General features: G+C 73.8%; 67 protein-coding genes and 2 pseudogenes (1 of these 69 running past the window's edge). 34 read left to right on the top strand and 35 right to left on the bottom strand.

What is annotated here, in order from left to right:
* A protein-coding gene (locus WDV06_RS05615) for an MFS transporter (RefSeq protein ID WP_395508507.1) crosses the window boundary here: on the bottom strand, positions 1-587 show its 5' end (the start). Its footprint begins 700 nt before the window's first position; 587 of the gene's 1,287 nt are visible here — the first part of the coding sequence; it begins with the start codon at positions 585-587; its stop codon lies beyond the left edge, outside the window.
* A gap of 124 nt (positions 588-711) precedes the next feature.
* Here WDV06_RS05615 and WDV06_RS05610 point away from each other — a divergent pair, with 124 nt between their 5' ends.
* Positions 712-1,644, top strand: coding sequence for a helix-turn-helix domain-containing protein (locus WDV06_RS05610; RefSeq protein ID WP_395508506.1), 933 nt, complete (start codon positions 712-714; stop codon positions 1,642-1,644).
* Positions 1,645-1,755: 111 nt separating this feature from the next.
* Positions 1,756-2,613 (top strand): dioxygenase family protein, encoded by an 858-nt coding sequence (locus tag WDV06_RS05605; protein WP_395508505.1) that lies wholly within the window; start codon positions 1,756-1,758, stop codon positions 2,611-2,613.
* Positions 2,614-2,643: 30 nt separating this feature from the next.
* Here WDV06_RS05605 and WDV06_RS05600 read toward each other — a convergent pair whose 3' ends face one another.
* Positions 2,644-3,363 (bottom strand): TetR/AcrR family transcriptional regulator, encoded by a 720-nt coding sequence (locus WDV06_RS05600; protein ID WP_395508504.1) that lies wholly within the window; start codon positions 3,361-3,363, stop codon positions 2,644-2,646.
* Between the two features lie 94 nt (positions 3,364-3,457).
* Here WDV06_RS05600 and WDV06_RS05595 point away from each other — a divergent pair, with 94 nt between their 5' ends.
* The gene (locus WDV06_RS05595) at positions 3,458-3,811 is read left to right on the top strand and encodes a darcynin family protein (RefSeq protein ID WP_395508503.1); all 354 of its coding nucleotides are present in this window, start codon (positions 3,458-3,460) and stop codon (positions 3,809-3,811) included.
* Between the two features lie 31 nt (positions 3,812-3,842).
* On the opposite strand, the gene WDV06_RS05590 is transcribed toward WDV06_RS05595, so the two are convergent.
* Positions 3,843-4,853, bottom strand: a complete 1,011-nt coding sequence (locus WDV06_RS05590; RefSeq protein WP_395508502.1) for a YVTN family beta-propeller repeat protein — start codon at positions 4,851-4,853, stop codon at positions 3,843-3,845.
* A 248-nt stretch (positions 4,854-5,101) separates the two neighbouring features.
* On the opposite strand from WDV06_RS05590, the gene WDV06_RS05585 reads away from it, so the two are divergent.
* Genes WDV06_RS05585 through WDV06_RS05575 form a run of 3 tightly spaced genes read left to right on the top strand, consistent with a single transcriptional unit; the run spans position 5,102 to position 8,906 of the window.
* Complete coding sequence (locus WDV06_RS05585; protein WP_395508501.1) at positions 5,102-5,728, top strand: 2Fe-2S iron-sulfur cluster-binding protein; 627 nt, start codon at positions 5,102-5,104, stop codon at positions 5,726-5,728.
* Complete coding sequence (locus tag WDV06_RS05580; protein WP_395508500.1) at positions 5,725-6,762, top strand: FAD binding domain-containing protein; 1,038 nt, start codon at positions 5,725-5,727, stop codon at positions 6,760-6,762. The genes WDV06_RS05585 and WDV06_RS05580 overlap by 4 nt, the downstream gene beginning before the upstream one ends.
* Positions 6,759-8,906 carry a xanthine dehydrogenase family protein molybdopterin-binding subunit gene (locus WDV06_RS05575; protein WP_395508499.1) on the top strand — a complete coding sequence of 716 codons (2,148 nt, stop codon included), beginning with the start codon at positions 6,759-6,761 and terminating at the stop codon, positions 8,904-8,906. Before WDV06_RS05580 ends, WDV06_RS05575 begins: the two co-directional genes overlap by 4 nt.
* Here WDV06_RS05575 and WDV06_RS05570 read toward each other — a convergent pair.
* Both WDV06_RS05570 and WDV06_RS05565 read right to left on the bottom strand, forming a co-directional pair.
* Positions 8,838-9,770, bottom strand: a complete 933-nt coding sequence (locus tag WDV06_RS05570) for a transcriptional regulator (protein WP_395508498.1) — start codon at positions 9,768-9,770, stop codon at positions 8,838-8,840. The genes WDV06_RS05575 and WDV06_RS05570 overlap by 69 nt on opposite strands.
* A complete protein-coding gene (locus WDV06_RS05565) occupies positions 9,721-10,233 on the bottom strand; it encodes a helix-turn-helix domain-containing protein (protein WP_395508497.1) in 513 nt (170 codons plus the stop codon). The genes WDV06_RS05570 and WDV06_RS05565 overlap by 50 nt, the downstream gene beginning before the upstream one ends.
* 227 nt (positions 10,234-10,460) lie before the next feature.
* On the opposite strand from WDV06_RS05565, the gene WDV06_RS05560 reads away from it, so the two are divergent.
* A complete protein-coding gene (locus WDV06_RS05560) occupies positions 10,461-10,604 on the top strand; it encodes a hypothetical protein (RefSeq protein WP_395508496.1) in 144 nt (47 codons plus the stop codon).
* Positions 10,605-10,611: 7 nt separating this feature from the next.
* On the top strand, positions 10,612-11,733 hold the full coding sequence (locus tag WDV06_RS05555; RefSeq protein ID WP_395508495.1) for a methyltransferase domain-containing protein: 1,122 nt from the start codon (positions 10,612-10,614) through the stop codon (positions 11,731-11,733).
* A 129-nt stretch (positions 11,734-11,862) separates the two neighbouring features.
* Here the strand turns inward: WDV06_RS05555 and WDV06_RS05550 are convergent, their stop codons facing one another.
* From WDV06_RS05550 to WDV06_RS05535, 4 genes are all read right to left on the bottom strand, one after another.
* Positions 11,863-12,705 (bottom strand): SDR family oxidoreductase, encoded by an 843-nt coding sequence (locus tag WDV06_RS05550; RefSeq protein ID WP_395508494.1) that lies wholly within the window; start codon positions 12,703-12,705, stop codon positions 11,863-11,865.
* A gap of 138 nt (positions 12,706-12,843) precedes the next feature.
* A complete protein-coding gene (locus WDV06_RS05545; RefSeq protein ID WP_395508493.1) occupies positions 12,844-13,104 on the bottom strand; it encodes a hypothetical protein in 261 nt (86 codons plus the stop codon).
* The gene (locus tag WDV06_RS05540) at positions 13,101-13,397 is read right to left on the bottom strand and encodes a DUF6247 family protein (protein ID WP_395508492.1); all 297 of its coding nucleotides are present in this window, start codon (positions 13,395-13,397) and stop codon (positions 13,101-13,103) included. The genes WDV06_RS05545 and WDV06_RS05540 overlap by 4 nt, the downstream gene beginning before the upstream one ends.
* A gap of 89 nt (positions 13,398-13,486) precedes the next feature.
* Entirely contained in the window at positions 13,487-14,350 is an 864-nt protein-coding gene (locus WDV06_RS05535) for a helix-turn-helix transcriptional regulator (RefSeq protein WP_395508491.1), read from the bottom strand.
* A 150-nt stretch (positions 14,351-14,500) separates the two neighbouring features.
* Here WDV06_RS05535 and WDV06_RS05530 point away from each other — a divergent pair, with 150 nt between their 5' ends.
* Positions 14,501-15,280, top strand: a complete 780-nt coding sequence (locus WDV06_RS05530) for an NAD(P)H-dependent oxidoreductase (RefSeq protein ID WP_395508490.1) — start codon at positions 14,501-14,503, stop codon at positions 15,278-15,280.
* A gap of 46 nt (positions 15,281-15,326) precedes the next feature.
* On the opposite strand, the gene WDV06_RS05525 is transcribed toward WDV06_RS05530, so the two are convergent.
* Positions 15,327-16,178, bottom strand: coding sequence for an endonuclease/exonuclease/phosphatase family protein (locus WDV06_RS05525; RefSeq protein WP_395508489.1), 852 nt, complete (start codon positions 16,176-16,178; stop codon positions 15,327-15,329).
* 82 nt (positions 16,179-16,260) lie between these two features.
* Positions 16,261-17,244 carry a LuxR family transcriptional regulator gene (locus WDV06_RS05520; RefSeq protein WP_395508488.1) on the bottom strand — a complete coding sequence of 328 codons (984 nt, stop codon included), beginning with the start codon at positions 17,242-17,244 and terminating at the stop codon, positions 16,261-16,263.
* Between the two features lie 148 nt (positions 17,245-17,392).
* Between WDV06_RS05520 and WDV06_RS05515 the strand changes: the two genes are divergently transcribed.
* Positions 17,393-18,805 (top strand): aminopeptidase P family protein, encoded by a 1,413-nt coding sequence (locus WDV06_RS05515; protein WP_395508487.1) that lies wholly within the window; start codon positions 17,393-17,395, stop codon positions 18,803-18,805.
* Positions 18,806-18,815: 10 nt separating this feature from the next.
* On the opposite strand, the gene WDV06_RS05510 is transcribed toward WDV06_RS05515, so the two are convergent.
* From WDV06_RS05510 to WDV06_RS05495, 4 genes are all read right to left on the bottom strand, one after another.
* Positions 18,816-19,343, bottom strand: a complete 528-nt coding sequence (locus WDV06_RS05510) for a hypothetical protein (RefSeq protein WP_395508486.1) — start codon at positions 19,341-19,343, stop codon at positions 18,816-18,818.
* Between the two features lie 63 nt (positions 19,344-19,406).
* Positions 19,407-19,847, bottom strand: coding sequence for a DUF2267 domain-containing protein (locus WDV06_RS05505; RefSeq protein ID WP_395508485.1), 441 nt, complete (start codon positions 19,845-19,847; stop codon positions 19,407-19,409).
* A gap of 39 nt (positions 19,848-19,886) precedes the next feature.
* The gene (locus WDV06_RS05500) at positions 19,887-20,282 is read right to left on the bottom strand and encodes a DUF2267 domain-containing protein (RefSeq protein ID WP_395508484.1); all 396 of its coding nucleotides are present in this window, start codon (positions 20,280-20,282) and stop codon (positions 19,887-19,889) included.
* 520 nt (positions 20,283-20,802) lie between these two features.
* Entirely contained in the window at positions 20,803-21,231 is a 429-nt protein-coding gene (locus WDV06_RS05495) for an Hsp20/alpha crystallin family protein (protein WP_395508483.1), read from the bottom strand.
* A 74-nt stretch (positions 21,232-21,305) separates the two neighbouring features.
* On the opposite strand from WDV06_RS05495, the gene WDV06_RS05490 reads away from it, so the two are divergent.
* Entirely contained in the window at positions 21,306-22,022 is a 717-nt protein-coding gene (locus WDV06_RS05490) for a hypothetical protein (protein WP_395508482.1), read from the top strand.
* 46 nt (positions 22,023-22,068) lie between these two features.
* Positions 22,069-22,506, top strand: coding sequence for a glutaredoxin domain-containing protein (locus WDV06_RS05485; RefSeq protein ID WP_395508481.1), 438 nt, complete (start codon positions 22,069-22,071; stop codon positions 22,504-22,506).
* A 63-nt stretch (positions 22,507-22,569) separates the two neighbouring features.
* Here the strand turns inward: WDV06_RS05485 and WDV06_RS05480 are convergent, their stop codons facing one another.
* The 3 genes from WDV06_RS05480 to WDV06_RS05470 form a co-directional block, all read right to left on the bottom strand.
* Positions 22,570-23,019: an SRPBCC family protein gene (locus WDV06_RS05480; RefSeq protein WP_395508480.1), complete on the bottom strand. Its 450-nt coding sequence runs from the start codon at positions 23,017-23,019 to the stop codon at positions 22,570-22,572.
* 148 nt (positions 23,020-23,167) lie between these two features.
* Positions 23,168-23,449, bottom strand: coding sequence for a DUF3253 domain-containing protein (locus tag WDV06_RS05475; protein ID WP_395508479.1), 282 nt, complete (start codon positions 23,447-23,449; stop codon positions 23,168-23,170).
* 37 nt (positions 23,450-23,486) lie between these two features.
* A complete protein-coding gene (locus tag WDV06_RS05470; protein ID WP_395508478.1) occupies positions 23,487-23,666 on the bottom strand; it encodes a hypothetical protein in 180 nt (59 codons plus the stop codon).
* A 131-nt stretch (positions 23,667-23,797) separates the two neighbouring features.
* On the opposite strand from WDV06_RS05470, the gene WDV06_RS05465 reads away from it, so the two are divergent.
* Positions 23,798-24,100 (top strand): hypothetical protein, encoded by a 303-nt coding sequence (locus WDV06_RS05465; protein ID WP_395508477.1) that lies wholly within the window; start codon positions 23,798-23,800, stop codon positions 24,098-24,100.
* A gap of 22 nt (positions 24,101-24,122) precedes the next feature.
* Here WDV06_RS05465 and WDV06_RS05460 read toward each other — a convergent pair whose 3' ends face one another.
* Positions 24,123-24,422, bottom strand: a complete 300-nt coding sequence (locus tag WDV06_RS05460) for a DUF6479 family protein (protein ID WP_395508476.1) — start codon at positions 24,420-24,422, stop codon at positions 24,123-24,125.
* 150 nt (positions 24,423-24,572) lie between these two features.
* Here WDV06_RS05460 and WDV06_RS05455 point away from each other — a divergent pair, with 150 nt between their 5' ends.
* Positions 24,573-25,022, top strand: a complete 450-nt coding sequence (locus WDV06_RS05455; RefSeq protein ID WP_395508475.1) for a TraR/DksA family transcriptional regulator — start codon at positions 24,573-24,575, stop codon at positions 25,020-25,022.
* A 45-nt stretch (positions 25,023-25,067) separates the two neighbouring features.
* Here the strand turns inward: WDV06_RS05455 and WDV06_RS05450 are convergent, their stop codons facing one another.
* Entirely contained in the window at positions 25,068-25,829 is a 762-nt protein-coding gene (locus tag WDV06_RS05450; protein ID WP_395508562.1) for a class I SAM-dependent methyltransferase, read from the bottom strand.
* 258 nt (positions 25,830-26,087) lie between these two features.
* Between WDV06_RS05450 and WDV06_RS05445 the strand changes: the two genes are divergently transcribed.
* Positions 26,088-26,291 carry a cold-shock protein gene (locus WDV06_RS05445; RefSeq protein ID WP_395508474.1) on the top strand — a complete coding sequence of 68 codons (204 nt, stop codon included), beginning with the start codon at positions 26,088-26,090 and terminating at the stop codon, positions 26,289-26,291.
* Positions 26,292-26,374: 83 nt separating this feature from the next.
* Here WDV06_RS05445 and WDV06_RS05440 read toward each other — a convergent pair whose 3' ends face one another.
* The gene (locus WDV06_RS05440; protein WP_395508473.1) at positions 26,375-27,112 is read right to left on the bottom strand and encodes a carbon-nitrogen hydrolase family protein; all 738 of its coding nucleotides are present in this window, start codon (positions 27,110-27,112) and stop codon (positions 26,375-26,377) included.
* The gene (locus tag WDV06_RS05435; RefSeq protein WP_395508472.1) at positions 27,109-27,444 is read right to left on the bottom strand and encodes a hypothetical protein; all 336 of its coding nucleotides are present in this window, start codon (positions 27,442-27,444) and stop codon (positions 27,109-27,111) included. The genes WDV06_RS05440 and WDV06_RS05435 overlap by 4 nt, the downstream gene beginning before the upstream one ends.
* A gap of 207 nt (positions 27,445-27,651) precedes the next feature.
* Here WDV06_RS05435 and WDV06_RS05430 point away from each other — a divergent pair, with 207 nt between their 5' ends.
* Positions 27,652-28,140 carry a hypothetical protein gene (locus WDV06_RS05430; protein WP_395508471.1) on the top strand — a complete coding sequence of 163 codons (489 nt, stop codon included), beginning with the start codon at positions 27,652-27,654 and terminating at the stop codon, positions 28,138-28,140.
* Here the strand turns inward: WDV06_RS05430 and cynS are convergent.
* Both cynS and WDV06_RS05420 read right to left on the bottom strand, forming a co-directional pair.
* On the bottom strand, positions 28,100-28,570 hold the full coding sequence (cynS, locus tag WDV06_RS05425; RefSeq protein WP_395508470.1) for a cyanase: 471 nt from the start codon (positions 28,568-28,570) through the stop codon (positions 28,100-28,102). The genes WDV06_RS05430 and cynS overlap by 41 nt on opposite strands.
* A 46-nt stretch (positions 28,571-28,616) precedes the next feature.
* A complete protein-coding gene (locus WDV06_RS05420) occupies positions 28,617-29,186 on the bottom strand; it encodes a carbonic anhydrase (RefSeq protein WP_395508469.1) in 570 nt (189 codons plus the stop codon).
* Between the two features lie 112 nt (positions 29,187-29,298).
* On the opposite strand from WDV06_RS05420, the gene cynR reads away from it, so the two are divergent.
* The 3 genes from cynR to WDV06_RS05405 all read left to right on the top strand — a co-directional run bounded on the left by cynR (position 29,299) and on the right by WDV06_RS05405 (position 31,933).
* The gene (cynR, locus tag WDV06_RS05415; RefSeq protein ID WP_395508468.1) at positions 29,299-30,210 is read left to right on the top strand and encodes a transcriptional regulator CynR; all 912 of its coding nucleotides are present in this window, start codon (positions 29,299-29,301) and stop codon (positions 30,208-30,210) included.
* A 98-nt stretch (positions 30,211-30,308) separates the two neighbouring features.
* The gene (locus WDV06_RS05410) at positions 30,309-31,004 is read left to right on the top strand and encodes an NAD(P)H-binding protein (RefSeq protein ID WP_395508467.1); all 696 of its coding nucleotides are present in this window, start codon (positions 30,309-30,311) and stop codon (positions 31,002-31,004) included.
* Positions 31,005-31,144: 140 nt separating this feature from the next.
* Positions 31,145-31,933 (top strand): SDR family NAD(P)-dependent oxidoreductase, encoded by a 789-nt coding sequence (locus tag WDV06_RS05405; protein ID WP_395508466.1) that lies wholly within the window; start codon positions 31,145-31,147, stop codon positions 31,931-31,933.
* A 16-nt stretch (positions 31,934-31,949) separates the two neighbouring features.
* On the opposite strand, the gene WDV06_RS05400 is transcribed toward WDV06_RS05405, so the two are convergent.
* On the bottom strand, positions 31,950-32,303 hold the full coding sequence (locus WDV06_RS05400; RefSeq protein ID WP_395508465.1) for a YrdB family protein: 354 nt from the start codon (positions 32,301-32,303) through the stop codon (positions 31,950-31,952).
* 391 nt (positions 32,304-32,694) lie between these two features.
* Between WDV06_RS05400 and WDV06_RS05395 the strand changes: the two genes are divergently transcribed.
* On the top strand, positions 32,695-33,171 hold the full coding sequence (locus tag WDV06_RS05395) for an LIM domain-containing protein (RefSeq protein ID WP_395508464.1): 477 nt from the start codon (positions 32,695-32,697) through the stop codon (positions 33,169-33,171).
* On the opposite strand, the gene WDV06_RS05390 is transcribed toward WDV06_RS05395, so the two are convergent.
* A complete protein-coding gene (locus WDV06_RS05390; protein ID WP_395508463.1) occupies positions 33,172-33,684 on the bottom strand; it encodes a hypothetical protein in 513 nt (170 codons plus the stop codon).
* A 146-nt stretch (positions 33,685-33,830) separates the two neighbouring features.
* Here WDV06_RS05390 and WDV06_RS05385 point away from each other — a divergent pair, with 146 nt between their 5' ends.
* Entirely contained in the window at positions 33,831-34,535 is a 705-nt protein-coding gene (locus tag WDV06_RS05385) for a DUF5701 family protein (RefSeq protein ID WP_395508462.1), read from the top strand.
* Positions 34,536-34,652: 117 nt separating this feature from the next.
* Here the strand turns inward: WDV06_RS05385 and WDV06_RS05380 are convergent.
* A pseudogene (locus WDV06_RS05380) lies at positions 34,653-34,799 on the bottom strand (GNAT family N-acetyltransferase); the annotation flags it as partial.
* Between the two features lie 232 nt (positions 34,800-35,031).
* On the opposite strand from WDV06_RS05380, the gene WDV06_RS05375 reads away from it, so the two are divergent.
* Positions 35,032-35,571 (top strand): DUF3291 domain-containing protein, encoded by a 540-nt coding sequence (locus WDV06_RS05375; protein WP_395508461.1) that lies wholly within the window; start codon positions 35,032-35,034, stop codon positions 35,569-35,571.
* Here WDV06_RS05375 and WDV06_RS05370 read toward each other — a convergent pair.
* Positions 35,552-36,748 carry a cytochrome P450 family protein gene (locus tag WDV06_RS05370; protein ID WP_395508460.1) on the bottom strand — a complete coding sequence of 399 codons (1,197 nt, stop codon included), beginning with the start codon at positions 36,746-36,748 and terminating at the stop codon, positions 35,552-35,554. The two genes, WDV06_RS05375 and WDV06_RS05370, sit on opposite strands and share 20 nt — an antisense overlap.
* Positions 36,749-37,086: 338 nt before the next feature.
* On the opposite strand from WDV06_RS05370, the gene WDV06_RS05365 reads away from it, so the two are divergent.
* The gene (locus WDV06_RS05365; protein ID WP_395508459.1) at positions 37,087-37,659 is read left to right on the top strand and encodes a dihydrofolate reductase family protein; all 573 of its coding nucleotides are present in this window, start codon (positions 37,087-37,089) and stop codon (positions 37,657-37,659) included.
* 74 nt (positions 37,660-37,733) lie between these two features.
* Here WDV06_RS05365 and WDV06_RS05360 read toward each other — a convergent pair whose 3' ends face one another.
* Positions 37,734-38,381 carry a DUF6000 family protein gene (locus WDV06_RS05360; RefSeq protein WP_395508458.1) on the bottom strand — a complete coding sequence of 216 codons (648 nt, stop codon included), beginning with the start codon at positions 38,379-38,381 and terminating at the stop codon, positions 37,734-37,736.
* Between the two features lie 44 nt (positions 38,382-38,425).
* A complete protein-coding gene (locus WDV06_RS05355; RefSeq protein WP_395508457.1) occupies positions 38,426-39,022 on the bottom strand; it encodes a DUF6928 family protein in 597 nt (198 codons plus the stop codon).
* 226 nt (positions 39,023-39,248) lie between these two features.
* On the opposite strand from WDV06_RS05355, the gene WDV06_RS05350 reads away from it, so the two are divergent.
* From WDV06_RS05350 to WDV06_RS05340, 3 genes are all read left to right on the top strand, one after another.
* Positions 39,249-39,875, top strand: a complete 627-nt coding sequence (locus tag WDV06_RS05350; RefSeq protein WP_395508456.1) for a hypothetical protein — start codon at positions 39,249-39,251, stop codon at positions 39,873-39,875.
* Between the two features lie 225 nt (positions 39,876-40,100).
* Positions 40,101-41,348, top strand: a complete 1,248-nt coding sequence (locus WDV06_RS05345; RefSeq protein ID WP_395508455.1) for a DNA gyrase subunit B — start codon at positions 40,101-40,103, stop codon at positions 41,346-41,348.
* 79 nt (positions 41,349-41,427) lie between these two features.
* Positions 41,428-41,931 (top strand): macro domain-containing protein, encoded by a 504-nt coding sequence (locus WDV06_RS05340; protein ID WP_395508454.1) that lies wholly within the window; start codon positions 41,428-41,430, stop codon positions 41,929-41,931.
* Between the two features lie 193 nt (positions 41,932-42,124).
* Here the strand turns inward: WDV06_RS05340 and WDV06_RS05335 are convergent, their stop codons facing one another.
* On the bottom strand, positions 42,125-42,730 hold the full coding sequence (locus tag WDV06_RS05335) for a DUF6461 domain-containing protein (RefSeq protein WP_395508453.1): 606 nt from the start codon (positions 42,728-42,730) through the stop codon (positions 42,125-42,127).
* Positions 42,731-42,867: 137 nt separating this feature from the next.
* On the opposite strand from WDV06_RS05335, the gene WDV06_RS05330 reads away from it, so the two are divergent.
* Positions 42,868-43,701 carry a hypothetical protein gene (locus tag WDV06_RS05330; RefSeq protein WP_395508452.1) on the top strand — a complete coding sequence of 278 codons (834 nt, stop codon included), beginning with the start codon at positions 42,868-42,870 and terminating at the stop codon, positions 43,699-43,701.
* Positions 43,702-43,758: 57 nt separating this feature from the next.
* On the opposite strand, the gene WDV06_RS05325 is transcribed toward WDV06_RS05330, so the two are convergent.
* Entirely contained in the window at positions 43,759-44,403 is a 645-nt protein-coding gene (locus WDV06_RS05325; protein WP_395508451.1) for a GAP family protein, read from the bottom strand.
* Between the two features lie 173 nt (positions 44,404-44,576).
* Between WDV06_RS05325 and WDV06_RS05320 the strand changes: the two genes are divergently transcribed.
* Positions 44,577-44,765: a hypothetical protein gene (locus WDV06_RS05320; protein ID WP_395508450.1), complete on the top strand. Its 189-nt coding sequence runs from the start codon at positions 44,577-44,579 to the stop codon at positions 44,763-44,765.
* 228 nt (positions 44,766-44,993) lie between these two features.
* Here WDV06_RS05320 and WDV06_RS05315 read toward each other — a convergent pair whose 3' ends face one another.
* Both WDV06_RS05315 and WDV06_RS05310 read right to left on the bottom strand, forming a co-directional pair.
* On the bottom strand, positions 44,994-46,118 hold the full coding sequence (locus WDV06_RS05315; protein ID WP_395508449.1) for a protein kinase family protein: 1,125 nt from the start codon (positions 46,116-46,118) through the stop codon (positions 44,994-44,996).
* 20 nt (positions 46,119-46,138) lie between these two features.
* Positions 46,139-46,756, bottom strand: a complete 618-nt coding sequence (locus WDV06_RS05310; RefSeq protein WP_395508448.1) for a hypothetical protein — start codon at positions 46,754-46,756, stop codon at positions 46,139-46,141.
* Between the two features lie 181 nt (positions 46,757-46,937).
* On the opposite strand from WDV06_RS05310, the gene WDV06_RS05305 reads away from it, so the two are divergent.
* From WDV06_RS05305 to WDV06_RS05285, 5 genes and pseudogenes are all read left to right on the top strand, one after another.
* The gene (locus tag WDV06_RS05305) at positions 46,938-47,480 is read left to right on the top strand and encodes a hypothetical protein (RefSeq protein ID WP_395508447.1); all 543 of its coding nucleotides are present in this window, start codon (positions 46,938-46,940) and stop codon (positions 47,478-47,480) included.
* Positions 47,392-47,673, top strand: a pseudogene (locus WDV06_RS05300) (DUF6087 family protein); the annotation flags it as partial. The gene WDV06_RS05305 and the pseudogene WDV06_RS05300, both read left to right, overlap by 89 nt.
* A gap of 43 nt (positions 47,674-47,716) precedes the next feature.
* A complete protein-coding gene (locus tag WDV06_RS05295; protein ID WP_395508446.1) occupies positions 47,717-48,337 on the top strand; it encodes a hypothetical protein in 621 nt (206 codons plus the stop codon).
* Between the two features lie 119 nt (positions 48,338-48,456).
* Complete coding sequence (locus tag WDV06_RS05290) at positions 48,457-48,993, top strand: hypothetical protein (RefSeq protein WP_395508445.1); 537 nt, start codon at positions 48,457-48,459, stop codon at positions 48,991-48,993.
* A 265-nt stretch (positions 48,994-49,258) separates the two neighbouring features.
* Positions 49,259-49,816 carry an RDD family protein gene (locus tag WDV06_RS05285; protein WP_395508444.1) on the top strand — a complete coding sequence of 186 codons (558 nt, stop codon included), beginning with the start codon at positions 49,259-49,261 and terminating at the stop codon, positions 49,814-49,816.
* 19 nt (positions 49,817-49,835) lie between these two features.
* Here WDV06_RS05285 and WDV06_RS05280 read toward each other — a convergent pair whose 3' ends face one another.
* Positions 49,836-50,288 (bottom strand): DUF5959 family protein, encoded by a 453-nt coding sequence (locus WDV06_RS05280; protein ID WP_395508443.1) that lies wholly within the window; start codon positions 50,286-50,288, stop codon positions 49,836-49,838.
* A 141-nt stretch (positions 50,289-50,429) separates the two neighbouring features.
* Here WDV06_RS05280 and WDV06_RS05275 point away from each other — a divergent pair.
* On the top strand, positions 50,430-51,359 hold a 930-nt coding region (locus tag WDV06_RS05275), incomplete at its 3' end, for a PhzF family phenazine biosynthesis protein (protein ID WP_395508442.1).

Genomic DNA, 51,359 nt, shown 5'->3' with positions numbered 1-51,359 from the left:
ACGCGCCACGCCCATCCGTTCATGGCGTCCTCGGGGAGCACGGCCACGAGGAGCGCGGCCAGGCCGGAGGCGGCGAGCTGGCCGAGGGAGGTCGAGACGTACTGGAACGACGAGAACAGGCCCCTGCGGCCGGGCGCGGCGGACTCCACGAGGAAGGTGGTCGACGCGGCGAACTCCCCGCCGACGGACAGGCCCTGGAGCAGCCGCGCGGTCACGAGGACGACGGGGGAGAGCAGGCCGACGGCCGTGTACGCGGGGGTGAGGCCGACCAGGAGGCTGCTGCCTCCCATCAGCAGGATGGTGACGGTCAGCGCGGTGCGCCGGCCCCGCCGGTCGGCGACGGCGCCCATCAGCAGCCCGCCGACGGGGCGCATGAAGAAGCCGACGGCGAAGACGGCGAAGGTGGAGAGCAGCGGGACGAGGGAGCCGCCCGCGCCGGACGGGAAGACCTGCCGGGCGATGTGGGTGGCCAGGAAGGTGTAGGCGTACCAGTCGTACCATTCCACGGCGTTGCCGACCGAGGCGGCCAGCAGCTGGCGTAACGGGCGGCGGGGCGGGGCGGGGGCGTGCGTCGCGATCTCTGTCATGATCATGCTCTGCCCCGCGGGGGGCGCCCTCACGCCACGGGCTCCCCGCCCGGGCCGGGGACGGCCGCCCAGGACGTCCTCGATTGGTCTGTACCTGCCGGGGGCCGGGCCGGAGACTGCGGGGATGGACCGGATACGGAACACAGCCCTCCCCGACCTGCCCCTGCACCACCTCGACGTCCCCCTCCCCCACCTGCTGCCCTTCGCGATCGGCACCTTCGACACCATCGGCCCGCTGTCGCGCGCGGCCTTCCCGCACCGGCACACCTTCTACGAGATCGTCTACCTGACCGGCGGGAGCGGCGCGCACGTGCTGGACCTGGTCCGCCGGCCGGTGGAGCCCCCGCAGCTGTGCGTGATCACCCCCGGCCAGGTCCACCACTGGGCCGAGGCGGACGGACTGACCGGGCACGTGGTGCTCTTCAACGAGGACTTCCTCCTGCCCCACGCGGACGACGCCTCCGCCCTGCGGGCACTGGCCGGGCTGCCCGGGCACCCGGTGGGCGACCAGGCCGCGCCGATCGCCGCGCTCCTGGCCGACATGGGCGGTGAGTACCGGGAGCTGCGGTCCGGGTACCAGAACGTGTTGCGCGCCTGCCTGCACATCCTGATCGCCCGCGCGTCCCGGACCCGCGGCCGCACCGGCGGTCCGGCGGACGCGCCCGGTCCGGCGCGCGACCGGGCCGCGGAACTCGCCTCGGCCTTCGGCCGGCTGCTCTGCGAGCCCGGTGGGGCCGGGCGGCCGGTCGGCTGGTACGCACGGGAGCTCGGCATGTCCGCCGGGCACTTCCAGACGCTCGTACGGCGGGCCACGGGGCGTTCGCCCGGCAGCCTGATCCGGCAGCAGCAGACGCTGGAGGCGAAGCGGCTGCTGTCCGGGACGCAGATGACCGTCCGGCAGATCGCGGGCCTGACCGGCTTCTCGGACCCGGCGTACTTCTGCCGGTTCTTCAGGAGGGAGACGGGGATGTCCCCGGGCGAGTTCCGCAGCCGGGCCGGTCGAAATCACCACGATCCCCGGATCGAGTCCATCGCCGCGCACCCGGACGGACCGTAGGTTGGCTGCTGGCCGCGATCGGACGGGCCGCCGGGGCGGACGCCCCGGCGGGACCCGCCCTCCCCCGTCGCGCCCCCCACCCCCACGACCCGTCCACGCGAGGAGGCCTCGATGCCCGCACCGGAGGAGCCCACCACCGACGTACCCGGACCCGCGGCAAGCGGACGCCGGGTCAGCCGCAAGACCGTCCTGCGCGCGGCCGCCGCGCTCGGCGCCGCCCCGCTGCTGATCGGGGCGCCGGTCGCACTCGCCCGCGAACAGCCGGCCCCGGGCGGGGCCGGCCTCGCCCCGACCCCCGAATGCCACGACGGGGACGGGCCGACGGTGGAACAGATGGAGGGCCCGTACTTCAAGCCCGACTCGCCGCTGCGGAACTCCCTGATCACCAGCGGTACGCCCGGCACCCGGCTCACCGTCGGCGGGTACGTCTTCGGGCGGGGCTGCCGCCCGGTCCCCGGTGTGCTGCTGGACTTCTGGCAGGCCGACGACAACGGCGCGTACGACAACAGCGGCTACGGCTTCCGCGGGCACCAGTTCAGCACGGCGCAGGGCGCGTTCAGCCTGACCACCATCGTGCCGGGGCTCTACCCCGGCCGCACCCGCCACCTCCACGTCAAACTCCAGGCCCCCGGGCGCAGGGTGGTCACCACCCAGCTGTACTTCCCGGGCGAACCGCGCAACGGCACGGACGGCCTCTTCGACAGCCGCCTGCTGATGAACCTGCGCCAGGCCGGGCCCGGCCTGGAGGCCACCTTCGACTTCGTCCTGGACGTGCCCCAGGACCCGACCACCCCGCCGACCACTCCCCCGCCGACGGCTCCGCCCACGGGCACCTGGACCCCGGGCCGGGCGTACCGGGCCGGCGACGGGGCCGCGTACGCGGGACTGGCGTACCGCTGCCTGCAGGCGCACACCGCGGCCGTCGGCTGGGAGCCGCCGAACGTCCCGGCGCTCTGGCGGCGCCTCTGAGGGCCCGGGCGGTTCCACGGCGCCGGTGCGTCAGGCGGCCGGGGCTCCGAGCGAGGCGAGGAGATCGGCGACGGTGTGCTCGAAGAGGGGCTCGGGGTCGGTGAGGGCGAAGTCGAGGTGCCCGAAGACCTCCACCGCGACGGCCCCGTACAGCCTCGCCCATCCGGCGACGAAGACGTAGATCACCTCCAGCGGCACGGGTTCGCCCGCCAGGTGCTCGCGCACCTCCTCCAGCTGCGCCGCCCAGACCGGGTCCAGGTCCGCGGGCGCCCGTACGCCGCCATGGCGCCAGAGGTCGACCATGAGGTCCAGCACCACCGACCCGAAGCGCCAGCTGGGGTCGTGCGCGGCGGCGCCGGGTGCGGTGTCGGCGTCCGCCACGGGCTTGGCGAAGAGCAGGGCGAACTCGTTGGGGTGGGCCAGCGCCCAGCGGCGCAGCTCACGGGCGACCTCGCGCAGCCGGAGGCCGGGGCGGCCGGCCGGCTGGGTGTCGCGGGCCGAGGCCAGGGTGGCGGCGAGTTCCTCGTACAGGTGGGAGACGAGGGCCTGGACCAGCTCGCGGTGCCCGGCGTAGTAGCGGTAGAGGCCCGGCGCGGTCAGGCCCATCTCCCGGGCGACCGCGCGCACCGTCACCGCGGCGGCCCCCTCGTCGACGAGGAGCCGTCGGGAGATGCGCATCGCGTCGGCCAGGGCCTCCTCGCGCACGCGGTGACGGCGCCGGCCCGCGGCGCTCCCCTGGGTGTCCGTCATCTCCGTGCGCCCGCCCTCCGCTTGACAAAGTTAACACCTATCACTTTAGCTTCTCATCAGAGTTAACGGTGTAAACATTCGCTCTGGGGGACTCATGACGTACGGCATCGTGCTGACCTACACGCTCACACCGCGCTGGCTGGCGCTGCCGCGCGAGGAGCGCAACCGCATGCGCGCCACGCACATCGAGCCGGTGTTCGCCCGGTACGCGGACCGGATCACGGCCCGGTTCTTCGACGGCGAGGCCTTCAACAGCCGCTTCTCCGACTTCGCCGTCCTGGAGACCGAGGACCTGGGCGCGTACTACTTCCTCGTCGAGGCGCTGCGCGACACCCCGCTCATCAGCGAGGGCCACCTCGTCCTCGGCGAGGTGATCCTCGGCGTACGGGACGGCTTCCACACCTACGAGCACCACCTCACCGCTGCCGCCCCCGGCACCCCGGCGTGACCGGGCGGCATCCGCCCGGCGGACGCCTCCGTCACCGGGGCCCCCTGCCCGGGGCCACCGCCACACCAGTCGGCCCGTCGCCCACGGCCACCGTGTCCGTCACGCGGACTCCCGCGGCGTCGATGACCGACAGGGCGTCCGAGTCGAAGTCGCTGACGTAGACCCGGGAGCCGTCCGGGGCGACGGCGAGGCCGTTGGGGCCGTGTCCCACCGCCACGGTCGCCGTGACGGCACGGCGGCGGGTGCTGATCACGGACACGGTGTCGGACCCGATGTCGGCGACGTACACCTGACGGCCGTCCGGCAGGACCCCGATTCCGGCCGGCTGGTCCCCGACGGGGATGCGGTCCGATTCCACGCCGGCGCGGAGGTCGACCACCGACACGTCGTCGGAGGTCAGGTTGGAGACGTACAGGCGGCGGCCGTCGGGGGCGGGCACCAGGGCGGTCGGTCCGCTGCCGACGCGGATCGTGCCGGTGACCGTCCCGGTGCCGGTCCGGACCAGCGAGACGGTCCCGGACCCGGCGTTGGCGACGTACAGGGTGCATCCGTCGGCCGCCACCGCCACGCCCAGCGGGGCGTCGCCCACCTTGACGGTGTCCGTCACGGCACGGGTGCGGGTGCTGATCACCGACACGTCGTCCGACCCGACGTTGGCGACGTAGACGTTCCGGCCGTCGGGTGAGACCGTCACCCGGCTCGGTTCGTCGCCGACGGGAACGGTGGCGACGACCGTCCTGGTGCGGGCGTCGATGACCGACACGGTGTCCGCCGCGGAGTTGGTGACATAGACCCCGGCGCCGTCCGGGCTCACGGCCACGCTGTCCGGCCCGTCCCCGACGGGGATGCTCCCCACGACCGCGCCGGTGCCGCCGTCGACGACCGACACCGTGTCGGAGCGCAGGTTGGCGACGTACACCACACCGCCGGGCCGCGGGGACGGCCCGGCGGACGCGCCGGCCACGCCTCCCGGCCCCATCAGCGCCGCCGTCACCCAGATCACCACGGCTGCTCGCCGCCCCACGCCCTGATGGTTCGTCACGGGACCACGCTAGGCCGTCCCTCCCGGTTCACTCCCGACCCGCGCCGCACGGCACCACACCTCACCGCCTTGGCGGGGCCCCGCGTACGTCCGGTACGGCCGAGTCGCGCGCCGGGCCGCCGCCGCGTCGGCCGTACGGGGGAGGCCCGGGCCGGGTGCCGGAGGTGTGCGGCGCCGGTGGGGGCGGGAGGGGTCAGGCTGGTCAGGGGGCGGACGTCCCTCCCCCAGCGGACGACAGGGAGCTCGTCGTGGCCCACGCATCCGACCCGCCGCCCCGGCCGGCGCACGGCACGCCGGAGGACGGGTCCACCGGCGAGACCCGCTCCCGCGTGAGCGTGCGCGTCAACGGGACCCCTCACGACCTCGACCTCGACCACCGCGTCACGCTCCTCGACGCCCTGCGCGAGCACCTGGACCTGACCGGCGCCAAGAAGGGGTGCGACCACGGGCAGTGCGGTGCGTGCACCGTCCTCGTGGACGGCCGGCGCGCCAACAGCTGTCTGCTGTTCGCCGTCGCCCTCGACGGGTGCGCGGTCACGACCGTGGAGGGCCTCGCGGGGTCCGACGGCACCCTGCACCCGCTCCAGCGCGCCTTCATCGAGCAGGACGCCTTCCAGTGCGGCTACTGCACCCCCGGCCAGCTCTGCTCCGCCGTCGGCGCCCTGCGCGAAGCCGCCGCCGGCGACCCGTCGCACGTCACCGCCGCCGGTGCCCGGGCCGGGGCCGCCGCGCTGACCGCGGAGGAGATCCGGGAGCGGCTCAGCGGCAACCTGTGCCGCTGCGGCGCCTACCCGGCGATCGTCCGGGCCGTCGCCGAGGCCGCCGCGGACGCCGCGGCCACCAGGACCGGTGCGGATGCGGACGTGATCGTGTGAAGCCCTTCGCCTACGTACGCGCCACCAGCCTCCGCGAGGCCGCCGACGCCCACGCCGCACACCCCGGTTCCCGCTACCTGGGCGGCGGCACCAATCTCGTGGACCTGATGAAACTGGGCGTCGAGACCCCCACCACACTGATCGACATCTCCCGGCTCCCCCTGGACGAGATCACCGACCTCCCCGACGGGGGCCTGCGCGCCGGTGCCACGGTCCGCAACAGCGACCTGGCCGCCGACCCCCGGGTGCGCTCCCGCTTCCCGCTGCTCGGCCAGGCCCTGCTCGCCGGCGCCTCCGGCCAGCTGCGCAACGTCGCCACCACCGGCGGCAACCTGCTCCAGCGCACCCGCTGCGCCTACTTCCAGGACCTCTCCAAGCCCTGCAACAAGCGCGAACCGGGCAGCGGGTGCGGGGCCCGGGACGGCGTCCACCGCGACCACGCGGTCCTCGGGCACTCCGAGCACTGCATCGCCACCCAGCCCTCCGACATGGCCGTCGCCCTCGCCGCGCTGGACGCCGACGTCGAGCTGTACGGGGGACCGGACACCACCCGCACGGTCGCGGCCGCCGAGTTCCACCGGCTGCCCGGCGACCGCCCCGAGCAGGACACCGTCATCCGCCCGGGAGAGATCATCACGGCGGTGCTGCTGCCGGCCCCGGCGCCCGGCGCCGTCTCCTCCTACCGCAAGGCCCGCGACCGCGCGTCGTACGCCTTCGCCCTCGCCTCGGTCGCCGTCGTACTGGACCTCGACCCCGACACGGGCCTCGTGCGCCGGATCGCCCTCGCCTTCGGCGGCCTCGCCCACCGGCCCTGGCGGGCCACCACGGCCGAGGCGCGGCTGACCGGCGCCGAGCCGCACCCCGACGCCGTGCGCGCGGCGGTCGACGCCGAACTCGCCCGGGCGGAGCCCCTGCGCGACAACGCGTACAAGGTCCCCCTCGCCCGCAACCTCGCCTGCGACACCATCGCCACGCTGGCCGGTACGCGTCCCGGTTCCACCGACCACAGGACAGGACCACAGGACCCACGATGAGTTCCGCCTCCGCCACCCTCGACACCGCCGCCGAGGCCCTCCTCGGCACCCCCGTCCCACGGCGCGAAGGCCGGGAGAAGGTGACCGGCACCGCGCTCTACGCCGCCGAACGGCACCTGCCGCGGCGGGCCTACGCCTGGCCGGTGCCCGCGACGATCGCCCGCGGCCGGATCACCGCCGTCGACACCGCCGCCGCCCTGGCCCTGCCCGGGGTCCTGGGCGTCCTCACCCCGTACGACGCACCCCGCCTGGGCCCGTCCGACGACCCCGGCCTCCAGCTGCTCCAGGACCTGCGGGTACCGCACCGCGGCTGGTACGTGGCGCTGGCCGTCGCCGACACCCTGGAGGGGGCCCGCGCCGCCGCCGACGCGGTGCGCGTCACCTACGAGGAGGAGCCGCACGACGTCGTACTGCGCGAGGGCCACCCCGGCCTGTACACCCCGGAGGAGGTCAACGGCGGCTACCCCGCGCACCGCGAACAGGGGGACCCGGACGCGGCGTTCGCCGCCGCGCCCGTACGGATCGACGTCCGCTACGCGGTGCCGCCGCTGCACAACCACGCGATGGAACCGCACGCCGCCACCGCGGACTGGGACGCCGGACGCGGCCACCTCACCGTCCACGACTCCTGCCAGGGCACCACGGTGGTGCGCACCGTCCTGGCCGGGCTGTTCGGGCTGCCCGAGGACCGGGTCACGGTGCTGGCCGAGCACGTGGGCGGCGGCTTCGGCTCGAAGGGCACGCCACGCCCCCACGTCGTCCTCGCCGTCATGGCCAGCCGGCGCTGCGGACGCCCCGTCACCGTGGCCCTGCCCCGGCAGCACATGGCCGCCACCGTCGGCCACCGCGCTCCCACCCTGCACCGCGTCCGGCTCGGCGCCCGCGCCGACGGCACGCTCACCTCCCTCGGCCACGAGGTCACCACGTACACCTCGCGGGTGCGCGAGTTCGTCGAGCAGGCCGCCGTGCCCGCGCGGGTGATGTACGCGGTCCGGGACAGCCGCACCACGCACCGCGTCGCCGCGCTCGACGTGCCCACCCCCTCCTGGATGCGGGCCCCCGGCGAGACGCCCGGCATGTACGCGCTGGAGTCGGCCATGGACGAGCTGGCCGACGCCCTCGGCATGGACCCCGTCGAGCTGCGCGTACGCAACGACCCGGCCACCGAGCCCGACAGCGGCCGTCCCTTCAGCAGCCGCCACCTCGTGGAGTGCCTGCGCGAGGGCGCCGACCGCTTCGGCTGGGCCGGCCGCCGGCCGCCCCGGCGGGAGGGGCCGCTCCTCATCGGCAGCGGCATGGCGGCGGCCACCTACCCCGTGTACATCGCCCCGGCCGGCGCACGGGCCCACGCCCGCCCCGACGGGAGCTACCTCGTCGAGGTCAACGCCACCGACATCGGCACCGGCGCCCGTACGGTCCTCTCCCAGATCGCCGCCGACGCGCTGGGGGTCCCGCTCGACGCCGTATCGCTGTCGCTCGGCAACAGCGCGCTGCCGGCCGGCCCCGTGGCCGGCGGCTCCACCGGGACGGCGTCCTGGGGCTGGGCGGTGCACGACGCGTGCGCCGCCCTCACCGACCGCCTGGCCCGCCACCACGGGCCGCTGCCCGACGCGGGACTGTCCGCGTCCGCGGACACCACCCAGTCGGCGAAGCAGAGGTCCCCGTACGCGCGGCACGCGTTCGGGGCCCACTTCGCCGAGGTGCAGGCCGACACGGTCACCGGCGAGGTGCGGGTGCGGCGGATGCTGGGGGTCTTCGCCGCCGGCCGCGTCCTCAACCCGCGCACGGCCCGCTCGCAGTTCATCGGGGGCATGGTGATGGGGCTGGGCATGGCCCTGACCGAACACAGCGGCCTGGACCCGGCCTTCGGCGACTTCGCGGAACGCGACCTGGCCGCCTACCACGTACCGGTCAACGCCGACGTCCCCGTCGCCATCGAGGCCCACTGGATCGACGAGCACGACAAACACCTCAACCCGATGGGAAGCAAGGGCATCGGCGAGATCGGCATCGTCGGCGCCGCGGCGGCCATCGGCAACGCCGTCAGCCGGGCGACCGGCCACCGCCTGCGCGAACTACCCCTGACCCCCGACCGAATCCTGTCCGCCCTCGCCACCGGAGTCGGCCCCGCGGGGGGCGCGTAGGCGTGGGGCAGGAGCGTCTGGCTGCCATGGGGCGGTTGTCGGCCGGTGGCTGGCGTCGCCGATCGCGACGAGCTCGCGGACGCCGGCGACCCGGGGGTGGCGTGTGCCGAGGTCGGTGACGATCTCCCGGATCGGGGGCCGGTCGCGCACTTCTGCGACCGAGACCCGGGCAGCGGCCAGCAACTGAGTGGCGGTTTCCTCGGGCTTGCCCCACTGCCACCACGCCCGCGCGAGGTCGGTGTACATCCGGCCCTTGCGCTCGGCGGTCGCGAACTGCTCAGCCCGGAGGTTGCGGCCGGCCTCGATGGCGGTGCCCGCGTCACCGAGGGCCCAGTGCACGCCGACGGCGTAGAGGTCCACGGACGCCGGGGTGATGGGGAACAGCCGGCCGGCCGGGGCACGGTCGGGCAGGCCGCGGGCGGCGCGTGAGGCTTCTCGGATCATGGCGAGGGCCCGGTCGCGGTCCTCGGCGACGGCGGCCGTGTACGCGGTGGTGCACAGCATCTGGGCGTAGGCAGATGCCTGGGCGTCGGTGGTCAGGCCCGTGGCCTCCACACGCGCGGCGGCGGCCGCGATGTGCCGCTGTGCGGCCGCCTCCTGGCCTTGGTGGCGCAGGACGGCCGCCAGTTCGCGAGCGGCGGCCGCGACGGCAAGCGGGGAGCCGGAGACCTCGGCGTAGGCGGCGGCCCGGTCCGCCGTGATCCGGGACGTCCCGTAGGCGCCGAGCTTGTTCAGCAAGGTCGCGGCCAGGGTGTAGGCGGAGGACAGACGGGCGTAGTCGAGGTCCCGGCGGTCGGCAGCGGCTTCGTGGGCGTCACCCAGCAAGCCCGGCAGCGCCTCCAGCAGCTGCGAGTGACGGCCCATGTCGAACAGGGTGCGGGCGTCTGCGAGCCGGGCGTCCAGCGGCTGGGGGGGAGCCCGTCGGATCCGGTGGGCCTGCGAGCGCTGTCTCCAGTCCGCCCAGCAGGCTTACGGGTGCGGCGAGGCCGACGGCTGCGAGGAGACTACGGCGGCGCATCGGGTCCTCCTGGGCAGGCAACGGATCACGCTCAACTGTAGGGCGCGGCCGCATCTTTAGCCCTAAGGAGGCGGCGAGTAGGTCCCCCGGAACGCCGACTTCTTCGGCGGCTCGGCGCAGCAGCTGGACGTCGGCGTGGCGGCCGGCTTCGAGGCGGGAGACGGTGGAGGCCGAGCACCGCAGCCGGGCGCCGAGGTCGCCCTGGCGCAGGCCGAGGGCCTCCCGACCGATCCGAACGAGCCCGCCGGGGTCCTGGTCTTCCACCCGGGCAAAAACATGGCGGCTGGTCCAGAGCGGATCGGTGCTCATGGCGCGCCCTTCATCGGTCGGCCCACAGGTCTGCCGCCCCCACCCTAGAGCGCGTGAGCATCTCTGCGTGCCGCCTATGCAGAATCTGCAAGCGCCGTGCGCGAACTGCACCTCTGGACCGGTGAGGCCACGGAGTGTGATGTGGTGGTCACGGGCACCACGGCGGTGAACTGCTGCTGCCGCAAGGGCCACGTCAGGCACCATCACCCACGTGAGGGGAGCACACCATGGGCAAGGACAAGGGTGACAACGGCGGGGGCGGGAGCCACGCGAAGCCGAACCCGCCGCTGAGCGGCGGCACCCCACCGCCCGGGAACAGCGACGGGAAGGTCGACGCCCCGCCGCCTCCCACCGGCAAGCGCAGGGGCTGACGGACTGATGACCCTCGTGCGTCTTGATGAGCGCCGCCGCGCGTTGGCGGAGGCCATGGACGCCCAGGGCTGGCCGGCGGACTCCGAATGGGTCCGCCGCGCCATCCTGGAGACCGTCCCCCGACACCATTTCGCCCCCGACCGGCTGTGGACCTGGGATGGGCGGGGCTCGTACGTGCCCGTCGAGATCGGCCGGCATCCGGTTGCCTGGGCCGACCTCGTCTACGCCGGCCCGAACGAGTCGACGATTACGCAGGTTCTCGACGGCCTGCCCAGCTCCAGTCTTTCCTGCGTCGCGGTGGTGGCGGACATGCTCGACTCGCTGATGCTTGAGCCCGGCCACCGGGTGCTTGAGGTCGGCGCCGGCGCGGGGTGGAACGCCGCCCTGCTCGCAGTACGGGCCGGCGCTGGACAGGTCACCACCGTGGAGGTCGACCCGCTCCTTGCCGCGGCAGCCGAGCGCCGCCTGGCTGCTGCCGGGCTGGACGTGGCCGTGCACACGGGCGACGGCCAGGAAGGTTGGCCGGCGGGCGCACCGTACGACCGGCTGATCGCAACCTATGCCGTCGAGACCGTCCCCTGGGCTTGGATCGAACAGACCAGACCGGGCGGCGTCATCGTCTTCCCCTGGGGACGTCTGGGCACCATCGCCCTCACCGTCGCCGGGGACGGCAAGGCGGCGACCGGCTGGGTCCACGGCCTCGGCATGTTCATGCCCAGCCGTGGCACCGACCAGGGAAGTGGGTTCCGCGAGGCCCAGGAGGGCGGGCCGCCAGGGCGTGAGGCCGAGGTCGACACGGACCTGGAGCCGCTCACCGGGCCCGACGCCCTCTTCGCCCTGCGAGTGTCCCACCCGGACATCCGGATCAGCACCGAGCGCAGCGAGCGAGGCCTCACCCTGCGGCTCCACGACGGCATCAGCTCGTGGGCCACCGTCTTCACCGATGCAGCCGGTGCCACCGTGGCCCAGGAAGGTGGCCGCCGCCACCTCCTGACAGAAGTCGCATCCGGCCTTCAGCGCTGGAGAGCACACGGCTCTCCGCCCCTGTTCAGCTTCGGGATGAGCGTCACCCCCGAGGCGCAGTGCGTCTGGGCCGGGACGGCGGAATCCGGCTCCTACAGACCTTGAGGTCTGCGTTCGGGTGCCTGCGAATGGCCGAAGGCTGACGGTTGTTCGTGAACGCGGACAAGCCACCCCGGGCTGATTGTCAGGGGCGGAGCGTTTCGCCCTCGACAGGGCAACGGTGGTGGGTGCCGGTCAGTTCGGCTCCGGCCTGTTCCCGCTCAGGAACTCGCGGGCGCCGCGGAGCCGGGTGCGCAGCTTCTGTTGGGTGGTGCGGCTGTCGAGTCGTACGTCGAGCCCGCCGGGCAGGCCCGTACCAGAGCGGCGTGCGGAGGGCAGCCGAGCGGGGTCGAGCCCGTCGCGGCGGGCGATGAGCTCGCCCAGCTCGTAGCGGCTCAGGGCGTCAGGACCAGCGAGGTGGAAGACACCGGCCGCGTTGGAGAGGGCGATCTCCCACAGGGCCGCAGCCAGGTCGTTCACGTGGACGGGGCAGCGGATGTCGTCGGTGAACAAGGCGCCTTGCCGGGTGCCGGCTGCCAGCGCGTGCACCAGCTGCTCGTGCTCGGAGCGGCCGTGCCCGATGATCAGCGAGGTGCGGGCGACGGCCGCGTCGGGACACAGGAGACGTACAGCGGTCTCGGCAGCCGCCTTCGCGGCCCCGTACGGGGTGAGCGGGTCAGGAAGACAGGATTCGTCGTACGAGTCGCGGCCCGTTCCGGAGAAGACGGCGTCGCTGGAGACGTGGACCAGGCGGATGGAGCGGCGGGCCGCGGCCTGGGCGAGTCGCATCCCGCCTTCGGCTGTGGCCGCCCAGTCCGCTCCGCCGCTCATCGCGTTGATCAGCACGGCCGGAGCCACCGTGTCGAGGACCTTCTCCAAACGGATGGGGTCGCGAAGATCGAGGCGGTGCCAGGTCGCCCTGCCGTCATCGCAGGCACCGGAGTGGAACGTGGCGGCCGGGCGCCCGCCCGCGGCTACCGCCTGGCGTACCAGCTCGGCACCCAGGAACCCGCTGCCGCCGACGATCAGCACACTCATGCCGCCTCACGCTAACGGCAACCAGTGCCCCGGGGGGGGGTGCTTCGACGGAACCCGCCCACCTACCAGAGCGGGCCAAACCGGCCGAGGGGGCACTTCCCGGCGGTGGCCGGGGGAACAGGATCCGGAAGAGACGGCCTAGCCGAGCCAGACGATGTCCAGGATGGACAGGTGGCGGGTGAGTCGGTTGGTCACGTAGACGACGGAGAGGTGGCCGACGGATGCGGCGCGGACGTCTTCGCCCTCCGGGTCGCCGGTGTTCCACTGGGGCCAGCCCCACGGGGAGCGCACCGCGATGTCGAGGACGTCGCGGACCATCTCCCGCGCGTGTTCGGGGAGCGCGGTGAGGACCTTCGCGGCGTGCGGGGACAGGCGCACCGCCCACGGCCGAGCGGTCATCGGCGGGTGCCGAGGACGTCGTCCAGGTCCACGAAGGCGCTCTCGTCGCGGCCGGTGTCCATGTACGCGTCGACGGCCGGGGCCGCGGCGACCCGCAGCTGCCAGGTGCGTACGACGTCGTGGAGCGGGGTGAGGCTGTAGGTGTGGCGCGAGTCCTCCAGCGCCTTGGCCCAGTCCCGGTCGAAGGCGGGCACCCAGGTGTCGGCGCGGCGGTCGTCGCGCAGCCGGGCCAGGAGTCGGGCGGCGGCGGCCGGGGCCGGCGGGGCGGGGGCTTCCTCGGGTTGCGCGCTCACGGGCTCCTCCTGACGGGTCGTACGCCCACGGTAGCCGTCGACGCGGCGCCGGGAGAGGGGTTCGGTGGTGCGGAGGGGGGCGGGAGGGGTCAGTCCCGGTTCCGGGTGCTCAGCGGGCGACGCGCTCCGGCGGTGTCGGCGGTGTCGGCGCCCAGGCCGGCGAGCAGCCGCAGTCCGTCCTCCGCCGGGCTGCCGGGGGCCGGCGTCAGCACCACCAGCTCGGCGCCGGACTCGTCCGGCAGTGCGAAGTTCTCCTGGTGCAGTTCCAGCGGTCCGACCAGGGGGTGCCGGTACGCCTTGGGTCCGTGGGTGCGGGCCCGTACGTCCGCGCGGGCCCAGAGGCGGCGGAAGCGCTCGCTGCCCATGGCCAGCTCGCCGATGAGGGAGGCCAGCCGCGGGTCGTCGGGGTGCTTTCCGGCGGCCAGGCGCAGGTGCCCGACCACGTCGAGGGTGCAGTTCTCCCAGTCCGCGTAGAGGCTGTACTCGCGCTCGGCCTCCTCCAGGAAGAGGTGCCGGGCGATGTTCGGGCCCGGCATCGGCAGGCCGAAGAGGAGCTCGGCGAGACGGTTCCCGGCGAGTACGTCCAGCCGGTGGTTCATGATCAGCGCGGGTGCGTCGGCGATCAGGGACAGGACGCGCAGCAGTTCCGGCCGGACCCGGCCGCCCGGCGTCCTGGCCGGGCGGCGGCGCTGCCGGGCGAGGCGGCAGAGGTGCCCGCGTTCGGTGTCGTCGAGACCGAGGACGCGGGCGAGCGCGTCGAGGACCTGGTCGGAGGGCTGGGTCGCGCGGCCCTGCTCCAGGCGCACGTAGTAGTCGACGCTGACACCCGACAGGTGCGCGACCTCTTCGCGGCGCAGCCCTTCGACCCGGCGGCGGTTGTCGGTGGGTATGCCGACGGCAGCCGGATCGACCCGGGAACGCCGGGTCCGCAGGAAGCCCGCGAGATCGTCCATGGCCCCCAGTATGGCCGTCGCTCCCCGCGTGAGGGTGGTACTGCCGTTACCAGGAAGTCCCGTCCGACGGAAGCGGCGCCCCTGAACGCCGGGCGCCGCGGCGGCCAGGATCGGAGGCAGCCGAAAGGCATCCGATCCGAAGGAGTTCCCATGAAGACGCTGATCGTCCACGCCCACCCGGAGCCGAAGTCGCTCAACGGCTCCCTGAAGGACCTGGCGGTGTCCACGCTGGAGGCCGCCGGACACGAGGTGCGGGTGAGCGATCTGTACGCGATGAACTGGAAGGCCGTCGTGGACGCCGCGGACTACGGCCCCGAGGCGTCGAGTCCGCTGAAGGTCGCCCGGGACTCGGGGCGGGCCTTCGAAGCCGGGACCCTCACTCCGGACGTCCTCGCCGAGCAGGAGAAGCTGCTGTGGGCCGACACGATCGTCTTCCAGTTCCCGCTGTGGTGGTACACGATGCCCGCGATCCTCAAGGGATGGGTGGACCGGGTGTTCACCTACCGCTTCGCCTACGGCGTCGGCGAGCACAGCGACACCCGGTACGACGAGCGCTTCGGCGAGGGCACCCTCGCGGGCAGGAGGGCCCTGCTGTCGGTGACCGTAGGCGGCCCGGAGCCGCACTACGCCGCTCGCGGGATCAACGGCCCCATCGACGACCTGCTGTTCCCGTTCCAGCACGGCATCCTGTACTACCCGGGCATCGAGGTGCTGCCGCCGTTCGTGCTGTACGCCACCGACCGGATGACCGACGCGGAGTACGCGGAGGCCGCCAAGGCCTGGGAACAGCGGCTCCTCACGCTGGAGTCGACGGAGCCGATCGCGTTCAGGCGGCAGAACTTCGGGGACTACGAGATCCCCTCGCTGCACCTGAAGGAAGGGCTGGAGCCCTCTGGCCGCACCGGGTTCGGGCTGCACGTGCGCGGCTGACCCCCCGGCCCGGGGGCGTCCGCGGTGGCCGGCGCCCCACGGCCCGTCAGCCCCGGTTCAGGTCGGTGTACAGCACGTGGTGGTCCGAGTACGGGCTGGGGCGGACGCGGTGCGTGCGCGGGGTGATGCCGCGCAGGAACACGTAGTCGAACGTGCTGTTCCAGTCGGTGGTCGCCGTGCAGGTGTCGGCGACGCCGCCGGCGGCCGCGGGCCGGCAGCCCGGGTCCGCGTCCGTGGCCAGCGCCCACATCGGGCCGAGTTCGGGCGCTTGCGGCACGGCGTTGAAGTCGCCGAGGACGATGGCGCGCTCGTGGCGGGCGACCTCCGCGGCGAGCACCCGCACCTGGCCCGCCCGCGCCTGCGGCTGCCGGCGCTCGGCGAGGTGGGTGTTGAACACGCGGACGGGACGGCCGCCCACCAGCGTGGTGACGGCCAGGTATCCGCGGTCCTCGGAGCCGCCGTCGGGGTAGGCGACGTTCATCCGCTCCGTCATCGGCGCGGCCGAGAGGATCGCCTGACCGTAGCCGCCCGGCCGCCACGGCAGTCCCCCGCAGCGGTTCCAGTTCCGCAGGACCGTCCCGTACTCGACCCGGTAGACCAGCCCGTAGACCTCCTCCAGGTGCCTGCGGATCTGCTCGACGTCACGTACGCACGCCTCCTGCAGGCCGATGACCTGCGGCGCGATGGCGGCGATCTCCTTCGCGCGACCGAAGTCGAGCCCGCTGCCGCCGCACGGATTGCAGATGTTCCACGTGGCGACCCGTTCCGGTACGGCCTCCCCGGCGGGCCGCCCGGCGAGGGGGACGTCACCGGCCGGTGCGCCGGGGCCCAGGAGCAGCGCCATGCAGACCGCGGCCGTCGCGCCCGCGGCCCACCGCGCGCCCCTTCTCAGCACCATCGCCTCCCCGGAGTGGACGGACATCATCACACGGCACCCTCCCGGCGGGGCCCCGGGGCCGGGGCCGGGCGCCGCGGCCGGGTCACAGCCAGCCGTTGCGCTGGGCCTGGAGGGCCATCTGGAAGCGGTTCTCGGCGCCCAGGCGGGCCATCAGGATCTGGAGCCGGCGGAAGAAGGTGCGGCGGCTGATGCCCAGTTCGCGGGCGATGACCTCGTCGGCGGCGCCGCCGGCGAGGAGGCGGAGCAGCCGGCGGTCGGCGGGCGCCAGGCCGGCCGGGCGGGTGGCGCGGCCGTGGAAGGGCAGGGCCTGCTGCCAGGTCTGCTCGAACAGGGCGACCAGTGCCGAGAGCAGGCCGCACGGCTGGACCACCAGGGTCGTGTGGTGCACGTCGGCCTCCCTGATCGACAGGGACACCAGCGCGTACGCCTCGTCGATGATCAGCAGTTTGACCGGCACCGTCGGCGCCACCCGGGCCTGCTCACCCGCCTCGATGCAGGGCTCGACGGCCGTCTCCAGCCGTCCGGGGGTCTCCAGTGACGCCTTCGAGTAGACGACCCGCTGCGTCACCCCCCTGGCGAGGGTCGCCAGCGCGTCGTCGAGGGCTTCGGTCTGCGGGAAGTAGGGCGGTGATTCCAACTGGCGGATCTGCTCGCGGGCGCTGGCCCAGGCCTGACGGAGCCTCGGCCCGACGGCGTCGCCGGTCACCACTTCGACGAGGTGTTCGTCGTGCGCCGTGAGCCGCCGGCGGCGGAACGATTCGAACGCGCCGCCCACGGCGATGCGGGAGGCCTCCAGTTCGGCCGCGCGGTGCCTGGCGAGGACCTCCAGGCCGGCGGCGGGCGGCACCGGCGCCACCACGTCCGCGCCCTCCTCGGCGGCTCCGGCCAGCCCGGCGTCGACGAGTTCGGCGTACGCCGCGGCGAACTCGGCGCCCTCCAGCCCGGCCGCACGCCCGATGTCGGCGAGGGGTGCGGGGGCCAGTTCCAGGAGTGACAGGTAGACGCGGCCCGCTGCGGGGCCGATCCCCAGCATCCGCAGGGCCTCGCCGAGTTTCGCGTTCGCCATGCCCCGCATTATCGACGACCGCGGGGCCCGGTTGGCCGATCGGTGCCACTGGCACGCCGGGGCCTCCCGAGGGCGCGCGGCCGCAGTACCGTCCGGGCAGCGCCGGGGTCTCCCGGCGGTCGGACCCGTCCGGAAGAAGGTGCACGACGTGGCGAACGCACGCAAGAACGGCCTCTACTCGGAGATCTCCGGGGAACTGTCCGCCCTGATGAGGACGGGCTGGGCGGACACCGAACGCCGCGGCCTCCCGCTCGACGAGCAGGCCCCCTACGCGGCCCTGCGCCGCGCCGCGCTCTCCGCGCGCTTCCCCGGCGAGCGGCTGGTGGTCCCGTCCGGCAACCTCAAGACCCGCTCGAACGACGACACCTACCCGTTCCGCCCCTACTCCGGCTACGTCCACATGACCGGGGACCGGGCCCGGGACGGCGCGCTCGTCCTCGAACCCCGTCCGGACGGCGGCCACGACGCCCACTGCTACCTGCTGCCCCGCGACGGCCGGGACACCGACGAGTTCTGGCTGGGCTACACCGCCGAGCTGTGGATGGGCCGCCGCCGCTCCCTCGCAGAGTCGGAGGACGTGCTCGGGCTGCCCTGTCGGGACGTCCGCACGGCGGTGGGCGACCTGGCCGCCGCGCCCGACGTGCCCACGCGCATCGTCCGCGGCGTCGACCCGGCGCTGGAGGCCGCGGTCACCACCGACGCCGGGCGCGACGCCGAGCTGGAGGAGGTGCTGAGCGGGCTCCGCCTGGTCAAGGACGTCTGGGAGATCGGCGAGATGCGCAAGGCGGTCGACTCCACCGTGCGCGGCTTCACCGACTGCGTCGGCGAGCTCTCGCGGGCGGTGGCCTCCTCCGAGCGGTGGATCGAGGGCACCTTCTTCCGCCGGGCCCGGCTGGAGGGCAACTCCGTCGGGTACGGCTCGATCTGCGCCGCGGGCGACCACGCCACGATCATGCACTGGACGGACAACGACGGCCCGGTGCGCCCCGGTGACCTGCTCCTGCTCGACGCCGGTGTGGAGACCCACACCCTCTACACCGCCGACGTCACCCGCACCCTGCCCGTGACCGGCACGTTCACGCCGGTGCAGCGCACGGTGTACGACGCCGTGTACGAGGCCCAGGAGGCGGGCATCGCCGCCGTGAAGCCGGGGGCCGCGTACCGCGACTTCCACGTGGCGGCCCAGCGGTACCTGGCGGAGAAGCTCGTCGAGTGGGGCTTCATCGAGGGTCCGGCGGACCGGGCGTACGAGCTGGGCCTGCAGCGACGGTTCACCATGGCCGGCACCGGGCACATGCTCGGCCTGGACGTCCACGACTGCGCCCAGGCCCGCACGGAGGACTACGTCGAGGGCGTCCTGGAGCCGGGCATGGTGCTGACGGTGGAGCCGGGCCTGTACTTCCAGCCGGACGACCTCACGGTGCCGCAGGAGTGGCGCGGCATCGGCGTCCGGATCGAGGACGACCTGCTGGTGACGGCCGACGGCAACGAGAACCTGTCCGCGGGCCTGCCGCGCTCGGCGGACGAGGTCGAGGCGTGGATGGCCCGCGTGGCGGGCTGACCGGCGGGCCTCAGTGGCCGGTCATCGCCTTGACCCCCGCGACCGCCGTGCCGATCGCCGCGTCGATCGCGCCGGCGAGCAGGGCGAGGGCCGTTCCTCCGCCCATCCGGATCCCGCTGTAGCAGCCCCAGGCGAAGAGGGTGGCGACGTTGACCCCGGCTGCCGTGTACAGCGCCGTCGTCAGGTGCATGACGCCCAGTGCGGAGGCGCCGATCAGCAGGAGCGGGCCCACCGCCGACAGCAGCAGGGGGCTGCTGACGAAGAGCATGCGGCGCAGGTCCCGTCCCCGGGCGATGGCGCCGTGGGTGACCCGGTGGGCCTGCTGGTCGGCGACGAGCGCGGCCAGCCACAGGCCCAGCGCGGCGGTGCCGACCGTGGCCGCGGCCCCGGCGGCGTCCGGATGGCCGGTGCCCGCGAGACCGATGACGACGGAGATCATGGTGATCGTCGCGTAGAGCCGCTCCTTGAGGTGCGCCGTGGCCGTCGCCGTGTCCACCGCGTCCGGCGTACCCGCCGTGTCCGTCACCCGTTCCGCCACGGGGCCCACGGTAGGGGGCGGCCGCGGCGGGTCCGCGGAGCAACACCCGGCCCGCGTCCGGCGTCAGCGGCTGAGGCCGGACGTGAGGTCGGCCTGGCCGAAGAGGAGGGCGTAGCCGCTGGGGAGGCTGCGCAGGACGCGGGCGAGGAGGTCGGGACCGGCCAGGCGGGCGACGACGGCGAGGACGGCGCCGGTCTCCCAGCGGGCGACGGCCTGGCTGGTCCCGGCGCGGCTGGCCAGGTCCTTGACGAAGCCCCAGCCGGTCAGCTCGTCGAAGGCGGGCACCTGGGCGGTCAGGACGAGGGCGGCCTCCGTCGGCAGCCGGGCGGCCAGGTCGACCCGTTCGTCACCGGTGAGCCGACGGCCGAGGCCGGCCAGGACGCGGTGGACGGCTTCGGCCGCGCGCGCGGTGTCGGGGTAGGCGCCCTCGTGGCGCACCTCTTCCAGCAACTGCTCGTACGTCATCGCGGGGGCGGGCCGGCGGAGTTCGGCCTGGTCGTACACGGGACTGCTGCCTTTCTCGTCGCGGGCGGCGGGGGTGGGTCAGGCGGGGCGGGGGCGGCCGAAGAGGAGGTCGTAGCCCGGGGGGAGCTGGAGGAGGACTCGTTGCAGCAGGTCGTCGCCGATGGCGTCGGCGACGACGCTCAGCACCGCGCTGACGTCCCAGGCGGCGGTGGCCTCCGTCGCGCCCTCGATCCACGCGGCGGTGGCGCGTACGAACCGCTGCGGGTCCAGCGGCTCGTACGCCTCCAGCGGGTTGAGCAGGATCAGCGCGTACGCCTCGGGGAGCCGGGCGGCGACGCGGGCCCGGTCCTGGCCGACGAGGTGGGCCCCCAGGAGGGCGAGGACCACGCGGGCGGCGCGGTCGGCTTCCGCGCGGGAGGCGTACTCGCCGCGGTCTTGTACGCGCTCGATGAAGGCGTCCCAGCGCAGGGTCATGACGCGTGCCTCCAGAAGTGGGGCGTTGCTCGCGGACTGTGAGGGGACGGCTGCGGCGTCCGGCGCGGGCGGGAGGAGGGGAGGGGGATCCTCCCGCCCGCGGCCGGCGGCGGGACCCGCGGTCCGGACCGCCACCACTCCGCCGGGCGCCCGTGAGCCAGGTGCGGGGCGCCGGTGAGCCGGATGCCGCTGAACCGGATGCCGGTGAGCCGGGCGCCGCGCGCCGGTGAGCCGGACGCCGGTGAGCCGGACGCCGGTGGTGCCGGATGCCGGTGAGCCGCGCGCCGCGCGCCGGTGAGCCGGACGCCGGTAAGCCGGACGCCGGTAAGCCGGACGCCGGTAAGCCGGATGCCGGTGGTGCCGGATGCCGGTGAGCCGCGCGCCGCGCGCCGGTGAGCCGCGCGCCGGTGAGCCGGATGCCGGTGGTGCCGGATGCCGCGGAACCGGATGCCGGGTGCCGGTCCGCCCCGGCCGCCGTCCGGGCTGGCCGCTGGGAGCCGGGCGGCCGCCGGCCGGCCGGTCAGCCGGTGATCTGCTTGACGCTGCCGTCACCGATGGCGATCTTGCGCGGCTTGGCGCGTTCGGCGATCGGGATCCGCAGGGTCAGCACGCCCGCCTCGTAGTCCGCGGTGATGTGCTCGGTGTCGAGGGTGTCGGCCAGCGTGATCTGGCGGGAGAAGACACCCAGCGGCCGCTCGGAGAGCTCCATCTGGGCCTGGTCCGACTTGACGGTCGGCCGACGCTCGGCCTTGACGGTGAGCATGTTCCGCTCGACGTCGATGTCGATCGCGTCCTTGGCCACGCCCGGGACGTCGAAGGCGATCACGTACGCGTCGCCGTCGCGGTAGGCGTCCATCGGCATCGCGGACTGCTTCGACCAGGTTCCCGGGCCCGTCAGCTGCTGGGCGAGGCGGTCGAGCTCACGGAAGGGGTCGGTGCGCATCAGCATGGGAACCTCCTGATCGGTCTGCATCGGGTGCCAGTGCGCTTCGCGTACCACCGTTGTAACATGTCATCGAAACGATGACAACTGCGACCGACATCCCATCGATGACATCCTCTGGAGGCATCGTGCCCGCTGCTCCCCCGCCCGGCCCCCGGCCCGCCGGGTCGCCGGCGTCCTTCCTCGCGGCCGCGGCCGCCCTGGCCGCCATCGAGCGCGAACTCGGCGACGCCCACGGCCCGGCCGGCAACGCGCCCACCGACCCGCGGGAGGCCCTGGCCGCCCTGCTGCTCCTGCGCGAAGTCCGCGAACAACTCGCCGGCTGGGAGAGCGGGCTGATCGAAACCGCGCGGGACGCCGGCGCGAGCTGGGCCGACCTCGCCGCCCCCCTCGGCGTGGCCAGCCGCCAGGCCGCCGAACGCCGCTACCTGCGCCTGCGCCCCGGCCCCGAAGGCAGCACCGGCGAACAACGCGTCCAGGCCACCCGGGACTCGCGGGCCGCCCAGCGCACCGTCGACACCTGGGCCCGCGACCACGCCGCCGACCTGCGCCAACTCGCCGGCCAGGTCACCGCCCTCACTCCGCCCGACGCCCCCGCGCGCGCCTCCCTCGGCCAGGTCCGCGCCGCCCTCGCCGGCAATGACCCCGCCGACCTGGTGGCTCCCCTGACCGCCGCCGAACCGCACGTCCGCCCCGGCGACCCCGGCCTCGCGGACCGCATCACCGCCCTCCTCGACGAAACCGCCCGCCTCCGCCACTCCAGCGACCGGCAACGCCGCACCGGCACGGGGCAGTAGCCCCCGGCACACGTCCGCCCGGTGGCCGCCGATAGCATCCGGCACCATGACACGCGCCTGGATCCTGCCGATGCTGCTCCTGCTCAGCGGCTCGGCCGTCGCGACCGTGAAGGTCCTCGACGGGAGCCCCGGCACGGCCGCGGTGTGCCTGCTCGCGTTCGTGGCGCTCGCGTTCGTGAACTCGCCCCTGGTCTTCCCGAAGTCGATCAGCGCCGAGGAGGCACGGCGCCGCAGCGCGGTGGACGGCCGGCCGGTCGTCTACTGGCGGCCGGGCTGCAAGTACTGCATACGCCTGCGCATCCGGCTCGGCCGCAGCGCCCGCCGGGCGCACTGGGTCGACATCTGGCGCGACCCGGCGGGCGCCGCGGCGGTGAGAGCGGCCAACGACGGCAACGAGACCGTGCCGACCGTCGTCGTGGCGGGCACGCCCCGCACCAACCCCGATCCCGCCTGGGTACGCGAACGGCTCTCCCCCTCAGCGTGACCGGGAGGCCCGCCCGGCGAGCAGGGCGGCGGACCGACGGCGGACGGGCGGGGGCCCGGCCCGTCAGACGCTGCCGCGCCAGGCGCCCGTCTCCGTGCCGCGGTCCTCGATGAAGTGCTTGAACCGCTTCAGGTCGCCCTTGACCTGCCGGTCGACGAAGCCCAGCTTGTCGCCGATGTTCTCCGCCATCCCCTCGGGGTCGAAGTCCATCCTCAGTGTCACCTCCGTACGGGCCGGATCGATCGGCCGGAAGGTGACCAGGCCCGACTGCTCGGTCTCACCGCCCACGGTCACCCAGGCGACCTTCGTGTCAGGGACCTGCTCGATGATCTCCGCGTCGAACTCCCGTTCCACCCCGGCGACCTTCGTCACCCAGTGCGTGAGCGTGTCGCCGCGCTGCTCGATCCGCTCCACGCCCTCCATGAACCGGGGGAACGACTCGAACTGCGTCCACTGGTTGTAGGCCGTCGTCACCGGCACGTCGACCTCGATGGACTGCTTGACCTGCGACATCAGCAAGCTCCTTGGCTTCGGCTTCGGATCGTGCCGCCGACGGTCGCCGGCGGCCGGGGCGTCCCTGCCCCGCCGCCTCGCCTGCCCCGCCGCGGCCCGCCGACACCACCCGTCCGGGACCTCTTCCCGGAGCGGCAGCGGCGGCGGGTCAGCGGGCGCGCCGGATGCGGACCGGGCCGCGGGCCCGCTCCGGCTCGACGGGGCGGCCGCCCTGGGTGATCTCCACCGCGCCGGCCGTGACCAGCCGCCGGGCGGCGCGGCGGACCGGTTCCATGAGCGCGCGCCAGCCGTCGTCCCCTCCTCCGTACGCCGCCCGCGCGGCATCGGAGGGGCAGATCGTCGCGTCCGGTCCCCGACGGTCCAACAGGTCGAGGATGACCTCCTCCAGGCGCCGGCCCTGGTGCCCGTCCGGCTGCCGGTCGTCGTCCATCCCTCAAGTCTGGCACCGGTGCCCGGCCGCCCCGCGCTCAGCGGGCCCGGTCGGCCGGCGGGTCGTCCGCCTCCTTCAGGCCGAGCATGTCCAGCAGTATCTCCAGGTCCTCACTGCTGGTGGCGCGGGAAGCGACGGTACGGCGTGCCTCGGCGCGGTCCGCGGTACCCGTACGTGCCAGGAGGGCCGGCTCTTCGCAGCCGAAGGGGTCTCTCATCCCACCGATGCCACCACCCCCGAGGCGGTTCCGCAGCCGAGGCTGCTCCATCAGGCCCCCGCTCCCCGCGCCTGGTTGCCGGCCCGTCGACGGGGTAGAGGGGGTCCGCAGGCAAGGGAGAGGGAGGCACCATGTCCGAGGGAACCGAGGCCGTCGTCGAGGCCGCGCTGGAGCCGCACGAGCCGTCGCCCGGTGAGGCCCAGGCCCGCGACCGGGTGCGGGACGAGGCCACCGGCATGCGCCACCACGAGGCGGCGGCAGTGCTGGAGCGCCTGCTGGACGGCGTCGGCGACCCGGCCGAGGCCGACGCGCCCACCAGGGCCGCCCTGGCGGAATGGCATCGGATCACCGACCTCCTCGCCGCTCACGGCGGCCCCTACGCCCCCGAGGCCGACCCCTACGCCCAGGGCCAGCTGACGGCGCGCCACCGCTGACGCTGCCCGGGCCGCGCCGGGGTCACGGCCGCTCGTCCTCGGGAGAGCCGAAGTTGCCGTAGCCCTTCAGCTCGTGCGCGGTCCGACGGCTGCCGTCCGACGGGAACGACTGCGCTTCGGCCTCGCGGCTCTGCTCGGGACGCCCGGCACCGGCCGGCCGTCGGGGCTGCTCGGCCGTGGTGGGCGGCTTCGGCTCGGCGGCGCGCCGCTTCATGCCCCACCAGACGGCACCGATGAGCAGGACGACGACGATCAGACCGGCCGCCGAGGCGAAGGCGGTTCCCGAGGCGCTCGTCGCGAGCACGGAGGCTGAGTTGATCATGGAACCGTTTCCTTTCGTCGGACTCCCGTTCTCCACGGCGCGGCTGCCCGCCGGGTGGGGGACGAAACGGCGGACGGCCGGCCCGGCCGTGAGAGGTGGCCGCCGGACCGGCCCGGGGAATCGGGGACCGCGTAACGGTGTTGCCGCAGCATGGACAGCACGGGTGAGGCGCGGGCGGACGGCCGGGGCGGCCCCGCCTCGAACACCGCCGCCCCGACCGCCGGCCCGTCCGCCGTCGAGGCCGCCCGCGGACGCCTCGCGGCCGACCGTGCGGACACGCTCGCGCGGCTGGCGGCGCTGAGCCGCGACTTCGAGGGAATCGTCGCGGCGAACGCCCTGATCGCGGTCGACGACGAGCACGACCCCGAGGGCGGCACGACCGCGTTCGAGCGGGCTCACGTGGCGTCCCTGATGCAGCAGGCCCGCGCGCACCTGGAAGAGCTGGAGCTGGCACTCGACCGGCTCGAACGCGGCGCGTACGGGCGGTGCGAAGCCTGCGGCGGGGCGATCGCGCCCGAGCGGCTGGAGATCCGCCCGGCCACGACGACGTGCGTCCGCTGCGCGGCGGCCGCCCCGGGCCGGCCGCCTCGTCCCGCCTGACCCCGCCGCCCCGTCCGGGCGGAGCGCTCACCCGTCCGGCGGCCCTCAGGCCGCGGCGCGGAAGACGTACGCCGTCATCGGCGCGGTGACCGGCCCGGGACCGAGGCGGGCCGTCATCTCCTCGATGACCGTCGCCCGGACGGCCTCCCCGTCGCCGCGCTCCTCCACGGCCGCGCGAACGGGCGTCCCGGTGAGGTATCCGGTCGCCAGGTCGGCGATCGACTCGGACCGGCCCCGGAGCGTCAGTTCCCGCTGCTCCTCGACGGCGAACCCCGCGGCCGCCAGATCGGCGGCCGCCACGGCCGGGTCGGCGTAGCCGTGGGGAACCGTCGGGAAGAACCGCGGCGGGTCGGCCGGGAAGGCCCGCTCCAGCCCTGCCTGCAGCGCGGTTTCGAAGGCGTGCGTCCCGAGCGGCCCCCAGGTGTTGAACAAGAACCGGCCGCCCGGGGCCAGGACCCGCCGGACCTCGCCGAAGGCCGCGACGTGGTCGGGGAAGAACATGACACCGAACTGGCAGACGACCAGGTCGAAGCCTCCGTCCGGGAACGGCAGCCGCTGGGCGTCGGCCTGCCGCCACACCGCGCCCGGGACCCGGGCCGACCCGAGAGCGACCATCGCCTCGTTCAGGTCGGTGGCCGTCACCTCGGCCGACGGCGCCCTCGCGATCAGGTGCGACGTCAGCACGCCCGTTCCGGCCGCCAGTTCGAGGACGCGGCGGGGGCGGAGTGCCGCCGCCCTCGTGGCCAGGTCCTCGGCGAAGGGCCGGAAGACCACCGGCACCAGGTACTGCTCGTAGGCCGCCGGCATGGACTCCGACCACAGGTGGTCGGCAGGGGTTCCCGTCACTCCCCCGACGGTAGTACCGCGCGGGGCACGTCTCCCCCCGCCGCGCCGTGACGGATCCACCGGCGATGTTCCGCTGATCCGGTACCTTCTTCCCGGCAGTCCTGGCCGCCGCGAAGCGCGGTTGCGCATCGCGTATTGCGTGAGCGGTCGGGGAGTTCGTTGTTTCGGCAGGGTGCTGGTGATCGCCCGTGCTCTGTGATCGTGGCAAGGAGAACAGGTATGGCGACGGGCACGGTGAAGTGGTTCAACGCGGAGAAGGGTTTCGGGTTCATCGCGCAGGACGGCGGCGGGCCGGACGTCTTCGTCCACTACTCCGCGATCAACTCCACGGGCTTCCGTGAGCTCCAGGAGAACCAGCAGGTCACCTTCGACGTCACCCAGGGACCCAAGGGCCCCCAGGCGGAGAACGTCAGCGCCGCGTGACCGGCGCCGCCGTCTCCCGGTAGCGGCACCGCGCGGTCCCGCCCGCCCCGGCGGCGGGCGGGACACGCACGCCCGGCGCCCGCTCACCCGGCGAAGACCACCCGCACGATCTCATCGGGGGCGGCGCCCGCCTCCCCGAGCAGTTCCCCGCCGGCGGACCAGATGCCCGAACGGCCCGACGTACGGGCGAAGCCACCACCGGTCGGACCCGCGAAGGCCGCCATGGCGACCCACACCCCGTGCTCGGCCGCGACCCGGCGGGCGCGCTCGCCGTGGAGCCCGGCCTCGTGGCCGGCGTGGACGACCCCCGCCACGTAACCGTCGATCCCCAGCGCCGCCGTCCTCGCGGCGTGCTCGGGGACACCGGTGTCACGGCAGACGGCGAGCCCGAGCCGCCACCCGTCCACCTCGACCACGGCGGGCTCCCCCGGCACGAAGTGGGCCGCCTCGCTGCTGTGCAGGTACACCTTCCCGTACACCACCCGCGCGCCCGCGCCGTCCACGGCCAGGACGCCGATGCGCGGGCCCGGCACCGGCGCGCCGGCCAGGGCGAGGGTTCCCGTCCGCGCGCACGCGGCGACGAGCGGAGCCAGTCGTGCGTCGCCGGGGACGAGCGGCGCCGCGGCCGGGTCGTACCCCGTCAGCGACATCTCGGGGAAGACCACCACCCGGGCGTCCGCCGCCCGGACGGCCTCCGCGTGAGCCACCGCGTTGGCCGTGACGTCGTGAGCCGTGCACCTCGGCTGCGCCACCGCGACGGCCAGCGGCCGCTTCGCCGCGGCGGTGACGGGCGTGGCCCCGGGGATTACGGCCCCGCTCATCCGACCGGGCCCGCGGAGGGGTAGGCGCCCGGCCAGCCGGCGTGGTGGCGGGGCCGGTGCCGGCCCTGGGCCTCGTGCAGGAGGAGCACGAGGCCGGTGGCGCACATCGTGCCCGCCGACAGCACCACGGCCGCCGGCCACCAGTAGTTGCCGCTCCCCGCCAGGCACGGCCACAGCAGCGCCGAGGCGACGGCGAACACCGGGAGCAGCACGCTCCTGGCCCACAGGGGCAGCCTGCGGCTCGCCACCACGTACCCGAACCCGACGAGGACGGCGGGCACGATGGCGGCGGCCAGCCCCAAGGCGACGAGCAGGAGCAGAGCGAAGATCATGCGGCTGGCCTCCGGGGCGCGGCGGAACGGGCACACGGGCACACGGGCACACGGGCATGCGCGGCGGACCCCGCCCGTGACCGGCGGTCCGCTCGTACGGTCATCCTGACAGAGCCCTTGAACGTGTTCAATACCGGGTGGTGTTGACGCGCCGCTCAGGGGAGTTGGGGAAGAGTGGGACCGTCACGGCTTGAGGGGGGAGTGCCGATGTCCGTCCGGCTCCGAGGCCGTCGCCCCGGGCGGGAACGGCCCGCGCGGCCGCGTCCTCCCGTCACCCGGCTGCGTCTCGCCTGCCTCTTCGGCGGGGTGTTCCTGCTGGCCGGGACGGTGCTGTGCGCCGTCGGCCTCCTGCTGGCACGGCAGGCCGTCACCGAAGGCAGCGCGTCCGTCCTCGACCTGTGGTCGGCGGGTCCGGTGGTACTGGGCCCCGCCGACTGCCCCGTACCGGCGGACGGCGGACCGTCGCCGTGCCCGGCTGCGGACCTGCGGCTGCCCGACGACCCCCTGGTGTCGTCGGCGCCGCTCGTCCTGGCCGCCCTCGTACCCCCGTCGGCCGCCGCCGGGTACGTGACGGCCGGCTACGCCCTGGCACCGCTCCGGCGCATCGCCCTCGGCGCGGCTGCCGCGGGACGGGACGGGCGGGGCCCGGCGGAGGTCAGAAGGGCTTGGTCGGCAGGTACTTGCCGTCGAGGGTGATGACCGCGCGCTCGCCGCCCTCGGGGTCGGCGACCTTCTTCACGTCGAGCCTGAAGTTGATCGCGGAGATGATCCCGTCGCCGAACTCCTCGTGGACCAGGGCCTTCAGCGTCGTACCGTAGACCTGGAGCATCTCGTAGAAGCGGTACATGGTCGGATCCGTCGGGATCCGGTTCGGCATCGAACCGCGGACCGGGATGGTCCGCAGGAGCAGCGCCGCGTCCGCGTCCAGGCCCAGCAGGTCGGCGACGGCCTTGGCGGACGCCTCCGGCAGCGGGTGCTGGCCGAGGACGGCGGCGGTGGTGAAGGCCACCGACAGGCCGGAGGCCTCGGCGATCTGCTTCCATGACAGGTTCTTGGCGGTCTTCGCCGCCACGGCCTCGTCGGCCAGGGCCTCACGGGCGGTCTGCGTGAACTGTGCCTGCACCATGATCGGTACGTCCTTTCGGGGGTGTTCGGGTGGGGGTGGGTGGGTGTCAGGCCGCGGTGAGGTCGTCGACGCGGCCGGTGGGGATGTCGTAGACCCAGCCGTGCAGGGTGAGCCTGTCCTCCGCCAGGGCCCTGGCGACCGACGGGTGGGTGGCCAGGTTCGCCAGCTGGGCGCGTACGTTCTGCCGCACCAGGGCCGGGACGTCGCCGCCGGTGGCGGTACGGGCCACCGAGGCGTCGGCGAGCCGCAGCCAGTCGGCCACCGCCGGGGCACCGCTGAGGTCGTGGCCCTGGGCGAGGGCGGTCATCGCACCGCAGGCGGAGTGACCGCAGACGACGATGTCCCGCACTCCCAGTGCGGCGACCGCGTACTCGATGCTCGCCGCGACCCCGTCGGCGCCGGGTGCGTAGGCGGGCACCAGGTTGCCGGCGGTGCGGACGACGAACAGGTCGCCCGGCTCGGTGCCGGTGATCAGCTCGGGGACGACGCGGGCGTCGGAGCAGCCGATGAACAGGGCGTGCGGGCTGTGCTGCGTGGCCAGACGGGCGAAGAGCTCCGCCTTGGCCGGGAAGACGTTCCGCCGGAAACGGGCGACGCCTTCGATGAGGTCCTGCACGGTCACTCCCTTCGGGTGGTGGGCTCGTGACATCCACCCTGCATGACCTGTACCTATAGTGTCCAAGAGCTGTTGGGCCTAGAGGCTATTGGCTGCATCTATAGTGAGTCCCATGGCCGCCCTCGAACTGCGTCACCTGCGCTACCTGCTCGCCGTCGCGGAACACGGCACCTTCACCCGCGCCGCCGAGGAGCTCCACATCTCCCAGCCCACGCTCTCCCAGCAGATCAGACAGCTGGAGCGGACCCTGGGCGTGCAGCTGCTGGACCGCTCCGGCCGCACGGTACGGCTCACCGACGCCGGCTCCGTCTACGCCGACCACGCCCGCCGCGCGCTGCGCGACCTGGCCGCCGCCGAACGCGCCGTGCACGACGTCAAGGACCTCTCCCGCGGCCACCTGCACCTGGGCCTCACCCCCACCTTCACCGCCTACCTGATCGGCCCGCTCACCGCCGAGCTCCACACCCTCCACCCGGGCATCGGCCTCACCCTGACGGAGATGCCCCAGGACCGCATCGAAGCGGCCCTGCTGGCCGGCGACCTCGACCTCGGCATCGCCTTCGCCGGGCCCCACCCGCCCTCGATCGCCGCCACCCCGCTGTTCACGGAGACCCTCAGCCTCGTGACCGGCGCCGCCCGCGCCCGGGAGCTGCCCGGACCCCTGCCGGCCGACGCCCTCAAGGACGAGCAACTCGCCCTGCTCAGCGCCGACTTCACCACCCGCGCCCACATCGACGCCTACTTCGCCGGTCAGCGGGTCCGGCCCCGCATCACGGTCGAGGCGAACTCGATCCAGGCCCTCACCGAAATCGTCCGGCGCACCCCGCTCGCGACCGTCCTGCCCGACGCCGTCACCCACGACCACCCCCACCTCACCCCCGTCCCCCTCGACCCGCCCCTGCCCGCCCGCACCGTCACCCTCCTGCACCGTGAAGGCGCCTACGAGAGCGCCGCCACCCGCGCCTTCACCCGCCTCGCCCACGACCTCGTCCGCACCCGCGGCTACGCGCCGCCGCGGCCGTAGCCCAGCGGCCCGCACCGGGCCCGCCGGTGTGCCCGTACGGATGTGGCATCCTGCGGGGATTCCGGCGGGCCGGCCGCCGGCGGCGGAAAGGAACTCCCGTGACCCGCAGCGCGCTCCTGGTCGGAGCCACCGGACTGGTCGGCGGACAACTGCTGGCGCGGCTGCTGCGCGACCCGCGCTACGACCGCGTCACCGTGCTGGCCCGCCGCCCGCTCGGCCTCGTCCACCCGCGACTGGACGCCCGGGTGGTGGACTTCGCCAAGCTCGCGGCCGACGACGTGCCGGACGGGCGGCCGGGCGGGACCGACGTGTACGCCGCACTGGGCACCACGATCCGGCAGGCAGGCTCGCAGGAGGCCTTCCGCGAGGTGGACCAGCACCACACCGTACGGGTCGCCGCGCTGGCCCGGGACGCGGGCGCCGAGCGGATCGCCGTCGTCTCCTCGGTCGGCGCCGGATCCGGATCCCGGGCCTTCTACCTGCGGGTCAAGGGGGACATGGAGGCGGAGGTGACGGCGCTGGGCTACCCCCAGACCGAGTTCTTCCGGCCCTCCTTCATCCTCGGACGCCGCCCCTCGCACCGCCCGGGCGAGGGCCTCGGCAGCACCGCCGCGACCGTGCTGGGCCCGCTGCTGGCCGGGCCCGCGCGCCCCTACCGGCCGGTGCCCGCGGGCCGGCTGGCCGCCGCGATGATCGCCGCGCTGGCGGAGGACCGGCCCGGGGTGCGGGTGCGCACCCACGACGACTTCCTGGCCCTGGCCCCGGAGCCGGACGCCGCAGCCACCCGGGCGTGACGGGGGCCGGTCGGACGTGACGGGCGGCCGCTCCGGCGGAACCCGGGGAGCCGTCCGGACGTAACCCGGGCCGCCCGGCGCTCGTTGGGGGGCCGGTGGCCGGGAGGGACCCGGTCCGGGGCGAGCGGAGGCGGTGCGCCGTGCGGGCTGGCGGAGAACTGGTCGATCTGACCGGCAGGTCATGCCTGGTCACGGGCGCCGCCAGCGGCATCGGACGGGCCACCGCGGCCCTCTTCGCCCGGCTCGGCGCCCGGGTCACCGCCGCGGACCTGGACACGGCCGGGCTGACCGCGCTGCGCCGGGACTGCGCCGACCGGGGTGACGCGTACGAGGTGACCGTGGTGACCGGGGACGTCTCCCGGCCCGAGGACGCCGAGCGGATGACCGGCGCCGCGGTGACGGCGGGCGGCGGCCTGGACGTGCTCGTCGCCAACGCCGGGATCCTGCCTCTCTCGGGGCTCCTGGAGACCAGCGCCGAGGACTGGGACCGGGTGATGGCCGTCGACGGCCGCGGGATGTTCCTCTCCTGCAAGTACGCCATCGCGCAGATGGCCGGGCAGGCGACCGGCGGGTCCGTGGTGTGCGTCTCCTCGATCTCCGGCCTGGCCGGCCAGGCCCGCCAAGCCGCCTACGGGCCCGCGAAGTTCGTCGCCTCGGGGCTCACCAAGCACCTCGCGGTCGAGTGGGCCGGGCGCGGTGTCAGGGTCAACGCGGTCGCCCCCGGCACCATCCGGACCGAACGCGTCCAGCGCCTCGCGGACGAGCCCGGGGGCCCCGAGTACCTCGACGAGATGGCGACCCTGCACCCGCTCGGCCGCCTCGGCGAGCCCGAGGAGGTGGCCCGCGCCATCGCCTTCCTCGCCTCCGACGCCGCCTCCTTCGTCACCGGCAGCATCCTCCCCGTCGACGGCGGCTACCTGGCCCGGTAGCCGGCCCCGCCCGGCGTCAGGCGCGGTGCAGGCGGTCCAGTTCCGCGAGGGTGGTGTTGGCGACGGCCACCGCGGCGAAGACGACGGCGGGCTGGGTGCGGCCGAGGGCGTAGAGGGCGGCGGTGGCGGAGCCGAAGAAGAGGGCCTTCACGGCGAGTACGGCTACGAGCGGGACGGCGAAGGTCGCCTTGGGTGCTGCGAACAGGCCCCAGGCGGTGGCCGCGAGCGCGGGGGCGCCGACGGCCAGCAGGATCCGTACGGCGGTGTTCTGGCCGGTGGACCACCCCCACCAGGCCAGCAGGGCCGGCCCGGCCAGCTCCATGAGGAACGCCAGGCCTTCGTTGACGACGTGGAGCGGGGTGGGAAGCATCGGCCGGAGTGCCTTTCGCTGGGCGACGGCGGGCGGTCGGTGCATGAGATCAGGCCGAGCATGGTCATGAACAGGCCAAGCACGGCTCTTCCTCCCGGCCGGCCGCCGCATTCGTGTCCGTCGTGGCGGCCGACACCGCCGTGCGGGATCGCCTCGGCCGACAGGAACGGGGCGGGCGAACGGCTACCCGCTGGGCGGGTTCGCCGCAACCGTCACCGGTCAGCCGGTCGCGGGCGGTGCCGGTGCGCCTGCTCCACGCCGGTCCGTGCGTCGCCCGTGTCGGCCACAAAGCAAACGCTCCCATACGGCACGGACATCGCCGCCGGGCGGTCGGCCACCGGCCGGGAAAGGACGTACGCAACCGAGGCCGTCACGGGATACAACGGACCGCATGACGGTCTTCTCCTGCGCCGCGTGCGGTACCGAACTCACCCCGGACCTGCGGGAACTGCCCGGCGTTCCGGACGTCCGCGGCCACGACGGGCGAGGCGCGCCGTCGACGGTCCCGCGGGGCCGCTACGCCGTCGACCCCGAACCCTGGGGCGCCCCGTTCACGGCCCCGGGCACCGCCGCGGCGTCCGTGCCGACGGACCGGGCGCCGCTCATGCCGCCCGGCATGACCGACATGGTGCCCACGGGGCCCAGGAACTCGGTCATCGTGCACCCGGAGGACGTACCGGGCCTGCGGCTGTCCGGCTCCCTGGGCATCCACCGCGGCTGTTGCGGACCGCTCGGCACGGGCGGCCCCAACATGGCGTGCGCGTGCGGGACGCGGGTGGCGACCCTGGCCGCGGACTGCATGGGCCCGCACGAGCTGCGTCTGGATCCGGTACGGACGCACGCCTCCTCCCCCGGCCCCTCGGCGTGATCAGGACCCGACCGCCGCCGCAGGACCGGTGGCCGTGCCGGACGCCTCGGCGCGCGGGCCCGGCACCGGACGCCGGGCGGCGACCGCCCGGATGCCCGCCGCCCGCAGCTTCCGGGCCAGGTACTCCACCTCGGGCATCGTGCCCGCATACGCCCCCGCCACGACCTCGCCCAGCACGGACCGGACGTCGGCCAGACCGAGGCCGAGTTCCGCCCGCAGCACCCTCATGATCGCCGCGTTCCCCGCGGACGCGTCCACCCGCAGGAGGGCCGGCCCGTGCTCGGAGAGCAGCCGCTCCCGCAGCCCGTCGGGCACCGCCCCACCGCACACGGCCACCGCGAACCCACAGGACGGGCAGCTGGATTCCGTGTCCCAGCGCAGGGAGCCTTCCACCAGGGCCTGGACACCCCAGCACTCCAGCTCCGCACCGCAGTCCGGGCACCCGGCCGCGTACCGGACGGACTCGAAGACCGCGTTCACCGGGGTCCGGGCTTCGCCGCGCGGAAGACACATGCCACGGAGCGGACGCTACCGGATGCCTGGCCGGTCGACCGTGGGCCGGTGGTCCGTGGGCCCGTACGGGAACGATCCGGCGGGCCCTTTCGTTGGCGCGGGGCCGCTGCTTCGATCACCCACGAGGGAGTACCGTGCCCGTGCTCATGCCCGAAACCTCTGCCGCCGCACCCCCACGTCCGCTTCCGCCGCTCGCCGCCCAGGCGGAGCGCCTCGTCGGGCTCGGCGTGCCCCGGCTCACCGGGATCTCCGGCGCCGAGCTGCGTGCCTTCGCCGAGCGCACCGAGCCCGGGGACGGCAGCGCGCTGCTCGCCCTCCACCCGGACCGGGCGCCCGCCTCCGTACTCGCACCGTTGCTGCGCCACGCGGGAAAGCCGGGCTTCGTCGTCACCGACATGACCGACGTCGACCGTTTCGCACCCCACGCCCTCGCGTTGCCCGACGCACCCGTCTACCTCGTCTCCGGCCTGGACCGCGGTGACCACATGGCCGACTGGAGCCCGGCGGAGGCCCTGGCCTCCCTCGACGAGGAAGCCCGCACCCCCCTCGTGCTGACCGAGGGGATCCACTGGCTGCTGCAACGGCCCGAGGTGCTGGAGCGCAACCACTGCTTCATGACCATCGGCTCCCGGCTGCGCAGGGCCAACGGCAGCCTCGACGCCCGCACTCCGGCGATCTGGATCAGCAACGGCACCGGGCGGGACGGCCGCGAACGGCGCGACGCCCCCAAGGTGGGGTGGTGCTGGTGGAACAACCGCCACACCTGGCTGGGCTTCGCCTCGGCCACCGGCCGCCGCGCCTGGTCCGGTGACGGGAGGGCTCGACCGGCACAGGATCAGGTGTCCCCGTGAACCAGGGCGTGCAGGTGCTCGTCGTGCCATCCGTCCTCGTGCAGCAGGGCGCTGCGCACACGACGCCGGGTTCGCCACCGCGTGACACAGCCGCAGCCGGTGCAGTCCGAGGTCATCGAACGCCCACTGGCTGACACGCTTCGTGGCTTCGACCACGGTGCCCCTGCCGCGGACTTCCGGCAGGACCCAGTACACGATCTCGGCACTCCCGCCACTGAGGTCCACGTCGCCCCAGCCGATCAAGAGCGAGCACGGGTTGTTCATCCCGGCCAGGCGGCCGGCGGGAACGACAGGGGGACGGGGGAGGTGATCACCGCCGCATCGTGCCATGCGCCCTGCCCGCGCCCGCAAGGGCCTTCGCAGGGAGCCACGTTGAGCGGGAAATCGCAACTTCGACACGGCCCGCCGAGGCAGCTACCTTCGCTGCCTCCGGCGATCGCCCCGGTCGCAAGCCACCGAACCGATCAAAGCATCCACCCCCCACAGGGAGAGACGTATGCCCCACCTCGCGCTGTACACGTTCGGCGTCCTGAAGTCACCCCTCGCCGATCCCGGACCGCTCACGCGCGAGTTCTACGACCGGGGTGAGGCCGTCTACCGGACGATCGGTCAGCAGCCCGGGTACCTCGCTCACGCCGAACCGGCGGAAGCCGGCCGGGGCGTGCTCTTCGACGCGGACTGGGGTGTGTGGGGAGAGTTCGCCGTGCCGGCCTGGTACGAGAAGGGCCGTACGCCGGAGACCACCGCCCTGGCCGCGACCCTCTCGCTCTGGACCGATCTGCGCCCCGCCTTCGACGCCGTCTACGGCGGTCTGCACCGTGCGGCGCTCAACCGGCGTTTCGACTGGTTCGAGAAGACGGGACACCCGAGCCACGTGGCCTGGTGGGTGTCCGACGGCGCGATACCCACCTGGCAGGACGGGGTCTCCCGGCTGACGCACCTCCACGACCACGACTCCGCGCCGCACGCCTTCACCTTCCACGACGCCTTCACCCCGGAGGGGACGGCGATCAGGATCAATCGGGAGCCGTCGTGACGGGGAGCGCGGCCAGGCCGCGGACGAGGCGGGTGCGCCGCCACTGGAGGCGGTCGGGGGGTACGGCGAGGCGGATCGCGGGGAAACGGGTCAGCACCGCCCGCAGGGCGATCTCCAGCTCGGCCATGGCCAGCGGGGCGCCGGCGCAGCGGTGGACACCGTGCCCGAACGCCAGATGGGAGGCCGCGTCCCGGTCCAGGTCGAGCCGGTCCGGCGCCGGGAACCGGGCGGGGTCCCGGTTGGCCGCCCCCAGCGCGACCAGCACGGGGACACCCGCCGGGACCTCGGTGCCGCCGAGCGTGACGGGCCGGGTGGTGAAGCGGAACGTGGCCGTGCTCACCGCCGAGTCGAAGCGGAGCAGTTCGTCGAGCGCGGCGGGGATCCCGTCCGGATCCGCCCGGAGCCGATCCGCCGCGGCCGGGTGCCGGAGCAGCGCCAGGAGGGCGTTGCCGAGCGCGTTGGTGGTGGTCTCGTGTCCGGCCACGAGCAGCAGCACGGCCAGGGAGACCAGTTCCTCCTCGCTCAGGCGGTCCTCTCCGTCCCGGGCCGAGACGAGCCGGTCCAGCAGCGAGCCGCCGGGGCTGAGCCGCTTGGCGGCGACGAGGTCCGTCATGTAGCCGGCCAACGCGTGCGAGGCCGCGTCGATGACCTCGGGCTCCCCCGCCGCGAACAGCTCCGCGGACCAGCGCTGGACCGCGGGCCGGTCGGCCCGCGGCACTCCGAGCAGCCGGCAGATCACGATGACCGGCAGCGGCACCGCCAGGCGGGCCACGAAGTCGACCGGTTCGCCGACGGGCCACTGGTCCAGCAGCTCGTCGGTGACCCGGGCGATGAACGGACGCAGTTCCCTGACGGCCCCCGTCGTGAACGCCTTGGTCACCAGCTTGCGCAGCCGGGTGTGCCGGGGCGGGTCGCTGGCCAGCATGGTGTGGGCCAGCGCCGGGTGGAGGCGGCGTCGGGACTCCTTGCCGGCGAAGAAGGCGGCCGTGTCCTTGGAGAGGCGGGGGTCGGCGAGGGCCTCGCGGGCCTCGGCGTAGCCGGTCACGAGGTAGTTGGCGCGCCCCGCGGGGCCGGCGGGCACGGGCTGCACGGGGCACGCCGAGCGCGTGGCCGCGTACTGCACGTAGGGGGCATAGGGGTCGGGGAGGACGCCGGGGTCCCGGGTCGGCCCGGTCATGGCCCCGGACTCCGGGGACGGGACGTGCGGGCTTCGGCGGGCCCGCGTACGGCCGCCGCTCCCCCGGCCCCGCCCTCCGTGCCGCCGAACGCCGCCCTCAGCCTCGCCACCGCCCCCGACACCCCCTGCGTACGCCCCGGCCCGACCCGCCTGCCTGACATCACAACATAGCCGGTCAGAGCGCCCTCCCACGGGTTCGCACCATTCGGCCCGCGAGGACCGATGAGTTTCTCCACGGTCGACAGTCAGAGATCATGACTGGTGCGCAGCTGCCGCGAGCGGAGCACGGCGCATCAACCGGACCATCCGTTGCCGACCCACACCACCGAGGACCTCAGATGCGAACCCTGATCAGCACCGCTTTCATCTCGCTCGACGGCGTCGTCGAGGCCCCGGGCGGCGAGCCCGGTTACCGCAACTCCGGCTGGACCTTCAAGCACATCGAGTTCCTCCCCGAGGCCTTCGCCATCAAGGGCGCGGAACAGAAGGAGGCCACCGCGATGCTGCTGGGCCGCACCAGCTACGAGGCGTTCAGCCCGGTGTGGCCCGACATGGCCGACTTCGCGGACTACAAGGTGATGCCGAAGTACGTCGTCTCCACCACCCTCACCGAGCAGGACCTGGTGACGAACTGGGGCGAGACGACGATCCTGCGCTCGCTGGACGAGGTCGCCGCGCTCAAGGAGACCGAGGGCGGCCCGATCATCGTCCACGGCAGCGCCACCCTGAACCATGCCCTCTCGGACGCCGGCCTCATCGACCGCTACCACCTGCTCGTCTTCCCGCTGCTCCTCGGCGCGGGCAAGCGGCTCTTCAGCTCCACGGACAAGGACGCCCAGAAGCTGAAGCTGGTCGAGCACGAGGCCTACGCCAACGGCCTGCAGAAGCAGGTCTTCGACGTCGTCCACTGAGCTGGGCAGCAGGGGTACCGGGCCGTCGGTCGTGCCGTTCCGCCCGCGGGCGGGTGACGGGGCAAGCGGAGCGGTCAGGAGTCGGGGCGGGGGCTCAGCGCCTGGCTTCCACGTCCGGCGAAGAGTTCCGCGCACTCGTTGGCGAAGGAGCACAGGCGGTCCACGAACTGCCGCACCTCCTGCGGTTCCGGCGCGATGCCCGGCCGGGCCTCGGCCCACTGCTGCCACAGGCCCCCGGCGGCGAGGTAGCGGGATGCGCGCTCGGTGCCGAGGGCGGCGTCGAGGTGCAGCAGTGCGCCGAGGGCAGGGCCCTGGTCGTAGCAGAGGTCCGGGCGACGCAGGTAGTGGTCGAGGTAGCCACAGAGGAGATCGGCGTCCGCGTCCTCGCCGAACGTGGCGAGGGTGACGCAGTAGGCCCCGCCCGCATAGGGCCCTGCACTGGCCGGCAGAAGTTCGCCGATAAGGGTGCGGAACTCGGTCCTGCCGGCTACTGCAACCAGCCAGGCGGCCGTCTTGCGCTCCCGCCAGCCGCCCTCGAAGAGGGTGCCGAGCTCGGTGGGGGTGATCTCCCGGGCGGCCCCCACCAGTTCCTCGACGAACAGCTCGCGCTCAGCCCCGGTCAACCGCAGCGCGCCGCCCCCCAGCCGGAGGTACCGCCGTCCGGGCGTGACGAACCGGCGGACCAGGTCCGCCGGCTCGGGGTCGGCGCAGACATCACGCATGGCTGCATCCTCGCCCGGCGAGCGGCCGGTTGCCAGCCGTCAAGTCAGCAGAATCGCCGCCGAGTTCGCATCGCGTCCACGACCGCGCTGAGCGCGGCCTCCCTCGCCACGGGATCCGGCGCGTTCGTGTCGCGTACCCGGTAGCCGTGCAGGGCGACGGTGTCCGCGTCGACGTCACCGGGCCGGGGCCGGCCTTCCACGATGAACCCGCAGAGCGCGCGAAGGGCGTCCTCGCCCAAGTCCAGCGGGTGGAAGGGCAGCGCGTACGGCTCCTCGTCCTCGCCGGGCCATGAAACGGTGGCGGCCGGACGTTCCCCGGCCCAGTAGGGGCGTTCGAAGGGGAGCGGCTCGCCGGTGTTCTCCACGATGCCGGTGTCCCGCGAGAGGCTGAGCGAGCGGACGAGCCGTCCGTCCTCCCATACGGCGAACGCCAGCCAGTCGACCACGCTGTGCAGGGCGTGCGGGACCGTCCTGCGGCCCGCCCCGGCCGCCACCAGTTCATCCGGGAGCTGCGACGGGAGGTCGACCATCACGCGTCGGTCGCAGACCAGTTCCACCGCCGGCCGGCCGGCCGCGTAGGTCTGGCCGTCCGGCGGGTAGAGACCGTCCCACAGGTTCGAGCCGGCGGTGGTCTCGATCACGCATCCCGGCTACAGGCGTCGCACCGTCGCGGTCGTCCGCTCCGGGTCCGCCGCACCGACCTGCTCCAGCAGGCCCGGCACCTCCCCGTCGGCGTACACGAGCAGCGCGGTCTTGGCTCCCAACGGCCCTCCCCCAGGCGAAACCCCGCAGTGCGGAGCACCGTACCCGGCAGGCCTGACAACGCCCGGCAGACCTGTTCACCGGCCCGCGGGGGAAGATCGGCGGATGACGACCTTCAGGATGACGAGCGCCCGGCGACGGATGCTGCCGTGGGCGGCGGTGTTCCTGCTCACGACGGGGTGCGGAGCACAGCGTGCGGACGATGGCCCCGACGCCGGCCCGCGTGCGGATCCCGCGCCGGCCGGTACGGCGGCGATGGCACCGGCGCCGGTTCCGGCACCGGGCACGCCTTCGGATTCCCCCTGCCCGGGCGAGAGCCCCACGCCCACGGCGCCCGGAGCGTCCGGCACCCCGGGCACGTCCGCCCCGTCCGCTCCCCCCGCCGACCACTACGCCGAGAACCACGCCTTCCGGATCCCCCTGCCCCTCCACGGCCAGAGCCGCTGCGACGGGCTCGCGGCCGTCGGACGGGTCGAGCACGCCCTCGAACCGCTCCGGCGGCGCGGCGACTTCGCCCCCGAGAGCGTCCGCAGCGCCCTCAGCGGACTCGGCTACGCCACCGGCAAGGTGCACGCGTACCAGAACGGCCCCACCGGCGTCGGGTTCCTGGTGGACATCGGAGCCTCCCCCTGGTGCGTGGAGGGGACGATGAGCAGGGACTCCACCAGGGCGGAGGCCTTCGGCGGCTACCCCGACGGCACCGGCTGCGAGCCCCCGAGGGGCGGCCACTGAGCCCGGCTGAATCGGGGCCCCGCGGGCACCCGGAAACGGTGTCCTGCGCCGCTTCCACGGGGCCTTGGCCGTCCTCCGCGGCCCCCGCGGACCCCTGTGGCCGACCACACCCCGGCAGGGGTCCACCCGCCTGCCCAGGGCTTCGGCCGTATCGCTCTGACCTGGTGGTTTCAGTGATTCCGTCTAGGCTGAAAGGGTCAACCGGGCGCTACCGAAGGAGACTTCGTGAGTGAGGAACGGACCGCGTACGACGCCTCCCGGATCCAGGTGCTGGACCCTCGCGAGGCCATCCGGAGACGGCCCGGGATGTACGTCGGCTCGTGCGACGAGCGGGGGCTGCACCGCCAGCTGTTCGAGCTCTGCGGCGAAGGGGTGAACGAGGTCCTCGCGGGCCGCGCCGACCGCGTGGACGTCACCCTGGCCCCGGAGGGCTGGGTACGGATCGCCGTCGACGGCCCGCGGGTCCCGCCGGACGACCGCGCCGGGGACTGCGGCGGTCCCGGACTCGAAGCCCTGCTGGCGGACCTGGACGCCAACCCACCGCTGCGGAGCCGCAACGCCGTGGAGCTCAGCAGTTTCGGCTCGCGCATGGGACCCTTCGTCGCCAACGCCCTGTCGAGCCGGCTGACGGCCGAGTTCGGGCGCGGGCAGACCCGACGGGTGCACCGCTACGAGCGCGGCTACGCGGTCGGGCCGGAGACGACGCCGGACGGACCCCGGTCGCAGGACGGACCACGGGCGGACGACGGACGGGAAGCCGCACCCGGCACCCTCATCACCTTCCGCCCCGACACGGACGTCTTCGGCACGGCGGAGCATTCGTTCGACGTACTGGCCGAGCGCTTCAGGGAGCTGGCCTACCTCAACCCCGGCCTCGACATCCACCTGAGTGACCGGCGGTCGGTGGACTGGGCGCGCTCGGAGCGGTTCCGCTTCCCGGGCGGCGCACGGGACTTCGTGGCCTTCCTGGCGGGGCGGCGGACGCCGGGATCGTTCCACGGACGTGTCCACGGGCTCGCCCTGGAGGAGCCGCGAATGTCGGGCTCGGTCGAGGTCGCCCTGAGCTGGGACAGCGCCCCCGGGGAGGAGGTCCGGAGCTTCGCCAACAGCTGCCCCACCCCCTGGGGCGGTACGCATGTGGAGGGCTTCCGCGCCGGGCTCGCCGCGGCGGTCAACGCCTTCGCACGCGAGCGCGGCTTGCTCACGCCGACGGCTCCCGATCTCGACGCCGGCCGGGTCAGCGGGGGCCTGACGGCGGTGGTCTCGGTGAAGCTCGACCGGGTCGAGCTGACCGGTTCCACGCGCGGCGCGCTGGCCAACGAAGACGTACTCGCCCCCGTGGCGCAGGCCGTACGGGAGCACCTGCGGACCTGGCTGGCCGAGGACCCGCAACTGGCCGCGACCGTCGCCGCCCGCGTCGCCACGGCCCGGAACGCTCACGGCGACTGCCCCGCTGACCGGCTGACCCGCTGACCGACTGACCGGCCTGCCCCCACCCGGGGCTGACGGGCGCCGACCGGGCACTGTCAGTGGTCGAGCATAGGCTGGTGACATGACGCCGATCACGATCATCTCCGGGGACGCCACCAGTCCGCAGGCCAAGGGACCCAAGATCATCGCGCATGTCTGCAACGATCTCGGCGGCTGGGGCAAGGGCTTCGTCCTGGCGATATCCAGGCGCTGGCCCGAGCCCGAGAAGGACTACCGGGCCTGGCACCGCGGCCGCGCGGGCAACGACTTCGGCCTCGGTGCGGTCCGGCTGGTCCGGGTCCGGCCGGACACCTGGGTCGCCAACATGATCGGCCAGCGGGGCATGCGCACCGGAAGCTCGGGGGTGCCGATCCGCTACGACGCCCTGGAACGCTGCCTGACCGCCCTCGCCGGCCACGCCCTGGAACTGGGCGCCTCGGTCCACATGCCCCGTATCGGCTGCGGCCTGGCCGGCGGGAAGTGGTCACGCGTGGAGCCCCTGATCAGCGAGGCCCTCTCCGCGAAGGGCGTGGCGGTGACGGTGTACGACCACGACGGCGGCGGCTCCGCTCCGTCGCACCGCTGACCACCGCCCGCGGTGGAGCGGTGGGTGCCCCGGGGCGGCTTCCGCCGGAACACCCACCGGTCTGTGAAGGGCCGTCGGCCGGCCTCACGACGGGGCGGTCGACGCGCTGGGTCCGCACGCTAATACCGGAGGGCAATGTTCCGGCCCGGGTAACGGGGAAGTGGCCTGAACATGGCGCGGAAGCGCGGCAGGGTTACCGGATTCGTACGGTGGCACAGGTGAAGGTGGTGTCCTGGAGCAGGGCCGGGGTGATGGCCACACCGGTCAAGTGCTCCGCCAGGGCGAACGCCGCCGGGCCGGAAAGGTCCACTGCCGGAGGTTCCTCGTCGAGGGGGAAGCCGATCCGTCGCATGACGTCGAGGAGTCGGTCGGGCGCGGTCCCCCAGCGGTCCTCCGGGAACATGGGGTCGAAGCAGAGGCGCAGGACCTGGTCCTCCGCCCAGAGGAACGTGCCGACGGCGTTGATGTTGACGAAGTGCGAGACCCAGCTCGTTCCGGCGGAGGCCGGCAGCACTCGGTCTTCGGTGACACCGAGGTAGCCGTTGGGCTCGATCAGCAGCGTCCAGGCGCCCACGGTCGTCATGGCGATCAGCTGACGGTCGCCCTCCGTCCCGTCGTACTGGGCGAAGGCGGCGTCGGTGACCTCGGCTATGCCCTGGAGGGGCGCCTCCGGTCGGCCGTCGAGCCTGGTCACCACCTCGTCGGGCGTCAGCCCTCGTACGAGGGTGAAGCAGTACGCCTCGGCGATGTCGGGAAAGTCGTCCTCGAACCAGGCGTAGCCCGCTGCGGTCTTCGTCATGCCGCCATCCTCTCCTCCCCCACCGACAACGCCCACTCCCCATGATCCACATCCCTTATTATCGTCGCAGCGACGATAATAAGGACGCGGCGAGGGCCGCCTCGCACGTGCCGCAACCGCACTACCGGAGAATGCAATTGACAAGCCGTCAACGGCTGGCCGCTCGGGCCGGCACCCTTCCCAGTCCCATAGCCGCGGCCCGGACCGTGGCCGGCTCCTCCAGACCGGACCGCATCGAGGACCCGGTCATCACCTGGGTCCAGGGCATCCGCACGGCACTGGGCATGACGGCCACGGTCTGGCTCCTCCTCTCCTACCCCCTCAGCGGGGGCCGCCAGAGCTTCGTGCTCGGCAAGCTGGCGGAACTGCTGATCGGCTGCGCCATCGTCGTGGTGACCGGGGTCCTCGGCGTCGCCGTCTGCATCCTGATGGCCCGCCCGCCCCTGCGACGCACGTACGTGGGGCGCCTCCCGGGCCCCCTGACGGCACTCGGTGCGCCGCTGCTCGGAGCCGGCGTGGTCTGGCTGATGGTGGCGGCCCTCAGCGGTGACATCGTCTCGCCCTCGGATCTGGGCGCGCACGACATCACCTTCGGGCTCTTCGGCACCTTCCTCGGCACGGTCCTCACCGGTCTGCTGGTCTTCCTGCTGTTCGCCGCCGCCGCGGTGGTCTGCGCCCTCGTTCTCGTCATGGCGGCGCTCTTCACCCTGGCCGCCGCCGTCATCGGCCTGAACGGCTGCTTCCGGATGGGAGACGTGCACGAACTGCTGCCGGCCCTGCTCTCACCGCTGCTGGTCTGGTCGCTCTTCGGCTTCCAGCTGTTCGACGGCCCGGACGTGGCCGCACCGCCCCTCGTGCTCTACTCCTTCATGCTCGGCGGCCCTCTGTCGGTGACCGCCCTGTCGCTGTGGGAGATGCACCGCCTGCGCACCCGCCACGGTCTGACCCTGGGCTCACTCTTCGGCCGCTGAGGCCGGTCTGATCGAGAGCAGAACCGCAGCTTGGCCGGAACGCCGGCCGGCGACTCCTCAAGCGACGAGTGCGTAGATGCTGGTTGCGGTCAGCCAGAGTCCGGCCAGCAGCGAGAGGGTGACGACCAGCTGGTCCTGATGCCGCTCAAGCCAGGTCCGCAGGGCGTTCAGCCGAGCCTGGGCCGAATCCGGTGCCCAGACCGCGTACAGCTCCATGACGAGAAGGCTCAGGGTGGCCAGCAGGCAGTAGCCGGTCAGCGCAAGCCAGTCGGAGAGCGAGGAGAGGTCGGCGTCGACGATCGTTGCGGCACCGGCCCCGACCAGGGCCCATGGCTGGAGCAGCCAAGCGAGTGCGGCGGCGGTGCCGAGCGAAGCGTTGTCGATGCGGGCCGTCCAGCTCGGCGGCCTGTACGGGCGGGGCAGCGTCCGGTAGCGGTAGCCCCCGAACAGCACCAGGCCGACGCCGATCGCCAGCTTGGCGGCGACCGCGGCGGTTGACGGCGAGCTGTGGTGCAGCGGCGGCTTCCCGCCGGTCAGCAGGACGACGCAGGCGACCACCACGACCAGGTTGGCCAGCCAGGACAGCAGGAAGGTGAGGCCCTTGAGAACACCGCGGCGCGACGCGAGCAACAGGATGAAGGCGCTGTTGTGCAGCGGTCCGAGGGTAATGGCCGTACCGATCACGACCAGGTCGACGAGCATCGGCACAACCGCTCTCGGAGGTCAGAGCCGTCCAGGGTCCCGGACGGGCTTTCATGCATGGGCGTACCTGGTGCGCAGGGGTGCCGGCGTCCCTGGAGCGCCGCATCCCGACCGACTCTGCGGCCCGTTACCCGACGGATCAAGCTGCCACGCCGACGGTGCCGAGGAGCAGGGTGGTCGGCATGAAGGAAGTCGGTGGCGGTCTCGACACGGCCACCACCATCACACCGTTCCCTATCGCGAAGAGAGGGGTCGACCGGCGGCGGGCACGCACGTCAACGCAAGAGGCTGTTCGACAGGTCGTCATAGACAAGTGGCTTGATTTCGGACACCGGAGCAAGAAAACCGAACGCGACGGCTGAGGCCGGGCCACCGAACAGGGCCGAGACCACCAGCACCGTATGCGTTCTCAAATGCGAATCTCAGGTTCGGCAGGTGGTGGCGCGGAGTCGGGAGGTCCGGTGTCAACGCCGGCTGGACCGTCCCGACGGCGAGCGACGGAACGCCCACGCGCTCGCGGGCGCGTCTGGAACGGATCGAGTACCTCGACCACGAGGAAGGGGCCGCCCTCTCCCCGGAGGCCGCGGCCCTCAGCCGTGCGCCGTACCGGCGGCCGCGGCGCGGTCGAGCTCGGCCGCCGGATAGGGCGTCCGCTTGCTCTCCCTCAGAAGCCGGCGGTAGAAGCCGTACAGGACCACGGCGGTCCGGGCGTGCCGTGCGACGAGCGCCGCGATCTCCGGCGGTACCCCGTCGGGCCTTCGGCCCGCGATCCACTCCTCCAGGAACACGTCGCGGTCGGTGTCGCCCCGCAGGCGGTCGACGAGGTAGTGGCGGAGCAGGTGGGCGACGGTGTGGTGGCGGTCGTACGCGAGGTGGTCTGAGAGGAACTGGCTCTCTTCCGCAGCGAGTTCGAAGTCCGAGCTCAGGGCCAGTCCGAAGTCGGCGAAGTAGATCTGCCGGCCGTCGGTCAGGACGTTGTCGAAGTGGGCGTCGAAGTGCACCAGCCCGCGGGAGCGCATGAACGCCGCCCCGCGCCCCAGCGCGTCCTCCACCCGCGGGTAAGGGGAGCCGGGGTCGGCCGGCACGGCGTCCGCCCGCCGCTCGTGCAGCCACGCACCGAGGGTCTGCGGCACGTGCTCAAGGAAGAGCACCAGACTGCGGGAGGACCGGCCGATGGCCTCCAGCCGCTCGCGAACCGCCTGGGAGCCGTCCCAGTGGGCGACCGCTCCGTCGATGCCCCCGAGCGCGTCCACGAAGCCCTCGGGAGGGGTGTCGGGCAGGACGCGCCAGTGGTACATGAGGGGGAATCCCCCGTAGTCCCTCCCCAGGACCCAGTTGCTGGTCATGGTGTGCACCGCCAGCTCCCGCCAGGCGCCGAACCCGGCGGAGCCCACGCCGTACTGGTAGAACATCGGCAGACCGAAGAGGTTCGCCGTGGACCGTACGTTCTCCGGCCGGAGCTCCAGGTCCGTCAACGGCACCCGCTTGACGAAGACCCGTACCCCGTCCACGTCCAGCTCCGCCGACCTGCCGCCGATGCCGGAACCGGCCGGACGGGCGGAGGCCACGAGGTCGGCGAGCCGCCGGTCGCTCAGCAGCGACAGACGGGTCGACACGGTCCCGTACGCCGCCAGCCGCGCGGCGTACCGGGCCTCGCGGTGGCGGCGCGTCGACGGCTCGTCCTCCGTACCCCCCAGCAGGGCGTCGGCGCTCATATGGCCCGCTCCCCTCCCCCTCAGCCGCCGAGCGGCCACTGCGCCGGTTCCGCGTTGTACCCGCGGAACAGCTCGACCGCCGCCGGCTTCTGCCCGGCCGGAATCAGGAAGGCGGTGCACACCTTCTCCGACTGGCCGGGTCCCAGGGTCTTGGTGGTCTGCACCGGCGGGCAGTCGGCCCATTTCGCCGAGCCCATCATGACGATCAGGGGACGCGTCCGCAGGCCGGACTCCGTCCTGACCATGATGTCGTCGTCCATGTCCCCGAGTTCCATGGGCGTGCCGCTCTTGTGGGTGAGCGTCGACCAGACGAAGACGGGGACCTGCGGACCGTCCTTGTCGTCCTTCCGCAGACCGGAGTTCTGCATGTCCGCGTCGGTCCCGGTGCGCACCTCCAGCGGGGTCACCGTGAACCTCGCGTCCTGCGAGTTCAGCTTCGGGCTCTCCTTCAACGGGCTGGCCTCGCCCAGGCGGTAGGCCTTCTTCACCCCCGCGGCGCCTGCCTTCCCTCCCTGGCCTGCCTGCGCCGAGGGGGCTCCACCGGCCTTCCCCGGCCCCGGCCCGTCGCACCCGGTCAGGGCGGCCACGGCCGTCACCGCGCCCGTCACGGCCAGGGCAGCCCTCGTCCACCTACGCATGCGTCACTCACTCCCCCGGGACCGGCCGGCACCTCTGGCGCGTCCGGTACGTGATCACTTCAAACGGTCATTTTCGCAGAAACGGCCCGAGGTGGCGGAGGATGGCACGGACAGCGGTGAACAGCGTTCGGGCCGGGGCGGGTTGAGACGGGTGAAGGGCGGCGCGGGAGTGGGGCGGCGGATGTGCGGGCGGGTCGGTGCCGTGGTGCGGGCCGCCCTGGCCGCTTGGGCGGTGGCCTCCCTCGCCGGCTGCTCCGCGGGCGACGGAGGCCACGGGGAGCCCGCGCCGGGCCCCGCGGGCGTCGAAGTCACCGTGGTACGCGGCGACAGGACGTACCCCTTGACCGCCCGCATCACGCAGTGGGAGGTACGGCCCCACCCCCAGGTCCCCGACCGGGGCAACGCCGTCCACTACAGCTACCAGCTGGCCATGACCGACACCCTGCCGGAGGTCCGGGTCGAACTGGCGGTGTGCGCAGTGGACGCGGCGGACATCGTGCTGCTCTGCGACACCGTCTCGGCGTACCAGTACCCGGCGACACCGCTGGAGGCCGACGACGCGTGGATCGGCCCCAACCCGGATCCGGACCTCGCCCGCACCGCCCGCGTCGTCTTCCTCCCCGACCAACTGCTCGGTGACGGACGCGCACACGACCCCAAGGACCACGACGGCTACACCCCTCCCCGCCTCCCGACACCGGGCGACCACCTGCGCACCGGCTGACGGGAATCAGGGGCGGCTGCGCACACCGGGCGAGCGGAAGGCCGTCACCCTCGGGAGCGGACCGCAGCGTGCCGCCCACGTGGACCCCGGGGCCCCTCGCCTGATCCTGGAGTGGGACGGCTTCGCGTGGCAGCCGCTGACCACCGTGGAGGACTATGCGGCGGCCCGTCGGTTCCTCAACCCTCCCCCCGCTCCGGCCCGGCGCCCGCAGCCGGCTGCTGCCTATGCTGCGGCTCATGGGACTGGACCTCACGTTGTTCATGGCGGACTGGGAGCGGTTGGGCGCCTTCCCCGTCGAAGGGCGGATCGACGCGCTCGACGACACCGTCTGGCCGCCCGGCGACGACGAGGGCCTGCGGTGCGGGCGCTCCGGGGGCTGGCGGTGGCCGCCGGGCCGCCCGGGGGCGGGGTGGTGCGCCGCGTACGAGTTCTCCACCACGAGCGGTTCCTATCGGCCGCATTGCCACGCGGGCGACGGGTGGGCGGACATGCGGCCGTTGGTCGAAGCGCCCTTGCGTGAGGCGATGGACGCTTTCCTCGGTGGTCTGCTCTGGGATGCGGATCCGGCCGAGGATCCTGCGCTGGACGGCGCGGACGGGTTCTTCCCGCCGGTCACCGACCCGCGGCGTCCGCATCTTCTGCTGGTCTGCCCTCCGGAGGCGGTGGCGAGGAAGGTTCCTGCCTGGAAGGAGGCGGAGCCGCGCCTCGACGCACTGCGCGCGCCGTTCGCCGCCGAGTGCGAGGGCTGGGCGGGCCGCCCTGAGACCTTTGACGGCTTCGTCGCGCTGCTGCGCGAGTGGGGTGCCGTGGTCACGGAGGCTGCCGGGCGCGGATGGGGTGTGGTGGGGGTGCCGTAGCGGTGTGGCGGGCAGGCAGGGCAGGGTGCCGGGCGGCCGAGGAACGTGGTCGCCGGGGGCGGCCCAGCACCCGTAGCACCGTCACACCACGCCGGACGGCGCGAACGTAGACTCCGGCCATGATGGAGATCCTGGAAGATCTGGACGTCCTGATGCGGCCGCATCTCGACCTCCCCACGCTCCGGATGGGCGGCATAGCCCTGGGAGCCCCCGCCGACGGTGTTCCCCGCCACAGGATCGTCGAGGCCCAGGCCTCCGTGGTCGCCCGCTACCGCGGCGGGGACGACATCGACAGCGAATACCACGACGCCGACGGCCGGCCGCTGACGCTCGACGAGGTCATCGACCACACCGTCCGGTCGGACGGGTTCCTGTACTGCGCCGGCGAGCTCACCTACAAGGTCCGCGCCGGGCTCGTCGTCGGCTTCGCGATCTACGGCCCGCGCCTTTCCCACTTCGCCCACGTGACCTCGTACGAGGAGCTGCTGGCGGCGTTCGGCACGCCCGATCTGGTGCGGGAGGAGAGTGCGTACGGGGACCTCATGGGCTACGACCTGTACTACTGGGGCGCCCGCAAGCACGTGAAGTGGGACGCCTCGGGCAACCGCGTGAGCCTGATCAACGTGGGCGACTTCAAGGGAAACGCGGGCCCGTGACCGCAGCCACAGACCGGTCCCCCACGAGGAGACAACGCGGTCGTCTGCAGGGCTGACGGTACCGAGCGCGTGCGGTTGCCCCCGCCGCGCAACGCAGGGACTTCCACGGCCGTCGCCGTTGACGATTGGACAAATGATCAAGTGGACAACCACGATGACGCATCGACATAACGACTGTCCGAGGGGCTAACCGGGCGCCTGGTGCTGTTGCTCGTCCGGCTCGGTCCGCTCCGGCCCCGTTTCCGACCCCCGGAGAAACTTCTTCATGAGCTTCGGCGACCCGAACAACCCCTATGCCCAGCAGACCCCGCAGGGCATACCCCCGCAGGGCGTACCCCCGCAGTACGGCTACCCCCAGCAACCCCCTCAGCCGCAGGCCTACGGCATGCCGGGCGGCGTGCCCGAGCTGGCTCACTGGGGTCTTCGCGTGGGCGCCGACCTGCTCGACACGCTGATCATCCTCGGCCCGATGTACGCCCTGGGCTTCGTCGACCTGGCCGCCGCCGCCGACCCGCAGACGGCCGAGCCCGGCATGTTCTTCACCGTCGGCGTCGTGTACGCGATCGCCATGGGGTTCTTCCAGCTCTTCAAGGAGGGCTCGACCGGCCAGAGCATCGGCAAGAAGGTGTTCGGTATCAGCCTGCGCCGCGAGGCCGACGGCCGCACGCTCGGTTTCGGCATGGCCTTCGTCCGCAAGCTCGCCCACATCCTCGACAGCCTCCCCTGCCACCTCGGCTGGCTGTGGCCGCTGTGGGACCCGAAGAAGCAGACCTTCGCCGACAAGGTGTGCGGCACCGTCGTCATCCGCACCCCCCAGGGCTGAGACCACGCCCTCCCGCCGGTCAGACCGCCCCGGAACAGCCGCCGTCAGCGAGCGCGGCCCGCAGCCGGCCGAGCCGGTGGGCGGCGCCGGCGGCCCAGCCGTCCCGCAGGTGCAGCGGCACGGTGACCGTCACCCCGCTCTGCACCGGGTCGCGGACCTCCACCACGAACGGGTCGGCGGCGCGCAGCCGCAGGTAGGCACTGCGCCCCGCCTCGGGCCAGTCCGTGGACGAACCGTCGGGCACGGCCCCGTCCTCCTCAGCGGCGGCACGGGCGGCGAGGAAGGCGGTGAGGTCAGCGAGGTCGGCGTCGGTGCACCGCACCGGCAGGCGCGCGCTGACGAAGCCGGTGTCGATCACGATCTCGGCCTCGTACCAGCCGTCGTGGCGCCCGCCGCCCAGCGCGTCCTCCAGCACCACCGATACGCTCCGGCCGCCCCGGTCCGCGAACCTGACGACATCGAGGTCCCCCACCCTTCCTCCTCCTTCGATCGCGCCGCGGCCGGCTGACGGGCCCCGGTCTGTCGTTCCGGTCCCGGCAGCGGCATCATGCCAGGTGCCTCCGGTTCAGCGCGCCGAAGGGCTACTACCGCTGAGGAGAGGGGAGTTCGCCGCGTGAGGGAATCCGGAACGCCCGTGATCGTCCGTGCCTGCCTGCGGGACGGCAGGGGTGGCAGCCCCACCGCCGTGGTCCGGGACGACGGGCGGTTCAGCGACGACGAGCGTCGGCGCGTGCCCGTGCAGCAGGGGACCTCGCACGCTGTCTTCGTCGGGGCGGAGCAGGGAACGGCGCCGGGCGGCCCCTCCCCCGTCGTGCGCCTGCGCTTCTTCACCTCGGAGGGGGAGCTGCCCGCGTGCGGGCACGGTACGGTCGCCGCCCTGGCCTTCCTCGCCGCCCGGGCCGGCGCGGAGGGGGACTACCGGGTCGTTCTGCGGACGGGCGCACGGGACTTCGAGGGCTGGGCATGGCGGGAGGGCGCGTATCCCACCGCGGCCTTCGACGCCGGGCCCGTCAGCCTCCGCCCCGCCGGTGCTACGGAGCAGGGGCTCGTACTTCCCGCGCTGGGCATCGCCGCGGCGGACGTCGGCGAGGAGGTGCGGGTGGCCGGAGTGGGACGCGAACGCCTCCTGGTGCCCGTGGCCGACCGGGCCTCCCTCGCCGCCCTCGACCCGGACCTCGACGGGCTCCGGGAGGCCTGCGACCGCCTGGGGCTCCTGGGCGTGTACGTCTACTCGGCCCCCTCCCCCGCCGGCGCGTTGGCGGCCCGGATGTTCGCGCCGTCCATCGGGGTCCCGGAGGACATCGCCAACGCCAACAGCACCGCCTGCCTGGCAGCCCATCTCGCGGGGGCGGGCATCACGCGGATCTCCGTGGACATGGGCGACACCGTCGGCAGCCCCGCCACCATCACCGCCACGGCCCACCGGACCCCGTCGGGCCCCCGGATCCGCGTGGGGGGGGGGGGGGGGGGGGGGGGGGGGGGGGGCCCCGGCCCCCCCCCCCCCCCCCCCCCCCCCCCCCCCCCCCCCCCCCCCCCCCCCCCC

The sequence above is a fragment of the Streptomyces racemochromogenes genome (assembly GCF_044129415.1).
Taxonomy (GTDB): domain Bacteria; phylum Actinomycetota; class Actinomycetes; order Streptomycetales; family Streptomycetaceae; genus Streptomyces; species Streptomyces racemochromogenes_A.
Note: the sequence above shows the minus strand (reverse complement) of the source record. Positions and strands in the feature narration are given on the sequence as shown.

Bases quoted from the DNA above. Each gene is read 5' to 3' on its own strand.
- WDV06_RS05305 (WP_395508447.1), top strand. From the start codon at position 46,938: ATGTGCGGGCGGGTCGGTGCCGTGGTGCGGGCCGCCCTGGCCGCTTGG.
- WDV06_RS05480 (WP_395508480.1), bottom strand. From the start codon at position 23,019: ATGTCGCAGGTCAAGCAGTCCATCGAGGTCGACGTGCCGGTGACGACG.
- WDV06_RS05360 (WP_395508458.1), bottom strand. From the start codon at position 38,381: ATGCGTGATGTCTGCGCCGACCCCGAGCCGGCGGACCTGGTCCGCCGG.
- WDV06_RS05455 (WP_395508475.1), top strand. From the start codon at position 24,573: ATGGACAGCACGGGTGAGGCGCGGGCGGACGGCCGGGGCGGCCCCGCC.
- WDV06_RS05385 (WP_395508462.1), top strand. From the start codon at position 33,831: ATGCCCGAAACCTCTGCCGCCGCACCCCCACGTCCGCTTCCGCCGCTC.
- WDV06_RS05350 (WP_395508456.1), top strand. From the start codon at position 39,249: ATGACGACCTTCAGGATGACGAGCGCCCGGCGACGGATGCTGCCGTGG.
- WDV06_RS05395 (WP_395508464.1), top strand. From the start codon at position 32,695: ATGACGGTCTTCTCCTGCGCCGCGTGCGGTACCGAACTCACCCCGGAC.
- cynS (WP_395508470.1), bottom strand. From the start codon at position 28,570: ATGGTGCAGGCACAGTTCACGCAGACCGCCCGTGAGGCCCTGGCCGAC.
- WDV06_RS05370 (WP_395508460.1), bottom strand. From the start codon at position 36,748: ATGACCGGGCCGACCCGGGACCCCGGCGTCCTCCCCGACCCCTATGCC.
- WDV06_RS05440 (WP_395508473.1), bottom strand. From the start codon at position 27,112: ATGAGCGGGGCCGTAATCCCCGGGGCCACGCCCGTCACCGCCGCGGCG.
- WDV06_RS05495 (WP_395508483.1), bottom strand. From the start codon at position 21,231: ATGCTGATGCGCACCGACCCCTTCCGTGAGCTCGACCGCCTCGCCCAG.
- WDV06_RS05555 (WP_395508495.1), top strand. From the start codon at position 10,612: ATGACCCTCGTGCGTCTTGATGAGCGCCGCCGCGCGTTGGCGGAGGCC.
- WDV06_RS05335 (WP_395508453.1), bottom strand. From the start codon at position 42,730: ATGACGAAGACCGCAGCGGGCTACGCCTGGTTCGAGGACGACTTTCCC.
- WDV06_RS05565 (WP_395508497.1), bottom strand. From the start codon at position 10,233: ATGAGCACCGATCCGCTCTGGACCAGCCGCCATGTTTTTGCCCGGGTG.
- WDV06_RS05550 (WP_395508494.1), bottom strand. From the start codon at position 12,705: ATGAGTGTGCTGATCGTCGGCGGCAGCGGGTTCCTGGGTGCCGAGCTG.
- WDV06_RS05325 (WP_395508451.1), bottom strand. From the start codon at position 44,403: ATGCTCGTCGACCTGGTCGTGATCGGTACGGCCATTACCCTCGGACCG.
- WDV06_RS05435 (WP_395508472.1), bottom strand. From the start codon at position 27,444: ATGATCTTCGCTCTGCTCCTGCTCGTCGCCTTGGGGCTGGCCGCCGCC.
- WDV06_RS05290 (WP_395508445.1), top strand. From the start codon at position 48,457: ATGATGGAGATCCTGGAAGATCTGGACGTCCTGATGCGGCCGCATCTC.
- WDV06_RS05400 (WP_395508465.1), bottom strand. From the start codon at position 32,303: ATGCTTCCCACCCCGCTCCACGTCGTCAACGAAGGCCTGGCGTTCCTC.
- WDV06_RS05570 (WP_395508498.1), bottom strand. From the start codon at position 9,770: ATGGGCCGTCACTCGCAGCTGCTGGAGGCGCTGCCGGGCTTGCTGGGT.
- WDV06_RS05545 (WP_395508493.1), bottom strand. From the start codon at position 13,104: ATGACCGCTCGGCCGTGGGCGGTGCGCCTGTCCCCGCACGCCGCGAAG.
- WDV06_RS05340 (WP_395508454.1), top strand. From the start codon at position 41,428: ATGACGCCGATCACGATCATCTCCGGGGACGCCACCAGTCCGCAGGCC.
- WDV06_RS05485 (WP_395508481.1), top strand. From the start codon at position 22,069: ATGACACGCGCCTGGATCCTGCCGATGCTGCTCCTGCTCAGCGGCTCG.
- WDV06_RS05490 (WP_395508482.1), top strand. From the start codon at position 21,306: ATGACAACTGCGACCGACATCCCATCGATGACATCCTCTGGAGGCATC.
- WDV06_RS05310 (WP_395508448.1), bottom strand. From the start codon at position 46,756: ATGCGTAGGTGGACGAGGGCTGCCCTGGCCGTGACGGGCGCGGTGACG.
- WDV06_RS05605 (WP_395508505.1), top strand. From the start codon at position 1,756: ATGCCCGCACCGGAGGAGCCCACCACCGACGTACCCGGACCCGCGGCA.
- WDV06_RS05285 (WP_395508444.1), top strand. From the start codon at position 49,259: ATGAGCTTCGGCGACCCGAACAACCCCTATGCCCAGCAGACCCCGCAG.
- WDV06_RS05430 (WP_395508471.1), top strand. From the start codon at position 27,652: ATGTCCGTCCGGCTCCGAGGCCGTCGCCCCGGGCGGGAACGGCCCGCG.
- WDV06_RS05525 (WP_395508489.1), bottom strand. From the start codon at position 16,178: ATGGTGCTGAGAAGGGGCGCGCGGTGGGCCGCGGGCGCGACGGCCGCG.
- WDV06_RS05530 (WP_395508490.1), top strand. From the start codon at position 14,501: ATGAAGACGCTGATCGTCCACGCCCACCCGGAGCCGAAGTCGCTCAAC.
- WDV06_RS05575 (WP_395508499.1), top strand. From the start codon at position 6,759: ATGAGTTCCGCCTCCGCCACCCTCGACACCGCCGCCGAGGCCCTCCTC.
- WDV06_RS05520 (WP_395508488.1), bottom strand. From the start codon at position 17,244: ATGGCGAACGCGAAACTCGGCGAGGCCCTGCGGATGCTGGGGATCGGC.
- cynR (WP_395508468.1), top strand. From the start codon at position 29,299: ATGGCCGCCCTCGAACTGCGTCACCTGCGCTACCTGCTCGCCGTCGCG.
- WDV06_RS05450 (WP_395508562.1), bottom strand. From the start codon at position 25,829: ATGCCGGCGGCCTACGAGCAGTACCTGGTGCCGGTGGTCTTCCGGCCC.
- WDV06_RS05560 (WP_395508496.1), top strand. From the start codon at position 10,461: ATGGGCAAGGACAAGGGTGACAACGGCGGGGGCGGGAGCCACGCGAAG.
- WDV06_RS05470 (WP_395508478.1), bottom strand. From the start codon at position 23,666: ATGAGAGACCCCTTCGGCTGCGAAGAGCCGGCCCTCCTGGCACGTACG.
- WDV06_RS05500 (WP_395508484.1), bottom strand. From the start codon at position 20,282: ATGACCCTGCGCTGGGACGCCTTCATCGAGCGCGTACAAGACCGCGGC.
- WDV06_RS05465 (WP_395508477.1), top strand. From the start codon at position 23,798: ATGTCCGAGGGAACCGAGGCCGTCGTCGAGGCCGCGCTGGAGCCGCAC.
- WDV06_RS05445 (WP_395508474.1), top strand. From the start codon at position 26,088: ATGGCGACGGGCACGGTGAAGTGGTTCAACGCGGAGAAGGGTTTCGGG.
- WDV06_RS05365 (WP_395508459.1), top strand. From the start codon at position 37,087: ATGCGAACCCTGATCAGCACCGCTTTCATCTCGCTCGACGGCGTCGTC.
- WDV06_RS05375 (WP_395508461.1), top strand. From the start codon at position 35,032: ATGCCCCACCTCGCGCTGTACACGTTCGGCGTCCTGAAGTCACCCCTC.
- WDV06_RS05600 (WP_395508504.1), bottom strand. From the start codon at position 3,363: ATGACGGACACCCAGGGGAGCGCCGCGGGCCGGCGCCGTCACCGCGTG.
- WDV06_RS05595 (WP_395508503.1), top strand. From the start codon at position 3,458: ATGACGTACGGCATCGTGCTGACCTACACGCTCACACCGCGCTGGCTG.
- WDV06_RS05535 (WP_395508491.1), bottom strand. From the start codon at position 14,350: ATGGACGATCTCGCGGGCTTCCTGCGGACCCGGCGTTCCCGGGTCGAT.
- WDV06_RS05295 (WP_395508446.1), top strand. From the start codon at position 47,717: ATGGGACTGGACCTCACGTTGTTCATGGCGGACTGGGAGCGGTTGGGC.
- WDV06_RS05610 (WP_395508506.1), top strand. From the start codon at position 712: ATGGACCGGATACGGAACACAGCCCTCCCCGACCTGCCCCTGCACCAC.
- WDV06_RS05460 (WP_395508476.1), bottom strand. From the start codon at position 24,422: ATGATCAACTCAGCCTCCGTGCTCGCGACGAGCGCCTCGGGAACCGCC.
- WDV06_RS05475 (WP_395508479.1), bottom strand. From the start codon at position 23,449: ATGGACGACGACCGGCAGCCGGACGGGCACCAGGGCCGGCGCCTGGAG.
- WDV06_RS05390 (WP_395508463.1), bottom strand. From the start codon at position 33,684: ATGTGTCTTCCGCGCGGCGAAGCCCGGACCCCGGTGAACGCGGTCTTC.
- WDV06_RS05315 (WP_395508449.1), bottom strand. From the start codon at position 46,118: ATGAGCGCCGACGCCCTGCTGGGGGGTACGGAGGACGAGCCGTCGACG.